At 63.5% G+C, this 48,646-nt stretch carries 84 protein-coding genes and 1 pseudogene (1 of these 85 cut by a window edge); 45 read left to right on the top strand and 40 right to left on the bottom strand.

The window, feature by feature from the left end:
- Window positions 1-8: 8 nt before the first annotated feature.
- The 20 genes from BN1233_RS40120 to BN1233_RS40205 all read right to left on the bottom strand — a co-directional run bounded on the left by BN1233_RS40120 (window position 9) and on the right by BN1233_RS40205 (window position 10,315).
- Window positions 9-368, bottom strand: a complete 360-nt coding sequence (locus BN1233_RS40120) for a hypothetical protein (RefSeq protein ID WP_046869282.1) — start codon at window positions 366-368, stop codon at window positions 9-11.
- Entirely contained in the window at window positions 368-1,768 is a 1,401-nt protein-coding gene (locus tag BN1233_RS40125) for a phage portal protein (protein ID WP_052764131.1), read from the bottom strand. Before BN1233_RS40125 ends, BN1233_RS40120 begins: the two co-directional genes overlap by 1 nt.
- Window positions 1,765-3,441, bottom strand: coding sequence for a terminase large subunit (locus BN1233_RS40130; protein WP_046869283.1), 1,677 nt, complete (start codon window positions 3,439-3,441; stop codon window positions 1,765-1,767). The genes BN1233_RS40125 and BN1233_RS40130 overlap by 4 nt, the downstream gene beginning before the upstream one ends.
- 91 nt (window positions 3,442-3,532) lie before the next feature.
- Window positions 3,533-3,922, bottom strand: coding sequence for a hypothetical protein (locus BN1233_RS40135; RefSeq protein ID WP_046869284.1), 390 nt, complete (start codon window positions 3,920-3,922; stop codon window positions 3,533-3,535).
- A complete protein-coding gene (locus BN1233_RS40140) occupies window positions 3,919-4,614 on the bottom strand; it encodes a C1 family peptidase (RefSeq protein WP_147707817.1) in 696 nt (231 codons plus the stop codon). Before BN1233_RS40140 ends, BN1233_RS40135 begins: the two co-directional genes overlap by 4 nt.
- A gap of 3 nt (window positions 4,615-4,617) precedes the next feature.
- On the bottom strand, window positions 4,618-4,773 hold the full coding sequence (locus BN1233_RS45650; protein WP_082145941.1) for a DUF3309 family protein: 156 nt from the start codon (window positions 4,771-4,773) through the stop codon (window positions 4,618-4,620).
- Between the two features lie 4 nt (window positions 4,774-4,777).
- The gene (locus BN1233_RS40150) at window positions 4,778-5,176 is read right to left on the bottom strand and encodes an HNH endonuclease (RefSeq protein WP_048710796.1); all 399 of its coding nucleotides are present in this window, start codon (window positions 5,174-5,176) and stop codon (window positions 4,778-4,780) included.
- Window positions 5,177-5,546: 370 nt separating this feature from the next.
- Entirely contained in the window at window positions 5,547-5,690 is a 144-nt protein-coding gene (locus BN1233_RS47975) for a hypothetical protein (protein ID WP_154678355.1), read from the bottom strand.
- The gene (locus BN1233_RS40155) at window positions 5,687-5,929 is read right to left on the bottom strand and encodes a hypothetical protein (RefSeq protein WP_046869286.1); all 243 of its coding nucleotides are present in this window, start codon (window positions 5,927-5,929) and stop codon (window positions 5,687-5,689) included. The genes BN1233_RS47975 and BN1233_RS40155 overlap by 4 nt, the downstream gene beginning before the upstream one ends.
- Window positions 5,929-6,351 (bottom strand): hypothetical protein, encoded by a 423-nt coding sequence (locus BN1233_RS40160; RefSeq protein WP_147707818.1) that lies wholly within the window; start codon window positions 6,349-6,351, stop codon window positions 5,929-5,931. Before BN1233_RS40160 ends, BN1233_RS40155 begins: the two co-directional genes overlap by 1 nt.
- Before the next feature lie 104 nt (window positions 6,352-6,455).
- Window positions 6,456-6,593, bottom strand: a complete 138-nt coding sequence (locus BN1233_RS47980) for a hypothetical protein (RefSeq protein ID WP_154678356.1) — start codon at window positions 6,591-6,593, stop codon at window positions 6,456-6,458.
- 12 nt (window positions 6,594-6,605) lie between these two features.
- Window positions 6,606-6,974 (bottom strand): thermonuclease family protein, encoded by a 369-nt coding sequence (locus BN1233_RS40165; RefSeq protein ID WP_046869288.1) that lies wholly within the window; start codon window positions 6,972-6,974, stop codon window positions 6,606-6,608.
- Entirely contained in the window at window positions 6,974-7,366 is a 393-nt protein-coding gene (locus BN1233_RS40170; protein WP_046869289.1) for a hypothetical protein, read from the bottom strand. Before BN1233_RS40170 ends, BN1233_RS40165 begins: the two co-directional genes overlap by 1 nt.
- On the bottom strand, window positions 7,350-7,658 hold the full coding sequence (locus BN1233_RS40175; protein WP_147707819.1) for a hypothetical protein: 309 nt from the start codon (window positions 7,656-7,658) through the stop codon (window positions 7,350-7,352). Before BN1233_RS40175 ends, BN1233_RS40170 begins: the two co-directional genes overlap by 17 nt.
- A complete protein-coding gene (locus BN1233_RS43945; RefSeq protein WP_048710800.1) occupies window positions 7,636-8,019 on the bottom strand; it encodes a hypothetical protein in 384 nt (127 codons plus the stop codon). Before BN1233_RS43945 ends, BN1233_RS40175 begins: the two co-directional genes overlap by 23 nt.
- Window positions 8,019-8,315: a hypothetical protein gene (locus BN1233_RS40185; protein WP_046869291.1), complete on the bottom strand. Its 297-nt coding sequence runs from the start codon at window positions 8,313-8,315 to the stop codon at window positions 8,019-8,021. The genes BN1233_RS43945 and BN1233_RS40185 overlap by 1 nt, the downstream gene beginning before the upstream one ends.
- A 2-nt stretch (window positions 8,316-8,317) precedes the next feature.
- Entirely contained in the window at window positions 8,318-8,587 is a 270-nt protein-coding gene (locus BN1233_RS40190) for a hypothetical protein (protein WP_046869292.1), read from the bottom strand.
- A complete protein-coding gene (locus BN1233_RS40195) occupies window positions 8,580-8,831 on the bottom strand; it encodes a hypothetical protein (RefSeq protein ID WP_046869293.1) in 252 nt (83 codons plus the stop codon). Before BN1233_RS40195 ends, BN1233_RS40190 begins: the two co-directional genes overlap by 8 nt.
- Window positions 8,824-9,261: a hypothetical protein gene (locus BN1233_RS40200; protein WP_147707820.1), complete on the bottom strand. Its 438-nt coding sequence runs from the start codon at window positions 9,259-9,261 to the stop codon at window positions 8,824-8,826. Before BN1233_RS40200 ends, BN1233_RS40195 begins: the two co-directional genes overlap by 8 nt.
- Window positions 9,262-9,310: 49 nt before the next feature.
- Window positions 9,311-10,315 carry a radical SAM protein gene (locus BN1233_RS40205; RefSeq protein ID WP_046869295.1) on the bottom strand — a complete coding sequence of 335 codons (1,005 nt, stop codon included), beginning with the start codon at window positions 10,313-10,315 and terminating at the stop codon, window positions 9,311-9,313.
- A gap of 815 nt (window positions 10,316-11,130) precedes the next feature.
- Here BN1233_RS40205 and BN1233_RS40210 point away from each other — a divergent pair.
- From BN1233_RS40210 to BN1233_RS40315, 24 genes are all read left to right on the top strand, one after another.
- The gene (locus BN1233_RS40210; RefSeq protein ID WP_046869296.1) at window positions 11,131-11,997 is read left to right on the top strand and encodes a GP88 family protein; all 867 of its coding nucleotides are present in this window, start codon (window positions 11,131-11,133) and stop codon (window positions 11,995-11,997) included.
- Between the two features lie 1,500 nt (window positions 11,998-13,497).
- Window positions 13,498-13,761, top strand: a complete 264-nt coding sequence (locus BN1233_RS40215) for a hypothetical protein (protein ID WP_147707821.1) — start codon at window positions 13,498-13,500, stop codon at window positions 13,759-13,761.
- 145 nt (window positions 13,762-13,906) lie between these two features.
- On the top strand, window positions 13,907-14,299 hold the full coding sequence (locus BN1233_RS48955) for a hypothetical protein (protein ID WP_048710802.1): 393 nt from the start codon (window positions 13,907-13,909) through the stop codon (window positions 14,297-14,299).
- Between the two features lie 11 nt (window positions 14,300-14,310).
- Window positions 14,311-14,589, top strand: coding sequence for a hypothetical protein (locus tag BN1233_RS47985; RefSeq protein WP_147707822.1), 279 nt, complete (start codon window positions 14,311-14,313; stop codon window positions 14,587-14,589).
- A 150-nt stretch (window positions 14,590-14,739) separates the two neighbouring features.
- Window positions 14,740-14,931 carry a hypothetical protein gene (locus BN1233_RS47990; protein WP_048710804.1) on the top strand — a complete coding sequence of 64 codons (192 nt, stop codon included), beginning with the start codon at window positions 14,740-14,742 and terminating at the stop codon, window positions 14,929-14,931.
- A 124-nt stretch (window positions 14,932-15,055) separates the two neighbouring features.
- Window positions 15,056-15,403, top strand: a complete 348-nt coding sequence (locus BN1233_RS40225; RefSeq protein WP_147707823.1) for a hypothetical protein — start codon at window positions 15,056-15,058, stop codon at window positions 15,401-15,403.
- A gap of 14 nt (window positions 15,404-15,417) precedes the next feature.
- Window positions 15,418-15,732 carry a hypothetical protein gene (locus BN1233_RS40230; protein ID WP_046869299.1) on the top strand — a complete coding sequence of 105 codons (315 nt, stop codon included), beginning with the start codon at window positions 15,418-15,420 and terminating at the stop codon, window positions 15,730-15,732.
- 90 nt (window positions 15,733-15,822) lie between these two features.
- Window positions 15,823-16,362, top strand: a complete 540-nt coding sequence (locus tag BN1233_RS40235; protein WP_046869300.1) for a hypothetical protein — start codon at window positions 15,823-15,825, stop codon at window positions 16,360-16,362.
- A gap of 37 nt (window positions 16,363-16,399) precedes the next feature.
- Complete coding sequence (locus BN1233_RS40240; protein WP_046869301.1) at window positions 16,400-17,536, top strand: hypothetical protein; 1,137 nt, start codon at window positions 16,400-16,402, stop codon at window positions 17,534-17,536.
- A 57-nt stretch (window positions 17,537-17,593) separates the two neighbouring features.
- Entirely contained in the window at window positions 17,594-17,866 is a 273-nt protein-coding gene (locus tag BN1233_RS40245) for a hypothetical protein (protein WP_048710762.1), read from the top strand.
- 50 nt (window positions 17,867-17,916) lie between these two features.
- Window positions 17,917-18,453 (top strand): hypothetical protein, encoded by a 537-nt coding sequence (locus BN1233_RS40250; RefSeq protein WP_147707824.1) that lies wholly within the window; start codon window positions 17,917-17,919, stop codon window positions 18,451-18,453.
- Window positions 18,446-18,727 (top strand): hypothetical protein, encoded by a 282-nt coding sequence (locus BN1233_RS40255; protein ID WP_046869303.1) that lies wholly within the window; start codon window positions 18,446-18,448, stop codon window positions 18,725-18,727. Before BN1233_RS40250 ends, BN1233_RS40255 begins: the two co-directional genes overlap by 8 nt.
- 88 nt (window positions 18,728-18,815) lie before the next feature.
- Window positions 18,816-19,400, top strand: a complete 585-nt coding sequence (locus BN1233_RS40260; protein ID WP_048710764.1) for a hypothetical protein — start codon at window positions 18,816-18,818, stop codon at window positions 19,398-19,400.
- The gene (locus BN1233_RS40265; RefSeq protein WP_046869305.1) at window positions 19,400-19,822 is read left to right on the top strand and encodes a DUF6011 domain-containing protein; all 423 of its coding nucleotides are present in this window, start codon (window positions 19,400-19,402) and stop codon (window positions 19,820-19,822) included. Before BN1233_RS40260 ends, BN1233_RS40265 begins: the two co-directional genes overlap by 1 nt.
- A complete protein-coding gene (locus BN1233_RS40270; RefSeq protein ID WP_046869306.1) occupies window positions 19,819-20,037 on the top strand; it encodes a hypothetical protein in 219 nt (72 codons plus the stop codon). Before BN1233_RS40265 ends, BN1233_RS40270 begins: the two co-directional genes overlap by 4 nt.
- Window positions 20,038-20,113: 76 nt before the next feature.
- Window positions 20,114-20,449: a hypothetical protein gene (locus tag BN1233_RS40275; protein WP_046869307.1), complete on the top strand. Its 336-nt coding sequence runs from the start codon at window positions 20,114-20,116 to the stop codon at window positions 20,447-20,449.
- A 5-nt stretch (window positions 20,450-20,454) separates the two neighbouring features.
- Window positions 20,455-21,246, top strand: coding sequence for a hypothetical protein (locus BN1233_RS40280; RefSeq protein WP_046869308.1), 792 nt, complete (start codon window positions 20,455-20,457; stop codon window positions 21,244-21,246).
- On the top strand, window positions 21,239-21,541 hold the full coding sequence (locus tag BN1233_RS40285) for a hypothetical protein (RefSeq protein ID WP_046869309.1): 303 nt from the start codon (window positions 21,239-21,241) through the stop codon (window positions 21,539-21,541). The genes BN1233_RS40280 and BN1233_RS40285 overlap by 8 nt, the downstream gene beginning before the upstream one ends.
- The gene (locus BN1233_RS40290; protein ID WP_046869310.1) at window positions 21,541-21,765 is read left to right on the top strand and encodes a hypothetical protein; all 225 of its coding nucleotides are present in this window, start codon (window positions 21,541-21,543) and stop codon (window positions 21,763-21,765) included. The genes BN1233_RS40285 and BN1233_RS40290 overlap by 1 nt, the downstream gene beginning before the upstream one ends.
- Complete coding sequence (locus tag BN1233_RS40295; RefSeq protein ID WP_048710766.1) at window positions 21,755-22,027, top strand: hypothetical protein; 273 nt, start codon at window positions 21,755-21,757, stop codon at window positions 22,025-22,027. The genes BN1233_RS40290 and BN1233_RS40295 overlap by 11 nt, the downstream gene beginning before the upstream one ends.
- Window positions 22,024-22,353: a hypothetical protein gene (locus BN1233_RS40300; RefSeq protein WP_046869312.1), complete on the top strand. Its 330-nt coding sequence runs from the start codon at window positions 22,024-22,026 to the stop codon at window positions 22,351-22,353. The genes BN1233_RS40295 and BN1233_RS40300 overlap by 4 nt, the downstream gene beginning before the upstream one ends.
- Entirely contained in the window at window positions 22,353-22,766 is a 414-nt protein-coding gene (locus tag BN1233_RS40305) for a hypothetical protein (protein ID WP_046869313.1), read from the top strand. Before BN1233_RS40300 ends, BN1233_RS40305 begins: the two co-directional genes overlap by 1 nt.
- The gene (locus BN1233_RS40310; RefSeq protein ID WP_046869314.1) at window positions 22,763-23,113 is read left to right on the top strand and encodes a hypothetical protein; all 351 of its coding nucleotides are present in this window, start codon (window positions 22,763-22,765) and stop codon (window positions 23,111-23,113) included. Before BN1233_RS40305 ends, BN1233_RS40310 begins: the two co-directional genes overlap by 4 nt.
- Window positions 23,114-23,124: 11 nt before the next feature.
- Window positions 23,125-23,358, top strand: coding sequence for a hypothetical protein (locus tag BN1233_RS40315; protein ID WP_048710768.1), 234 nt, complete (start codon window positions 23,125-23,127; stop codon window positions 23,356-23,358).
- A gap of 112 nt (window positions 23,359-23,470) precedes the next feature.
- Here the strand turns inward: BN1233_RS40315 and BN1233_RS40320 are convergent, their stop codons facing one another.
- The 11 genes and pseudogenes from BN1233_RS40320 to BN1233_RS40370 all read right to left on the bottom strand — a co-directional run bounded on the left by BN1233_RS40320 (window position 23,471) and on the right by BN1233_RS40370 (window position 32,389).
- Window positions 23,471-24,376, bottom strand: coding sequence for a hypothetical protein (locus BN1233_RS40320; protein WP_147707825.1), 906 nt, complete (start codon window positions 24,374-24,376; stop codon window positions 23,471-23,473).
- Window positions 24,377-24,711: 335 nt separating this feature from the next.
- Window positions 24,712-26,151, bottom strand: a pseudogene (locus BN1233_RS40325) (replicative DNA helicase); the annotation flags it as partial.
- The gene (locus BN1233_RS40330) at window positions 26,151-26,675 is read right to left on the bottom strand and encodes a VUT family protein (RefSeq protein ID WP_046869317.1); all 525 of its coding nucleotides are present in this window, start codon (window positions 26,673-26,675) and stop codon (window positions 26,151-26,153) included. The gene BN1233_RS40330 and the pseudogene BN1233_RS40325, both read right to left, overlap by 1 nt.
- Entirely contained in the window at window positions 26,672-27,598 is a 927-nt protein-coding gene (locus BN1233_RS40335) for a deazapurine DNA modification protein DpdA family protein (RefSeq protein ID WP_048710770.1), read from the bottom strand. Before BN1233_RS40335 ends, BN1233_RS40330 begins: the two co-directional genes overlap by 4 nt.
- The gene (locus tag BN1233_RS40340; protein ID WP_046869318.1) at window positions 27,595-28,185 is read right to left on the bottom strand and encodes an MT-A70 family methyltransferase; all 591 of its coding nucleotides are present in this window, start codon (window positions 28,183-28,185) and stop codon (window positions 27,595-27,597) included. The genes BN1233_RS40335 and BN1233_RS40340 overlap by 4 nt, the downstream gene beginning before the upstream one ends.
- Window positions 28,182-29,126 carry a hypothetical protein gene (locus tag BN1233_RS40345; protein ID WP_046869319.1) on the bottom strand — a complete coding sequence of 315 codons (945 nt, stop codon included), beginning with the start codon at window positions 29,124-29,126 and terminating at the stop codon, window positions 28,182-28,184. Before BN1233_RS40345 ends, BN1233_RS40340 begins: the two co-directional genes overlap by 4 nt.
- 213 nt (window positions 29,127-29,339) lie before the next feature.
- Window positions 29,340-29,948: a hypothetical protein gene (locus tag BN1233_RS43955; RefSeq protein ID WP_048710772.1), complete on the bottom strand. Its 609-nt coding sequence runs from the start codon at window positions 29,946-29,948 to the stop codon at window positions 29,340-29,342.
- Between the two features lie 9 nt (window positions 29,949-29,957).
- Window positions 29,958-30,581 carry a hypothetical protein gene (locus BN1233_RS40355; RefSeq protein ID WP_046869320.1) on the bottom strand — a complete coding sequence of 208 codons (624 nt, stop codon included), beginning with the start codon at window positions 30,579-30,581 and terminating at the stop codon, window positions 29,958-29,960.
- Window positions 30,582-30,669: 88 nt separating this feature from the next.
- A complete protein-coding gene (locus BN1233_RS40360; protein WP_046869321.1) occupies window positions 30,670-31,242 on the bottom strand; it encodes a hypothetical protein in 573 nt (190 codons plus the stop codon).
- Window positions 31,232-32,149 carry a ParB/RepB/Spo0J family partition protein gene (locus BN1233_RS43960; RefSeq protein ID WP_052764132.1) on the bottom strand — a complete coding sequence of 306 codons (918 nt, stop codon included), beginning with the start codon at window positions 32,147-32,149 and terminating at the stop codon, window positions 31,232-31,234. The genes BN1233_RS40360 and BN1233_RS43960 overlap by 11 nt, the downstream gene beginning before the upstream one ends.
- A gap of 12 nt (window positions 32,150-32,161) precedes the next feature.
- Window positions 32,162-32,389 carry a hypothetical protein gene (locus BN1233_RS40370; RefSeq protein WP_046869322.1) on the bottom strand — a complete coding sequence of 76 codons (228 nt, stop codon included), beginning with the start codon at window positions 32,387-32,389 and terminating at the stop codon, window positions 32,162-32,164.
- 165 nt (window positions 32,390-32,554) lie between these two features.
- On the opposite strand from BN1233_RS40370, the gene BN1233_RS47995 reads away from it, so the two are divergent.
- The 8 genes from BN1233_RS47995 (at window position 32,555) to BN1233_RS40410 (ending at window position 37,830) form a co-directional block, all read left to right on the top strand.
- The gene (locus tag BN1233_RS47995) at window positions 32,555-33,337 is read left to right on the top strand and encodes a helix-turn-helix domain-containing protein (protein WP_074078476.1); all 783 of its coding nucleotides are present in this window, start codon (window positions 32,555-32,557) and stop codon (window positions 33,335-33,337) included.
- A gap of 450 nt (window positions 33,338-33,787) precedes the next feature.
- Window positions 33,788-34,075 (top strand): hypothetical protein, encoded by a 288-nt coding sequence (locus tag BN1233_RS40380; protein WP_046869324.1) that lies wholly within the window; start codon window positions 33,788-33,790, stop codon window positions 34,073-34,075.
- A gap of 1 nt (window position 34,076) precedes the next feature.
- Window positions 34,077-34,424: a hypothetical protein gene (locus tag BN1233_RS40385; protein WP_046869325.1), complete on the top strand. Its 348-nt coding sequence runs from the start codon at window positions 34,077-34,079 to the stop codon at window positions 34,422-34,424.
- On the top strand, window positions 34,424-34,807 hold the full coding sequence (locus tag BN1233_RS40390) for a hypothetical protein (RefSeq protein WP_046869326.1): 384 nt from the start codon (window positions 34,424-34,426) through the stop codon (window positions 34,805-34,807). Before BN1233_RS40385 ends, BN1233_RS40390 begins: the two co-directional genes overlap by 1 nt.
- Window positions 34,804-35,724, top strand: coding sequence for a hypothetical protein (locus BN1233_RS40395; protein ID WP_046869327.1), 921 nt, complete (start codon window positions 34,804-34,806; stop codon window positions 35,722-35,724). Before BN1233_RS40390 ends, BN1233_RS40395 begins: the two co-directional genes overlap by 4 nt.
- Before the next feature lie 8 nt (window positions 35,725-35,732).
- Window positions 35,733-37,091, top strand: a complete 1,359-nt coding sequence (locus BN1233_RS43965; protein ID WP_048710774.1) for a recombinase RecT — start codon at window positions 35,733-35,735, stop codon at window positions 37,089-37,091.
- A complete protein-coding gene (locus tag BN1233_RS40405) occupies window positions 37,084-37,542 on the top strand; it encodes a hypothetical protein (protein ID WP_046869328.1) in 459 nt (152 codons plus the stop codon). Before BN1233_RS43965 ends, BN1233_RS40405 begins: the two co-directional genes overlap by 8 nt.
- 9 nt (window positions 37,543-37,551) lie before the next feature.
- Window positions 37,552-37,830 carry a hypothetical protein gene (locus BN1233_RS40410; RefSeq protein ID WP_046869329.1) on the top strand — a complete coding sequence of 93 codons (279 nt, stop codon included), beginning with the start codon at window positions 37,552-37,554 and terminating at the stop codon, window positions 37,828-37,830.
- A gap of 60 nt (window positions 37,831-37,890) precedes the next feature.
- Here the strand turns inward: BN1233_RS40410 and BN1233_RS40415 are convergent, their stop codons facing one another.
- The 4 genes from BN1233_RS40415 to BN1233_RS48960 form a co-directional block, all read right to left on the bottom strand.
- Window positions 37,891-38,241, bottom strand: a complete 351-nt coding sequence (locus BN1233_RS40415; RefSeq protein WP_052764133.1) for a hypothetical protein — start codon at window positions 38,239-38,241, stop codon at window positions 37,891-37,893.
- 73 nt (window positions 38,242-38,314) lie between these two features.
- A complete protein-coding gene (locus tag BN1233_RS43970; RefSeq protein ID WP_048710777.1) occupies window positions 38,315-39,094 on the bottom strand; it encodes a hypothetical protein in 780 nt (259 codons plus the stop codon).
- Between the two features lie 332 nt (window positions 39,095-39,426).
- Window positions 39,427-39,678 carry a WGR domain-containing protein gene (locus tag BN1233_RS40425; RefSeq protein ID WP_046869330.1) on the bottom strand — a complete coding sequence of 84 codons (252 nt, stop codon included), beginning with the start codon at window positions 39,676-39,678 and terminating at the stop codon, window positions 39,427-39,429.
- A gap of 152 nt (window positions 39,679-39,830) precedes the next feature.
- Window positions 39,831-40,148, bottom strand: coding sequence for a hypothetical protein (locus BN1233_RS48960; protein ID WP_046869331.1), 318 nt, complete (start codon window positions 40,146-40,148; stop codon window positions 39,831-39,833).
- Between BN1233_RS48960 and BN1233_RS40435 the strand changes: the two genes are divergently transcribed.
- From BN1233_RS40435 to BN1233_RS40495, 13 genes are all read left to right on the top strand, one after another.
- Window positions 40,147-40,836 carry a ParA family protein gene (locus BN1233_RS40435; RefSeq protein WP_046869332.1) on the top strand — a complete coding sequence of 230 codons (690 nt, stop codon included), beginning with the start codon at window positions 40,147-40,149 and terminating at the stop codon, window positions 40,834-40,836. The genes BN1233_RS48960 and BN1233_RS40435 overlap by 2 nt on opposite strands.
- The gene (locus BN1233_RS40440) at window positions 40,833-41,258 is read left to right on the top strand and encodes a hypothetical protein (RefSeq protein ID WP_046869333.1); all 426 of its coding nucleotides are present in this window, start codon (window positions 40,833-40,835) and stop codon (window positions 41,256-41,258) included. Before BN1233_RS40435 ends, BN1233_RS40440 begins: the two co-directional genes overlap by 4 nt.
- Window positions 41,255-41,689: a hypothetical protein gene (locus tag BN1233_RS43975; protein ID WP_048710779.1), complete on the top strand. Its 435-nt coding sequence runs from the start codon at window positions 41,255-41,257 to the stop codon at window positions 41,687-41,689. Before BN1233_RS40440 ends, BN1233_RS43975 begins: the two co-directional genes overlap by 4 nt.
- Window positions 41,690-41,702: 13 nt before the next feature.
- Window positions 41,703-41,921, top strand: coding sequence for a hypothetical protein (locus BN1233_RS40450; RefSeq protein ID WP_046869334.1), 219 nt, complete (start codon window positions 41,703-41,705; stop codon window positions 41,919-41,921).
- A gap of 58 nt (window positions 41,922-41,979) precedes the next feature.
- Window positions 41,980-42,300 (top strand): hypothetical protein, encoded by a 321-nt coding sequence (locus BN1233_RS40455; protein WP_046869335.1) that lies wholly within the window; start codon window positions 41,980-41,982, stop codon window positions 42,298-42,300.
- A 4-nt stretch (window positions 42,301-42,304) separates the two neighbouring features.
- Window positions 42,305-42,739, top strand: coding sequence for a hypothetical protein (locus tag BN1233_RS40460; RefSeq protein WP_046869336.1), 435 nt, complete (start codon window positions 42,305-42,307; stop codon window positions 42,737-42,739).
- 351 nt (window positions 42,740-43,090) lie between these two features.
- The gene (locus BN1233_RS40465; RefSeq protein ID WP_046869337.1) at window positions 43,091-44,182 is read left to right on the top strand and encodes a helix-turn-helix domain-containing protein; all 1,092 of its coding nucleotides are present in this window, start codon (window positions 43,091-43,093) and stop codon (window positions 44,180-44,182) included.
- An 18-nt stretch (window positions 44,183-44,200) separates the two neighbouring features.
- Window positions 44,201-44,545 carry a hypothetical protein gene (locus BN1233_RS40470; RefSeq protein ID WP_046869338.1) on the top strand — a complete coding sequence of 115 codons (345 nt, stop codon included), beginning with the start codon at window positions 44,201-44,203 and terminating at the stop codon, window positions 44,543-44,545.
- A complete protein-coding gene (locus BN1233_RS40475) occupies window positions 44,545-44,760 on the top strand; it encodes a hypothetical protein (protein WP_046869339.1) in 216 nt (71 codons plus the stop codon). The genes BN1233_RS40470 and BN1233_RS40475 overlap by 1 nt, the downstream gene beginning before the upstream one ends.
- A 10-nt stretch (window positions 44,761-44,770) precedes the next feature.
- A complete protein-coding gene (locus tag BN1233_RS40480) occupies window positions 44,771-45,034 on the top strand; it encodes a hypothetical protein (protein ID WP_046869340.1) in 264 nt (87 codons plus the stop codon).
- Window positions 45,031-45,222 carry a hypothetical protein gene (locus tag BN1233_RS40485; protein ID WP_046869341.1) on the top strand — a complete coding sequence of 64 codons (192 nt, stop codon included), beginning with the start codon at window positions 45,031-45,033 and terminating at the stop codon, window positions 45,220-45,222. Before BN1233_RS40480 ends, BN1233_RS40485 begins: the two co-directional genes overlap by 4 nt.
- On the top strand, window positions 45,209-45,430 hold the full coding sequence (locus BN1233_RS40490) for a hypothetical protein (RefSeq protein WP_046869342.1): 222 nt from the start codon (window positions 45,209-45,211) through the stop codon (window positions 45,428-45,430). Before BN1233_RS40485 ends, BN1233_RS40490 begins: the two co-directional genes overlap by 14 nt.
- 70 nt (window positions 45,431-45,500) lie before the next feature.
- Window positions 45,501-45,719 carry a hypothetical protein gene (locus BN1233_RS40495; RefSeq protein ID WP_046869343.1) on the top strand — a complete coding sequence of 73 codons (219 nt, stop codon included), beginning with the start codon at window positions 45,501-45,503 and terminating at the stop codon, window positions 45,717-45,719.
- 89 nt (window positions 45,720-45,808) lie between these two features.
- Here the strand turns inward: BN1233_RS40495 and BN1233_RS40500 are convergent, their stop codons facing one another.
- The 5 genes in view from BN1233_RS40500 to BN1233_RS40520 are tightly spaced (at most 19 nt apart) and all read right to left on the bottom strand, a layout consistent with a single transcriptional unit that may run on beyond the window.
- On the bottom strand, window positions 45,809-46,201 hold the full coding sequence (locus BN1233_RS40500; protein ID WP_046869344.1) for a hypothetical protein: 393 nt from the start codon (window positions 46,199-46,201) through the stop codon (window positions 45,809-45,811).
- Window positions 46,198-46,650 (bottom strand): hypothetical protein, encoded by a 453-nt coding sequence (locus BN1233_RS40505; protein ID WP_046869345.1) that lies wholly within the window; start codon window positions 46,648-46,650, stop codon window positions 46,198-46,200. The genes BN1233_RS40500 and BN1233_RS40505 overlap by 4 nt, the downstream gene beginning before the upstream one ends.
- Entirely contained in the window at window positions 46,647-47,120 is a 474-nt protein-coding gene (locus BN1233_RS40510; protein ID WP_046869346.1) for a hypothetical protein, read from the bottom strand. Before BN1233_RS40510 ends, BN1233_RS40505 begins: the two co-directional genes overlap by 4 nt.
- Before the next feature lie 19 nt (window positions 47,121-47,139).
- The gene (locus BN1233_RS43980) at window positions 47,140-47,841 is read right to left on the bottom strand and encodes a lysozyme (protein WP_048710783.1); all 702 of its coding nucleotides are present in this window, start codon (window positions 47,839-47,841) and stop codon (window positions 47,140-47,142) included.
- A 6-nt stretch (window positions 47,842-47,847) separates the two neighbouring features.
- Window positions 47,848-48,646, bottom strand: partial view of a right-handed parallel beta-helix repeat-containing protein gene (locus BN1233_RS40520; protein WP_046869347.1) — the 3' portion only. 473 nt of this gene lie beyond the right edge of the window; the window shows 799 of its 1,272 coding nt (coding positions 474-1,272); its start codon lies beyond the right edge, outside the window; the stop codon is at window positions 47,848-47,850.

Below are 48,646 nucleotides of genomic sequence, written 5' to 3' on the forward strand. Positions count from 1 at the left end.
ACCAAGGCTCAGGCGCTCCGGGAGATCCGTCGCGCGACCTCGAGGAGGTCGACACCCATCGCCACCGCAAATCGCTGAATGGCGAGAACCGCTTCCTCTTCCAGGTAGTGGATCTCCGTGGCCGGCGTGTTCGTGACGACGTCCCGCAGCGTCGGCGACCATGGCAGCCCGAGCCAATAGGCGAGCAACGCATGGGTGAGATCGTGCTCGCGGTTCATAGCCTCGACACTCGAATAACCGAGCCTCGCAGCGGTTTCGGCCTGGTCGGCGTGGCCGCTGTGACGGGCGTGCAGCTGCCGCCCATCCGGAAACGTCGTGACCGTATAGTCGTCCTGAACTTCGACCGTGACGGCGCCGATCTGGAACATCAGTCGTTGTTCACCGCCAGGCGGAGAGAGCGCTCGCGCGCCGCGCGCTGCTCGTCCTCATCCTCGTTCTGACCGCCCTGCCCTGTGCCCTGGTTTTGACCCGTGGCCGCTTGCTGGATGACGTTCCCCTGCCTGTCGACGATCGCGAAGTTGACCGGCACCAGGCGCACGTCGCCACCCTGCTCGAGCGGAGAGAGCCCGAGCGGCAGACGCTCGCGAGCCTCGTTGACCTCGATGAGACCGTCTTTCACCGCCTTATCGATGACATCCATCAACGTTTTCGGATCGCCGGCCAGGAGCGACATGCGATCGAATTCAGGCCAGTGATCGTCCCACTCGTCCTCGGGGAGCAGTTCGTTCCTAAACTTCTCTTCGATGTTGTCCGCGATCGGGATCAAGGAGTCGTTGGCGTAGGCGTTGTTCGCGGCAGCCTGGTTGTCGTACTTGCTACCGTCGCCGTAATGATGAACCTTGTGCGGCGGCACTTCCATCAGGCCGCAGATCCTCATCACCATCTGATTGTAGGACTCGGTGGTCAGGGCGTCGCGCGCGTTGACGGCAATCGCCTTGGCCTTGAGCCCCGCCTCCAAGAGAATCGGGTCGCCGTGCGTGCGTGCCTTGCGGGTGCGCTCGGTCAGCTGCTCCTTCAGGCGCCGGAACGCGGCATCGGCGAGCTCCGCATTGCCGAAGTCCCGGTCGGTTTCGAACACGAGGGGTTGCTTGCCATCGGAGCCGAAGAGGCTTGTCTGGTAGCTCGAGATCGCGCCGAGCAGTTCGAACACCGGATGCCCGAGCCTCGCGTTGCTCAGGCCTTCCAGCCCATCGAGCAACTTGCCGCGCAAATGAATGATCCGTTCGGCCGGGACAATGATGACACTCTCGCCGAGCTGCGCACGCTCGAACTCGGTGGCTGCATTGATCTCGTAGAACAGGCGCCCGGTATCGCTGATGCGTGGGCGGCAGCGCGCCGGCTGCAGAGGCAAGAGCTCGAGGACGTCACCGAGCCGCGTGACGCGCTTCAAAATGTACGAATTCTGGGCGAGCTCGAGATGGATTATCACCATCCTCCAGAACTCGCCCCAGGAGTGGATGCTATTGGGCTTGCGCGCCAGCATCCGCGCAAACCAGTGCGCGCCTGGCTCGACCTCGGTCCAGCGTCGTCCCTGCCGGCGCCAGAGCTTCATGCCGGCCTTTGCAATGTCCCGCGCTTTGACCGCGGCGCACTGAACCGCCAACGCCAGCCCGACGCTCTCCAAGCGGCGCGGATCCGGGACATTCCACCCGAAGGATGGCCAGAAATCGGGGCTCAGCCCGATCTCCTGCCAGAACTCGGGATCGATGGTCGACGCGACGGGGACCACGTCCGAGGCCTTCGCGGAGAGGTCCAGGATGTCTCTCATGCTGCCTGTCCTGCGAGCCCGCGGGCGAGATAGGGGTTCGGCTTCTCACGCTCGCGCCGATCCATGCCCAGCACGCCGGCTTCGTGATCGAGGCGGATGACGTTGCCGATGATCGTCGCGTCAATGCCGTCGATGTTCGCCTTCGAATCCTTCGTCTCCTTTTTGGGGAGCACGTTGGAGTTGGCGTCGTAGTAGCCCACAACGTTGCCGGCGCACCAAGCCGTGACGGGGTTGCCGTCATGCTCCAGAAGCTCCGTATTGCCCACGCGGGCGATCAGGTCTTCCGTAGCCGGCGTCAGTGACCGGGCGTTCTTCTGGACGATGAACGTGGGATGGCCGGCGAGCTCGATTTCCGACGCCATAAGGTTCGCCTGGTAGTCGTCCAGGCCAACGCCGATCACGATGTGGCCCTCGAGCATGTCGAGCACGCGCTTCAAGATGATCTTGTAGTCGACGAAGGTGCCGCCATGCGCGTCGGTGAGCTCGAGCCAGCCTTCCTGGGCCCAGGCCGCAAAGGCATCCGCGAAGCGATCGTCGGTCATGCGCGGGCAGTTGCGGCCGAGCCAATACTTCGCGACGGTGTAGAGGCGGTCGCCGACTTTCACCAGGAAGGCAGCCGCATTGAGGTCGTTCCGGCTCGCGAGGTCGAGGCCGACGTACATCGGATAGCCGCGGAACGCATCGAGGTTGAGCGCTGGGTTCGCGCACGCGTTCCAATCGTCCACCGAGATGAGATTGCCGGCGGCGCGCGACCAGACGTTAAGGCGAGTCCGGAGGTACTCGTTGAGCTTCGCGGGGCTCTTGCGTGCTTCCGCGATCTCCTCCTCGATCGCCGCCTTGGTGAGCGAGACACCCCAGAGCGGATTGACCTTCTCGACCACCTTGAGGTCGAATCGCTTGTCGGTGTCCTCTTTGCTCCCGGCATAGATGACCGTGAAGAGCCGATCATTGCGCATCCGGCCCTTGAGCACCGCAAGGCTCGCCTTCCAGTCGTCATAGGCTGGCGAATTGGTGTCGCGGCCGGCTGTCGAGATCGACAGGAACAACGGGTTGCGGCGTGAGCCCATCGCCGTCTTCAAGACGCCAATCACCGCCTGGCTCTGTGCGTGCAGCTCCTCGGCGAGGACCAGGTGCGGGTTGTAGCCGTCCAAGTTTTCCGCTTTGCTCGTCGCGAGGGTTATCTTCGATCCCGTGGCGCGGAACTCCGTGTAATCGCGGGTGTCGTGTGCCTGATACAGGTCGACGAGGTCTGGCTCCTTCTTGAGCGTCTCGCGGATCACGTTGTACGGGATCGCGGCTTGCTTCTCGGAGCCTGCCGAGATCGTGACCTCGGCGCCTGGCTCGTTCTCGCAGTTAGCGCAGTACAACACGATCCCCGTCGACAGCGTCGTCTTCGTGTTCTTGCGCGGTACCCACAACGATGCCGAGCGGACCCATCTGAGCCCCGTGCCACGTTCCCGGAAGCCAAATATGCCGGCGACCCACCAGCACTGCACCGGCTCGAGCACGATCGTGCCCTCGAACGCTTTGACGTGTGGGAGAAGCTCGATGAAGGCACATGGATCTACGACGTGTGCGTCCGACCAGAAGTATTCTGCGCGTCCGCTGAGGGCGAGCCGTCGCATGTCCAGGAAGCGGCGGCAGGCCTGGATTTCTTCTTCACAGGCGGGCACTCGACCAGCTGAGACTTCTTCGCAGTACCAAACCGCCATGCCTGGGTAGTCCGGGTAGGACTGCCCTTCGACCTCGATGAGCGGGAAGCGCTTATCGGCGGCGGCACGCGAAACCTGCCCGCGCGAACTTGTTGATCGGCGCTGATTCCGGCGCGGCGATCGGCTTGTCGAGGTCATCGAGTCCTAACGCAGCCCGAGCCTTGTCCATCTGGACAAAGGTACTGGCTCTGATCTGCTTCCCGTCAGCCACGGCACGATGGACGTTGTCGAACTGCGCGACATACGACGAGAGCGAGCGATGCTTGTCGGCCGTGAGATGGCCGGCGTCGTAGAGGAGGCGCGCGAGCGTGTCATATTCCTTGCGCGCTGCCTCGGTGAACAGAGGAAACAGGCAGTCGGGAATCGCCCGGTAGGATGGGTGGGCGAGGACATTCGGATCCCCGCGGCCAGCCTGCGCGAGCGTCTGACGCTTGGGCCTCATGCTGCACGTTTGATTTCCGTGGCGATGCAGGCCTCACCATGTCGGGTGAGCAACCTGTCGAGCACCTTTAGGGACATCCAGGCACGCCCGTTCTGGCCCCAACTGCCCGACCAAGAATTCAGGATCCGGATCGCACCCGTGCTGCCATCAGGGCACGGCTTCTTCCGATTGGCGCCGATCGCGAGATACGCGTGACCACCAAACGACTCGCCCTCGTCCCAGATAAACCCATACGGGTCGGGGTCGAACATGCGCTCGGTCCAGTCGGTACCAAGGACCATGGGGCCCGTCATGAGCAGATGCCCCATCACCATCTCGGCGTTCCAGGCCCAGCGATACTCGGTGATGAAGCCGTCGCGCTTCAGCACCTTAAACAGAGCGCGGACGCTGGTGCCCTCATAATCAGGCTCTTCGCCTGGCCACTCGTCGAGACGCTGGCACTCTAGGTAGAGTTGGTGCGGCATCAGATGGGGCACGTTCACGACCGGATGCGTGGTCAGGTAACGCGTACCAGCATACGCAACACACTGGCTGGTGTAGCCCTGATCGAGCGGCCCTCCCCTACACAGCCAATACTTGCTGGTCCGCGTCGGAGGAACCGAGACGCGCTGCAGCGCAAAGCGGCGATCACGATCATCAAACGCCGGCCGGCGACCAAGCCGGCGTGGATCGGGTTCAACGCCGCGCGTCATGGGTCAGAAGTGTCCGGTCACCGCGAAGATGAGGAGAAGAACGAACACCACGAGGATGATGCCTGACGGGCCGTAGCCCCAAGAGCGGCTGTAATTCCACGTCGGGAGCGCGCCGATCAGGATCAGAATGAGGATGACAAGCAGGATCGTGGTCAGCATGTTCTCAACTCGTGTCCCCTCGAAACTTCGGTCTCTGCGTCGGGTCATCACACCAGGCGATGATGCGATCCATCTGCCCGGTCTCACGCGCATAGCGCTCGAGCTGCGCCTTCCAACCGGAGTGGTGGTAGGTACACAGGCCCCAGTGGTTGAGCTCGTCCCACATCGCGCCCCCCTCGGTGATCGGCCGCTTGTGATCGACCACGCCCGTAGCACCCTCGACGATCAGCGTCGTGCGCCCGTTCTCCAGGCACCGCACACAGAACGGGTTTCGCTGCCGGTAGCGCTTCGAATAGCGGGTCCAGCGGGCGTCATAGCCTCGTTCGGTAGGCGGGGTGCGGAACGGCTTGGAGGAGCGGGTGAGGCGCGCTCTGGGGGGCTTCTTCCCCAGTACCTTGGGCATTCAGATTGCGGATTCTCACCTGTGCCGAAAAGCGAATCACAACCTGCACAAACGAGTCAACTGCAAAATTGCAATGCGGCAGGCCGAGGCCTGCGCTTCGGCATTGCACAGATGCACGAATCCCCTTGATTTGATTCAAGGATTCCCCACCAGCCGATTCAATCGGTCGCAGGGGCTCCGTCAGGCTCAGAAATCGGAGGGTTGGGGTTCCACGCCCTCCGCCAATAAAATCGAAGCAATCCAAGCGTCGATCTCGGCGCTTTCTTCGTCCATTATTATGAGCCATATGTGATGTAGTGGATGATGTGGGTGAGCGTGCGCCCCGTGCAGCATTTTTACTTCTCCCGTGAGGACGTCACGCCCTCCGCCCTCACACCCGCTCGGCGGCAAGTGTCAGCCAGCGTAGAACTTCAGCAACGGTGAAATGCTTCGGCTTCCGGCCCGTCGCTATTCTGAGGGCATCGAAGCCAATACACACCGCCATCTCCATCGGCTGCCATTCCTTGGCCCTCATAGGGGCTCCTTGCCGTTTTCCGCCGCCCACTCGTTTACCAGATCCTTGGCGGCGCCGACCTTCTCGCCGCGCGCATAGGTCGTGATCCCCGGATCCCGCCGGTCCTTGCGGCTCCACATCTCGGTGATTCCGGTGTCGATCTCCGCTTTGTCTTTAGCTCCCCACCAGATGCCGTAAACTTGCTTGGCCGCGCCTTTGGCGCCGTCCGCGAACATCACGACTTTGCGGAAATACGGCATCAGGGCCCCTCGATCACGGAATAGGTGTTGTCGGGATTGCGGATCAGGGTGACGGTGAACTTCACACCCTTGCCCACGGTGATCGGCTCGGTGAGCCGCAGCGTCTTGGTCGTCACCGTCTGTCGCGAGAGCGGGCGACCGAGGAACAGGGCGTTGATGCCGCCCTCCTCTTTGAGGAACTCCACCAGCGTCGCACTTCCGATCTGCCGCTTCGCGGCCTCGCGCAGGCAGTGAGCGTACCTCGACGCGTTGGAGCGCTCCGTCCCGCTGCGCAGGTCGGCAAACACGAACCTGCAGACCAGGGTGAACTCATCGCTGCCGTTCTCGATATAGCGTCGATTCCCAGATCGCGGTTGATCGAGGAAGAGCCGCTGCAGCTCCGCGAACTCGCTCGGATCACGGCATCGCTCGGCGAGCCGCATGCAGTGTCCCAAAAGCTCATACAGGGCGAAGCTGGAATGCCTCTTGCCGATCGGGCCCGCTTCCGCAATGCGCCGGAGCCGCTGGGCCTCCTCGACGATGCTGCTCACTGCAGGCTCTCAGCCTTGGAGATGAAGATCGCGGTGACGATGATCGCCGCGCAGAAGTTGATCAGGCCCCCGAGATGCACGAAGCACCAGAGATTGAGCAAGGTCGCCAAACCGACCGAGATGAGAGGACTCATTGCACTCCGCTTTCACACGACATACGGCGCCGCGAAGCCCTGCTCCACCAGCCATTCGTTAACATTGCCCTGCGCGTCCCAGATGACGGCCAGGTATCGTCCGTACTTATCGCGCACCTCTTGGGCCGGGAGCGTCTTCGTGGATGGCTTGATGGTGCGGAGCTCAACCTCGCGCTGGAGGATCCGCCGCGCGAGCGCGTCCCGGGCGAGCAGTCCCTGCTCACGCTCGGCACCGCGGATCTCCGGCGTGTCGATGCCATACAACCTCAAGGGCTCGTTGCGCTTCCAGATCCCGAAGCCGCAGTCGATGTCAGCCCGCACGGTATCGCCGTCATACACGGAGACGATGACTGCCCGGTATTCGTAGAGCGTCAGAGCCATTAGGGCCACTTCCTCACGGGGCCGAAGCGATCTTGCGCCCACTGGGCGCCGCGCCGCTGACCCTCCCGGTCGAGGACCGCGAGCAGGATCTTGCGGGCCTCGCTGGCGATCGGGCTGCTTCGCGTGTCCCGCCAGAGCGCGCCATAAGCATGCTCGATTGCAGTTCGCAGGCGCTCGGTTTCGGCACTGAGCGACCGGTAGTCGGCAGTCGCGATATCAAGCCCCTTGTCGAACTCCTCGGCCCGACGCTCTTGGTGGAATGCGTGGCCCCGGATGTTCTCGATTTGGTCAGCGGCCTCGTCGAGCAGCTCGGCGACGTCGGTGGCTGTCTCAGCGCGGCACAGATCCGCCTCCTCGCGCAACCGCTCCACGAGGTCAGGCTTGTCGCTCATTGCCTTGCCGCCGCTGTGCATCGACCTTCGTCCAGACCATCCTGAGCAGGCGGCAATCCGTCCTCTGGCCGATCTCGATGAACTCGTTGTCGGTCGGCTTCCGCAGTCCGAGCGTCTCGGTAAAGACCGTCCATTCTCCGCAGTCGATGCAAAGGCTGACGTCCTCGGGCTCCGGCGTCTTCTGGTGGCCGGCGCCGCTCGCCATGTCCTGAACCACGCCACACCACGGGCAAGGCGACGGCTTGATCGATACGGTCTTATCAACTGCTTCAGAAAGGTCGGTCGTCTTCATCGATAAGCTCTCTCTCGTCATCGTCGTCAGGGGCTGGAAGCGAATAGCGCGCGGGAGGCTCATACGGCTTGTTCGCGCGCATCGCCGAGGACTCGTCCGTCAGCGAGTAAGAGAAGATCGCGCTGCCGCCGTAGTAGTGCGTCGTCCAGCCATGGGTGGCCGGATCCCCCTTGTTCGGCACATCTATCCGCAGCATCTTGGTGCCGAAGCGCTCCTCCTCACGCGTGCGGCCAGCGTGCTTCCGGTGACCGAAGATCTCGACGATCGCCCACTCCCAGCCATTACCCTCGTCCTCGAGCGACGCTTGCCCGGTGACCTGGACGGTTTCTTCGGGGGCTTCGTTGTAGTTCAGGAATCCCATCAGTGTGTACTCCTGGCGAGCTCAGCCTGCAGCCGCCGATCGAGCTCGAGCCGCAGCATGTCAGCCATCTGAGCGGTGATGCTCGAGACGACCTGCTCGCGCCTTGCGGGATCGCGGACGTACTCGGCCGAGATCGACGCGGCGACCACGGACGAGAGACAGGCTGAGACGATCACGATGAAGGCCGCGGGATCGTTCGGGTCCGCGCACTCGTGCAAAGCCTTGATCATCGCGCGCCGGATGATCTCCTGGGCGCGCTGGTGATCGACGACGCGTTCCTTTGAGCGCTTCCTCATCGCTAGTCCATGAATGAGCGCGCCGCCGGCAGATCGCCGGGGCCTTGGGCCGGCTCGATCTCGCCGAACAGGTCGCCTGTGCGACGCTCCTCGGCCGCGAGCCTCTCGAAATGCTCTGCAATGGCTTCCATCATCGCGATCTCGCGCTGGGCCGTCTGAGCATCGAGGCGACCGCCGTGAGAGACGCGGCGCGGGTAAACCCGGTGCCGCCAACCGAGCTCGCGCCGCGCACACTTGGCGAGCTCGGCAGGCGTGAAGCGAGGCTCAGGCATGGGCTGTCCTGCGTAGGGCCACACGGAATGTCCCGAGAACATCGGCCACACATCCCCCACAGAGCAGGTAGACCTGACAGCCGTGGGGATCGAAGCCGTAGAGTGGCGCGTGGTTGGGAAGATCGCTCGTGTCGATGGAAACCTGGTGGAAGCGGTCCCACGGACGCGCGCTGTCATCCTTGGAGTCGAACAGTTCCGACTCCTCGCCGCAGCGGTCGCAGACGAGTTGCAGTTTCTCAGCCATTGCGCCGCCCAGCCCTCGCCGGAGCATTGGGGTCGAAGATGTAGAGCCGATCGGCCGCGGCACACAGTTCGCGGTGGTGATCATCCACACGGCTCATCAACGCCGCGATCTCGTTGCGCTTGGCACGGATGAGCTCCATCACCGGCACGTTGACCGGCAATTCCCCGTGCTGCGGGATCCCGACATGAATGACCTCGTGCCGTTCCGGCGAGCCCGCGACCATCTCGAGCAGCGACGCCAGTTCGCGCTCCAGGCGGGGCAACGTCTCCATCGCCTCCAACAGCCGCTTGACGGACTCGCCCATGGGCTGGTCTTCGTCGTGGATAGCCGACAGCAAAGGCGACTGTTTGGCCTCCGCGGGCTTGGCCTCGGATTTCGAGCGGATGGTCTCGACTTTCGGTCTCAGGATCTCGGCGATCCCCGTCGCCATATCCGACGGCTGGTTCTCCTGCGCAGCAAGCATTCCTGGTCCTCACCTGTCAGTAGTTGAAGCGGAAAAGATTACCCTGCCGCTCGTCAGGGCCGTCACCGCGCCTGCGGTTGACGTCGTACTCCTCGAACGGAATCCCCGCCCGATAGAGACCTGTGTTCACCCAGCGCTGGAACGCCTTCAGCCGGCGGTAGCGCTCAGGATCCGTGGCTCGGATGTCAAAGACCATCGGATAAGGGAGGATTCCCCTCTCCGTCATGCGCCGGAAGCGATAGTGGATGCGCTCCCACGTCTCGCCCTTCGCGAAGCCAATGAGCATGAATGCCATGAGATGGCGCGGCGGGATGCCATGCGCCTCGAGGATGTCGACGCCCCGGAAGAACGTCTCCTCATCCTTGAGGTTGTCCCACGCGCAGTAGAGCCTCCGCCTGCGGAACTGGTCGTCGCGATACTCAATGCGCGCCAGCGCCGCAGCGACCTCCTCGTCGATCTTCCGGACGTTGATGCCCTGGTTGAAGCAGACCTTGTAGCCGCCCGCACGGATCTCCTCGATGCGGTCCTGCCAGCCAGGCGCACCGAAGAAGTCGTTGTCCAAGAGATGGATGTGCTTCGGGTGCGGTTCGCCACGCCAGATCTGCGCGATCGTCGCCTCGGCCCGAGGCTTACCCTCCTTCCAGGGGACCACGCAGAACTTGCAACTGAGCCGGCAGCCGCGCTGCGAGAAGCCGATGCTCGCCTCAAAGCCGGGATAGAGCGAGTAGTCGAAGCCGCTCTCCGCAAAGCCCGGGAGCTGCTCGACCGTGAACGCCGATCTCGTGCCCGTGCCCCCGATGATCGCATCCGGGAATTCCGCACGCAGCCGCTCCACCCGATCGGAGGAGAACTGGAAGATGGCACTGCCATAGACGGCGTCGTAGGATGGCTCGTCGAGATGCCGATACACCGACCTGGTGAAGCGGATCTCGTCTCCCCGGGCCCGATGGAAGGCTGAGAGGCGCATCAGGGCCAGGTTCGGCAGTTTCCCGTCGATTTGGGTAAGACGCACGACGCCCATAGCCCCCAGGTGCTCGATTCGGGGCCATGATGGAGAAAGGCTTCCCCGAGGTAAACCCCTCAAAAATGCCTCTCATGGGGTTTTTTTACCCCACGTCCGCGATTCCTGACCCCCGGCGCGGTCGCGGTTTCCCCAACGTCATTCCTTAACGTCACCCGGTATCCCCTAACGTCAACGACGTTGGCATCGGCTCGAGGCCTGGCACGCTCGCTCCTGGCGTGCCGCTCGAGGCCTGGCACGCTCGAGGCCTGGCAATGCTCGAGAGGCTCGAGAGGCTCGAGGCCTGGCAATGCTCGAGCACATGAGGCTTGCAACGCTCGAGAGGCTCGAGGCTTGGCGTGTGCCGCTCCTGGCACGCTCTAGCGCTACAGCTGCAAAGCGCTCGAGGCCTGGCACATTAGAGCGTGTGTGCTCCTGGCGTGCCGCTCGCTCCTGGCGTGCCGCTCGCTCCTGGCGTGCCGCTCCTGGCGTGCCGCTCGAGAGGCTCGAGGCTCGAGCGTTACAGCTGCAAAGCGCTCGAGGCTCTAGCGGGGAAACCTGCTAGGGGCTGCATAATGCGATTTTGGGGAACGTGCCGCTTGCAGCGGGGAACGGATTCCCCTACACAAATTGCGGGCGACGCGAGTCGCTCGCTCCTGGCAGTCGTGCCGCACCTAAGAGGATCTAAGCCGATGCATGATCTAATCCCGTTCGTTTCGTTCAACTTGTTCGGCCTGGCGTTCATTGGCGCCTTGTCGCTTATCGCGTTCGCCTAATCCTGGCGTTTCCCTCTCTCGCTCCTGGCAATCGTGCCGCTCCAAAAAGGATTCCAAGCAATGGCCACACGTAAAGCAACAAAAGCAACCGCTCCTAAGGCGAACAAGGCGAAAGCGCCAAAGGCGAAAAAGGTTTATACCGCCGCTGATATTATCTTCGATCTTTCCAAGCTTGATCCGGAGTTGCGGAAAGATATTGAGGAGAATTGGTGTCACTTGTTCGCCAAGTTTCCGGAGAGGCTAATCCGGATCGAATCCGACGCTAAGACTATCAAAGGCGAAAAAATCGGATTCATGACGGCGATTCTGTATATGGCGCCGCATGCCATTAGTGGCCAGAATCTTTGCGCTCTAGCGCTCCTGGCACGTTGTGCGGATCCATGCCTAAACCTTTCCGGACGTGGCACGTTTGACGTCAATCAAATGGCACGCTTGCGGAAAGCGCTCTATTGGATCCAGTATCGCGAGCGTTTCCTAAAGCAATTGCACAAGGAAATTAGACTCGCGAAAGCACAAGCGGAGAGGCAAGGCTTCATTCTGCTAGTTCGCTTGAACGGAACAACCGATATCCTTTGGGAGCGCTATGGTGTGCCGCAAGCGCATGCCGATATCCAGTTTTACGATTACACAAAGATTCCTAATCGTAACGTGCCAGCGAACTATGATCTAACCTTTAGCTATTCTGGCGTGCCGCAATTCGCTCCTTTCGTCCGTAGGGCGATTGAAAAGCACATGCGCATTGCGGTTGTTTTCCGCTCGCGTGCCGCGGTTGAGCATTATCTCACGTCCGGAGAGACGTTTATGGGCATGCCAGTCGTTGACGGCGATGATACGGACGTGCGCCATTTGGATCCGCAAGCGGCGGTTGTTGCGCTCTATGCCAAAGGCAAGGCGATTACAGATCAATCCGGATTCGTTGTCGGATAACGTGTGGCCATATTCTGCAGCGTTCCATAGCGAGCGCTGCAGCAATGGCCACACGCGAGCGTGTGCCGCTCCTGGCGATTGTGCCAGGTAACCGAAAGGCGAATCCAATGCGCACCTATACCGTTATCCATTCCGCACCTTGGCACGATTCCCCAGCTGGATATTGCGCAACTGTCGAGGCCTCGAATCCTCGAGAGGCTTTAGCGCTCGCGATTGCAGAAGATCTAGGGGAAACGCCAACGCCAGAAGAATCCTCGAGCGTGACTCTAATCGCGATTTTTGAAGGCAAGGTGCGTTTCCTAAACGATCAATTCCCCTACTGAACCGCGCGAAAGGCGAATCCCATGCCAAAGATTGACCAAGTTACCGCGCTGTATCGTTCTCGAGGCTATACGGTCCAAAAGACGTTTCCTGGCGAATATGTCTTTTTGTTCAATCCGGAAACGCTCGAGCGTGTGCGTATCTATTTCAACGGATCCATTCTCGAATACCGCTAACGCGTGTGGCCATATTCTGTAGCGTTCCAATGCGAGCGCTACAGCAATGGCCACATGCTCGCGTGTGTGCCGCTCCTGGCAGTCGTGCCATTCATGCGAAAGGATTCCCCATGTTGCGCTTTATCCTCGAGGCAACCGGAGAGCTAATAGCGTTGGCGTTGTTCGCTAGCGCTATTGGCTTGTTTGCGCTCTAGCGCTCGCTCCTGGCGTGTGTGCTCGAGCGTGTGTGCCGCTCCTGGCGTGCCGCTCGCTCTAGCGCTCGCTCCTGGCGTTTAGCGCTCCTGGCGTTGGCGTGTGCCGCTCGAGCGCTCGAGCGTGTGTGCTCCTGGCAATGTGCCGCTCCTGGCGTTGTTCCGTTCTAGCGCTCGCTCCTGGCGTGCCGCTCGCTCGAGAGGCTCGAGCGTGCCAGGCCTGGCGTGTGTGCTCGAGCGTTCCAAGCCTCGAGGCTCTAGCGCTCGCTCCTGGCGTGCGTGCCAGGCCTCGAGAGGCTCGAGCGTGTGCCGCTCCTGGCGTGTGCCGCTCCTGGCGTTGGCGTGCCGCGCTAGCGCTCGCTCCTGGCCAGGCCTGGCGTGTGCCGCTCGCTCGAGAGGCTCGAGGCCTGGCGTGTGCTCCTGGCGTGTGCCGCTCCTGGCGTGTGTGCCAGGCCTGGCGTGTGCTCCCATCAACCGCGGCACGCGTGCCGCATCATGAGGCTTAAACGATGAGTCAACCGCATTACCACGTAGCCAAGTCAGGCAAGGTTTGGATTGTCTCGAGAGTCGATCAATCCGCCCACATTGGGCGCCTCGACTCACGAAAAGAGGCTTTGCAAGTTGCGCGCATGCTGGCTGGCTGGCGTGGCAAGGTAACGACCAGCAAAGCCTAATCCCTCCCCCCGTAGTGGCGACGCTGGGAGTCCCCCCGCGGCGCCGCTCATCCCTCCCCATGGCGATTGTGCCACTCGAAAGGACGACCAATGCAATTCCGCGCGAAAGCAATGCACAGCGGCAAAAAGGCGATTCTCATGCTCCCGGATCGCAAAAAGACTCCCGGGATTCCGCTCGGCGAGACTCCCGTTATGGTGAACGGACGCGAGCTAATCGCCAGGTTTGCAAAGATTGCCGTCAACGTGCTCCTGGACGAGGGCGCAAACGTCCTGACTCCTACCCTGCAAGGCATGTTTGGTCCGGACGCAGGTATGCCCGGGACTCGGTATTTCGTGGAGTTCCTCGAGATCGATGGTCGCTTGCATATGCGGCCATACGTTCCCGAATCCGACGCTAGCTAATCCCCCCCCGCGGCGGAGGCGCCAAGCCTCCCGTTGCCCTGTAGTGCGCTCCTGGTGGAGCGCATCGGCAGAGCAATTGCTCTGGATGCTGGCGCATGCCCGCATCATCCCCGCGCGGCGATCGTGCCGCCTGAAAGGTAGGACAATGAAGCAACCGACTCCCGATATGGTGGAGGCTCTAAAGACCTTTGCCGCCCGCTACGGCCGCACCTGGCGCACAGACCTCGTGTGCCGATGGATGAACGGACGAGACGATTATGAGCCCGAGGGCCCTACCCTGCGCGCAATCCGCAACAACCTGGGCCCGGTGTGGCTCGATTCCTACTGCCTGATTGGAGTCGATCGCCTGACGTTTGCCGCGGTTCATCGTGAGCTAGCGACTCTCGAGATCGTCATCCGCAAGAGGGATTCCGCAGGCGAATTCCGCGTGAACTATCGAGGGGGGGACGAGGCGACTGCCTCCTATACTCCCGACCTCGAGGATGCTCTGGGCACTGGCCGCGCCATGGCCGCAGAGCGGGACCGGCGCCAGGCTTGAGAGGCTCCACCATGTCGAGACGATTCAACGTGTGCTGCCCCCGCTGCGGCGGCACTGGGCGCTACGATCGTGGCGCATGCTTTGAGTGCCGCGGGCGCAGGTTTGTCCTGCGCTCCCGCAAGCCTCGAGGTGAACCCGCCAGGGTCCGCGCGACGGTCGACGGTCGACGCCTCGTGTATGAATTCTATGGGTTCACGCAGGAGCAGGCGCAGGAAGCGCTGACCATCCACCTCGAGGTAACCGGCCACACCATGCGGCGAGACTTCGAAGGCAACCCGACAGGCGCCTGAGGGCCCCAGCTGTAGCGGCGCCCGGTGTAGCGGCGCCGCACACAATCGAACCATCCCCCCGTAGGGGCACGCAGGCGCAATCGCGCAGGCGCAGCTCCCCTGCGTCCTGGCCCCTGTAGGGGCATCATCCCAGATTGAGGAGCGCACACGATGAGAACGAGTCACGATGCAGAGCACCACATGCCCCCGGGCCCGCGGCTGACTGTGCAGATCCTGCGCGAGCGGGGACACGCTGTAGCGGTGCGTCGCACCCGCACCGGCTCCCTCCGCTATGCGGTCGACGGACGTCGCGAGACCGACGCTTACACGATGGCGCAGCGGTTCCGGCACTACGGGATCTAACAAAATCGGAGAGGGGCTGCGCGTGCGCGATCACAAAAACGCTCAGCCCCCCTTGATGGGGAATTCATTCTCCGGTAGCACTCCGGATGTGGCGATTGTGCTGCTCCGCCTGAAAGGAATCGACATGCCCCTCCTCCCCCTCCCCGCTGCTACCCCGCTGTGGAAGCAAGTTTTCGGCGAGGCCTATGCCATCCCCGACGACGTCCCCGCGGGCTTCGACGACATCTCCTGGCACAACGATACCTGCCCGTCGTTCCTCAACGCTTCCTGCTCACTGCGTCTGTTCATCGATCACCCGGAGCGAGACGAGCGTGAACTGCCGGAGTTCAAGCGCTTCCTGCTCATGATGGTCGACGAGGCAGGCCAGCCGGTTGATGGTGGCGTGCTCCTCGAGACCGACGACTGGAACGAGATGCGCAACGCTATTGTCGAGGCGATCACGGACCCCGCCTCTCCTGCCGGCGCACTCTGAGAGGATCCCCGACAATGAAGCTTCGGCTCGCATCGGCTCAGGAATCCTGGGCCATCCAGAGCATGCTGGAAGGCATGATCGAGGTATCCACCGACGAAGGCACCAACCCGTGCCCGGTCGGCGACGATCAGGAAGCCGTGATGGACTGGCTGATCGCAGCCACGCCCGACGGCATTACCTATCCGGTTGAGATCCCCCTGCAACTGTCATCCGAGCAGGTCGAAGAGTTGCGCGCCGCGCTCTCGAACCTCGAGGATCAGGGCGACGAGTGGAGCGGTGACGACGACGACGCGCCCTTCACTGCAACCATCATCGACGAGGATGCCTGACGTTTCGCCTTGAGGCAGTGCGTGCGACCTGCCTCACACGAAGCGCCCGCTTCACCCTGCAGTAGTGCAACCCCAGAAGGATGTAAGACCATGTCAAAGCGCACCACCCTCAGCGATTCCGCTCTCCTGAAGCACCTCGATGCCCTCGGGCACCTGGGCTACACGATCGGCAACGATGATTGGTTTGCGGCCCTGGACTTTCACGCGGAGGGCGACCGGCTCGCCTATCACGTTGTCGTCGACTGCCAGAGCGCAGGATTCACGGACACGATGGAGTCCGGTGTGATCCCGCTCGCCAACTGGCAGGCCCTCGTGAACCTGCCGTTCACCTGGGCTGAGACCGCAAACGAGAACGGCGGTATCCGGAGCGAGGTGGATCTGAACTCCACCGCTGCGGCCTGGGAGCGTGAACTCCGCAAGGCTGCGACGGCCCGCCGTGACGACCTCCTCCGCCATGGCGGCTCCGCTGAGCAGATCGCTGCTCTAGACCTGACCCTCGGCGACGTCGACACCGACCTGGCTGTGCAGGCCTGCCGCGCCCTGATCTATCCGGACTCGGTGGATAGCAGCCGGGATCATCTGCAGCAGGTGATCGACCTCGCCCGCCGCGCGCTCCGCCTGCCCGTCTAACCTGCCTGCGATTGTGCAAACCCGAAAGGAATCGACCGTGAGAGTTCAGATCAAGGTCATCGAGGTGGATGAGAAAACGCTCGCTATCTCGTTTCCCTACGTCGCAACCCTCGTGGCACAGGTGAAGCAACTGCCGGGAGCCAAGTTCGATGGCTCCCGGCGGGCCTGGCTGGTGTCGAAGCGCTACCGGAAGCGTGTCGACGCCTGGCTCGAGCAACTCCGGGAGACGGAGAAGGAGGAGGCAGAGCGGGAGAGAGAAGCACTCAAGCAGGCTATTGCCCACGCGAATGCTCTCTTCGATGCGCTCCACGAGAGAGGCGAGAAGATGTCCACCCCGCATGTAGCGGTCATGCGCCCGCGGTTCGATGGCTTGATGATGGTGCGCTGCGAGTATCAGGAGGAGGCTGTTGCCATCCTGAAGAGCCTCGGCGCCCACTGGTCAAAGGACGATCGCCGCTGGGAGATCCCGGCAACCCAGGTCGAGGCTCTGCATGCTGCAATGCCTGACCTCGAGAGGCTCGTCGCTGCTGTGGTGGAGGCGCACGAGCAGGAGAAGCGCGAGCGGGAGGAGGAGCAGCGGCAGCGCAGGATCGAGCGTGACCGGCGCCGGTATCTCATCCCGCTCCGCTGGACGACGGAACTCGGCACGGGCCACCCGGTGCGGTTTCCTCAGGGTGGCGCCCCGGTGGTGATCGAGGGCTATGGCAAGGCGTTCCGGTGCTCCGACGATGCCCCGTCGCTGTGGGGCAGCCATCTGCTCGGACACGAGGGCGAGATGGTCTGCTATGCCTATCACCGCCCCGCCACGGACGACGAGGTCTCTGCGCTCGAGCAGCGGGAGATGGCAGAGAAGGCACGCGCTACCCTGCGCGCGGCAGCACGCAAGGCGGAGCAGGAACTCGTCGAGCGAATCCGCAGCGAGGGCGAGTATCCGTCCAAGGGCACACGCTATCCGCAGGGCGAGATCCTCTACGCTCACCGCCCCGACCTGCGGATCTATGGCGGCGGGCATGAGTGGATGCTCTCGGGCCAGACGCTCTGGTATCTCGAGGGGCATGGTGGGGATGGCGACGACTGGAGCGCCAACAACCTGCCCTCCACCCGGGCCTGGCGCATGCCGGCAGAGCCCGAGACCATCACAGCACTGCGACACATCGCAGATGTGTTGAAGTGAAGAATCCCGTATAGCAGCAAGCAACAGCCGATCGTGGCAACCTCAAAGGATCACATCATGAAGACGAACACGCAGCTCCTCGACCTCAAGACGCTCCCCGACCATGCGTTTGTCGCGGAGTTCCTCGCCTCCAACGGGGCGATGGGCGAGGCTCTCACCGAAGAGCAGATCTGGGAATTGTATTGCATGGCCGATGGATTCGGCTGGCTCCCGGAGCCGCTCCTCGCTCGCATCGCGGACGGCTGGGATTACGAGCACATCGAGAAGTCCAGCCCGCAGGCTCTGCGCCTCATCCGGCGCCGGATCGAGGAGATCACGCGCGCCCACTAACCAACCCGCAACCCTCGGCATCAGTGCCATCCTCACCAAAGGATTCGACCATGCGAATTATGGCTCGACGCTACCAATACGAGCGGATTACCGCTCGGCAACTCTCCGACGCGTTCAACGACGTCGGGATCAAGTCGGTTGACCAGTTCTGCCGGATCTCCGGAGCAGGCGAGCGCACCGTGCGCCGCTGGCTCGATGGCTCGGAGAACATCCCGCACTACGTCGCCGTGCTCTGCACGCTGCTCACCATGCCGGGAGCGATGCAGGAGGCTCGCGCCGTGTCCGAGGCCAGGCTCATCGAGAACCCCGATGCCACGGCTCGCCGCTACCAGCACACGCGGATGACTCACCGGCAACTCTCCGCTGTTCTCAATCGGCTCGACCTCAGCATGCGCAAGTTTGCGCGCCTCACTGGGGCGGCAGAGCGCACGGTCGATCGCTGGCTGCGCGGCGTGGAGGATATCCCGCATTACGTCACCCTGCTCTGCAGCCTGCTCACCATTCCCGGGGCGATGGCGAAGGCCAAGGCGGTCGCAGATGCAATGGTCATCCCTGAGACCGACGATGAGGATGAGACCGATGCTTGATCGTCGCTTTGCGGGTGCTTCGCTCGATGCCGTCGAGCAGGGCTGGGCTCTCGCTGCCGGGGCCCGGGAGCGCATGTTTCAGCGGGTGATGCGGCGCCGGCAGACGGTCCCCGACGCCTACCACGAGGAAATGCTCGCCTCCCGGGAGGCCTGGCAGCGGGCAGGCCTCGACGAGCGCACTCGCCAGGTCGCCTGGGAGCTCGCCCGTGACAGCACGCTCTACGTGGCCGCGCGTGTGCGTGCGGCCCGCACGAGGAAGCGAGGGCTCTGGTGAGCACCTTCGCGATCTGCGCCCTCATTGCAGGCGCGGTCATCACGACCGGGCTCTGCGTCCTGATCAATCAACCCACAGGAGACGACGGATGAGTCGCCCACCCGAGACTGCCCCCACCGATCACATGCTCCTCAATGTTGGAGCGGTCTTCCCCCATGTGCAGCCTGGGCAAGAAGGCATGAAGATCTCGATCACCGCCGGCGAGGCGCCCTCGATCATGTTCGTGGTCATGGTCGCTGGCCCGACCAACCAGGAGGTCCGCATGGTCACAAAGGGCAAGCTGCGGCTCGGGCTGACCCCGAGCCCGCCGCTCCTGTGGTTCTCCCTGCTCGGCGAGAAGATCAGTTTCGATGCACCCTATGCGATCGGCGTCGAGCCGAAGGCTGGCGAGATCCTCAAGAGCGTGAACCAGGTGTACTTCGCTCCGCCCGAGACGAGGCTGCTCACCACGGTCCTGCTCCTCGATGCGCGTGACTGCGTCATCCGAGGGATTCGGGCTGTGACGGTCTCGCCGCAGTGGTGGCTCGCCCTCGACACGCTCCTGGCGCGCTGTGAGGTGCCGCTGACGCAGAGCGCCTACCTGGCTGCGATGCAGAAGGACATGCAGCGCTGGCCGTCGACGGCCGCGCTGGCCCGGGACGCAGGCATCATCGAGCATGCCGGAGCGGTGTGATGGCGTCACCGTACTGCCGCTGCTGCGGCAAGGCCCTCACAGACCCCGTCTCACGGGAGGCTGGCTTCGGCCCCGTGTGCCGGATCCAGAACAAGTTCAACCAGGCGAACGAAAGGACACAGGACATGTTCGCACCACCGCGGGCTGACTACGAGGTCAGCCTCATCCAGGGCGTTGTCTGCATCGTCGACCACGACAACGGCAAGAGCGTCACGAACGACGCTGAACTCGTCATCCAAGATCTGCAGGAGCGCCGGCTCCTCGTCGGTCCCTTCAGTGAGCCCCGCCGTGTCATCTACAGGGACACGATGGGCGTGTGGGACGAGATCCTCCACGAGAACGGCAAGTTCGCGGGCTTCCGGCCCGTGCAGGAGAAGGATCGCGCAGCGGCCCTCGCGAAGATCAAAGGAGGCCAGTCATGAGCGCGCAGAAAGAACTCATGAAGCTGTTCGAGATCGTCCGCGTGATCCGCGACGAGCAGACCAGCAACGAGATCTTCGGGGGTGAAGGGACGGAGAAGAAGCGGGAAGCGTCGCGCGTCTATGCTGTCCGCATCATGGAGCAGGCGAAGCAGATCGACGGCACCCTCGAGGCGATCGAGCAAGCGCTCGAGGCAGAGGGCAAGCAGGGGCAGTGACGGAGACGCCCTCCAGCCCCGTGCGTGTCACGGGGCTCAGGGGATTCTTCCCGCACAACCAACAAAGGCGTCATCCATGAGACCACAATCCGTCGTCAATGCTGCGCACCTCATACCCACCAAGGTGCAGCTGGCTGTCGGTCGCCCGACCAACGACTGGGAGAGCCAGCGCTTCCAGGTCCATTTCGCGGACGAGAGCGGTGAGGTGAAACTTGTCCTCGAGCTCACCAAGGCGCAGGTCGATCAGATGCCGCGCATGGTCAGCACCTTCATCCAGGAGGTGCGGGAGGAGGCATCCTGGAGGGACTCGATGTCCGATCCCGGGTTCCGTGAGCGGGTAGGCTTGCCCCCTGCCGCGGCGCCCGAGGAGGAGCCCGACGACTGTCTCTTCGGCACCTCGCGCGGGAGGTGAGCGAGATGGGCACACGATCGAAGAGCGGCGAGGTCGTGCCGTTCGGCAAATACAAGGATCAGCCCGTCGAGGTGATGATCAGCGACCAGGAATACTGCACATGGCTGCTCGCGCAGCCGTGGTTCGCTGAGCGCTGGCGGGATCTCTACCAGTCCGTCGTGAACGCAGGCGGCAAGACGGACGACACGCCCGAGCACAACAGGCTGCAGGCGCGGTTTCTCGACGAGGAGTTCTGCCGCGCGCTAGCGCTCTGCGTCGAGCCCAAATGGGCTGACCCACGGGCCGTATGCCTGAGCCTGGCAACGACGGAGGTCGAGGATCTCCAGGAGAGCGCTCGGCGACAAGGAGAGGAGGCGGAACTCGGAGACCCGGAGTTCCAAGGCGCGGAGATCACGATCTCACACCTCGTGTTCGAGTCGGCCGGCTGGGATGTCACGTTCAACGCAACCCTCGACGGGAAGGTTCTGATCGACGGGCGCGAGAACTTCCGGACGCATGGCCTCCACGGGGCTAGAGACTTGGATGCCGTGATGCGGTGTTCCGAGCGGTTGTGGCTCCACGTCGAGTGCAAGCCAGTGGTCGGCGACGACTATCCGAGCGTCCTCCGTCAGATCAAGAACTACGCCTGCGACAGGCACACGACGCGCATTGCGCTCCTCGAGCGGTTCGAGGCTGCCGGCGCGACGCTCGAGCAGCTCCGCAAGATCTACGCATCGAGCGGCATCCAGGTGGTCATGGTCAGCGAGGTCGAGGAGGCCGCAGCGCTGCTCGCGGCGGAGGAGAGACAACATGGCTGAGCAGGACGACGGCTTACCAGAGTCGAACGTGATCTCGTTCAAGCGTCGCCCGCTCACGCCCGAGGAGATCAACCGGCGTGACGCCCTAGAACTACTGCGGAACAGGGACGAGCACGCGCGCGAGCGGATCGAGGTGATGGCACGCGCGATGTGGCTGCGGATGCTCGACGACCGCTACCCGCCCAAGACAGCAGAGGACTGGGACGGGGAAACCAGCATCACGAAAGAATTCGCGCGCGATCTCGCGAAGGCTGCAGCAGAAGCGCTCGAGGCGCACGAGCAGAGGGGGCAGTAGTGAAGCTCAAGATAGAGATCTCGGATGAGCAGGCGCAGACGATCCAGCGCATCCTGGACAGCGTGAATGATGGTCGCGAGTTCCCGGGCACGCACGGGAAGCTCACGATCGAGGGGCTCATCCAGATGCTCCTCGCCGATGTCGAGATGGTTCACACCCGCCCGGGATCCTGGGAGGGCGCGAACATGGCACAGGTGCTGACGAGCCATGGCTATGAATACTGACCCCGCCGGCTTCGTCATCACGTGGTGCCTCGGCGCGCGGGTCTCCAACAAAGGCCGGCAGATCCTGGGCTCCAGCGAGTATTACGAGATCTGGCGCGACGTTCGGCGGGTCTTTTGGAAGTTGCGCATCGACGGTTGGGACTATGCCAGCGGGCAGGCTTCCAGCGTCGATGTGGTCGTCCCGAACTGCCAGCGCCTGGTCGCCGAGTACCGCGCCAGGTATGGCGAGCCGGAACTGGATCCGGCTGCGAGGTCTAAATGACTGAGAAAAGCTGGAAGACCTTCATCGACGACCTCGTCGAGGCTGGCGCGAAGACCATGGGCGATACTGTCATCCACAACCCGGGCAATCAGCTGCTCCGGATCGACGAGGTCTATGCCTTTGTTTCGGTCGACGAGCAGGGCAACGAGGGCCTCTGCGCGGCGACCATAGGCGGCGTCCCTATGCCGCTCATCGCCGCCGATGCCGATCGGCTGCGCTCCCTCGTCCCGGTCGCCGAGCAACTCGCCCGAGCCACGGGCATGACTATCAAGCTCATTCGGCTAAAGACCCGTGAGGAGCTGCGGACGATTCGAGGGGGGCACTGATGTCCGAGAAGGATTACCTGATCTGGTCGCGAGTGCATCAGCGCTTCTGGAGGGGTGGCTTCGGCTACACGACCAGGACCGACAAAGCCGGCCGTTTCAGCAAGGAGCAGGCGGAGCGGATCGTCGAGCGCGGGAACGCCTACCTGTGGCCTGACGAGCCCCCGAGGCAGCTGATGTTCCCTGCTCCCGCGGTCCAGGCCGTCCTCGAGGAGCACCGGGCGATCTGGAGCCGAGATGAGATGGCAACCCAGGTCGACGAGGCCATGATCACTCTGGACAGGGTTGCGGAGGCCATTCTCGCGCTCAAGGAGCACGGGATCCTCGATCCCCGGGAGGATGACACCCCGGAACAGGCGGAGGCCCGTGCGCGGGCCTTGCGTTACGTGACACCCACACAGGAAGACGAGTCGTGAAGAAGATACTCATTGCGCTGGCGCTACTCGCTGCCGGCCCCGCCACCGCTGACTCCGTGACGCTCGACAGCGCAAACCTCGCCTGTGCGAATTACTCCGACGCGCGCAAGCTTTCGACGCTGGCAGGGGACGTCGAAGCGTTCGGGAAATTCATGCGCCAGAAGAAGAGAAGCGGCGACTGCAAGGAGATCCAATCCGGCGTCGAGCTTTTCCTCGACAAATACGTCGGTCACCTCCACTGCATCCGGCCCCGAGGCGAGATCGAGTGCTGGTGGGCGTCGCTCGGTGGGAGCGATGCCGAGAAGCTCCGCCACGAATGCCGCATGGCGGGCCGCTGCCCCCTCTAGGCCCGTCTCGCATGAGCCTCATCCACAATGAGCGGGTCAAGCTTTCGGCCTCGGCGTTGAACGGCGTCGGCGTCGCGATGATTGCCGCAGGCTTCGTGACGCCGCTTGTCGCCATGACCTTCGATGTGCCCGGTTCCGCTGCCAGAGGAGCCCTCGTCACGACCCTGGCCGCGCTCGCTTGGCTTGTCGCCGGGGTCAGCCTACATTTGCTGGCGAGAAGGCTCCTCGGAGGGCTCCAAGAATGACCGGAACGGATATCTATCTGATGTTCCTCGGCCCAGTCCTCGGGTTGGTCGCCGGTCTGGTGATCTATGCCATTGCCCGCCGGCAGAGCCAGAAAACCCACACCCGATGAGACTAGGCCTGCTCGGCCCGGTGGAGGACCGCGTTCACCTCGCGCCCGAAAGCGTTGTCCTCCCCGATTCCCCAGTAGGCGCCGGCCCCATCCAGGGCCCGCTTGAACATCGCAGCCACCACCCGCTCGTGCTCGCCGCCCTCCGTGGCGAGCTCCCTGTAGGTGCGCTGCAGGTAGATCACCTCTAACAACAGCCCGTGCATGTCCCGGCCGAGCCACTGGCGCAGGAAGTGGTCAGTGCGCTGGGCATCGAGGCGCGCATCCGACACGCCCGGGAGCGTGGAGGTGTCGACGCCTGGCTCATAGCGTGGCGCCGGAATCAGGCCGGCATGCACCTTGTGGAAGTGCTCCTCGAGCTTCGACCAGGTCAGGATGCGCGCATCCGTGCGATCGACCTGCCGCTTGAAGCACGAGTCGAAGTGACTGACGCTCGCGCGCAACGTCGGCCCCAGCGACGCCAGGTGGAACTGGCGCTGCCCGTTGGCGGTACGCGGATCCCAGTCGACACCCGCCGCCGAGAAATGCTTGCGCCGTGACTCGATCTCGGCGCGCTGCAACCGCTGGCGCTTCTCGCGTTCCTTCTGCTGCTTCGGCGTCAGTGCTCTCGGCGCCGGCCGCGCCGCGGGAGCCCGCGCCTCGAGGGCTTCCCTGATCCGGAGGATCTTCGTCAGGCGCCGCACCTCCTTCTGCCACTGGCTCGCCAGCCGCTTGGCACGCTCGCCGAGCTCGTTCGCGCGCCGCTCCTTCTCGCCCTCGCCGCGGTTCTTGCAGCGGTCGGCCCTTGCGAAGTGGGCTTCCATCTGGCCGCGATAGCGCTCCACCCGCATCTGTGCCTGGGTGAGCCTCTCCGGGACGTCTCGGTGCTTGCCCATGGTCAGCCCGTCAGTTCCGGCATGAAGACGTACCATTCGCCCTCAGCCTCGCCGCGCGTCCAGTAGGCGATGCCCTCCCTCTGCAGAGTCAGCACTGCGGTCGAGAACTTCGTCTCGATCTGCTTCTCCGTGAACCCGGGCCCGAGATCGTCGGCGAACTTGCTGCGCGCGATCTCCACGGGCACCAGGCGCGTGCTCTTCTTTAACCTGCGGTCCTCACGGCGCTGCCAATCGCTCGGGTTCACTGCATGCTGACTCGAGGTTGCGCTGCGGATTGCCCCGAGTGCAGCCGACACCTCGGGGTTGAACCGCTTCTGCTTCTCCTTCCGCTCCCGCTCGGGCAGCGGCTCGATCTCCCGCTCCCACGGCTCGTTGAGGAACTTCGTGACGTCCGCGTCGAACCCGAGCACGACGCTCGCTTCCGGACCATGCCGGTTTTTCCCGACGATCACCTCGGCGATGCCGCACGCTCGCTGCATCGCGCGCTCGTAGTTGAGCCGTGCCTCCGTGCCATCCGGAGGCGCCTTCATTTTCCGCAGGTAATACTCCTCGCGATACACGAACATCACGATGTCCGCGTCCTGCTCGATCGAGCCGGACTCGCGCAGATCGGCCAGCATCGGACGCTTGTCATCACGCTCTTCGACCTTGCGGGACAGCTGCGAGAGCGCGATGACTGGTACCTCGAGTTCTTTGGCGAGCGCTTTGAGACCGGTGGTAATCTCGGTTACCTCCTGGACTCTGTTGTCGTTGGCTCTCGAGGATCCTTTCAACAGTTGCAGGTAGTCGACGATCAGCAACGAGAGACCTTTGCGCTTCTTCAAGGCTTTCGCTCGCAGACGCAAAGCCGCGATGCTCAGTTCCCCCGTCTGATCGATCTCGAGGGGCAGGCCACGGAGTTCCCTCTGTGCAAGGATGAAGCGCTCCATCTCCTCTTCGGTCGCAAAGCCCCTGCGCACCTTCCAGAGCGGCACGCCCGATTGCTCGGAGATAATCCGCTTGGTGAGCTGCTCGGATGACATCTCGAGAGAGTTAAAGCCCACCACACCGGTACGCTCGCCGGCATTCCGCTTTCCCTTCAGCATGCGTCCGACATTGAAAGCGATGTTCGTGGCGAGGGCCGTCTTTCCCATGCCGGGACGGCCCGCGAGGATGATGAGGTCGGTGTCCTGCAAGCCCCCGAGCGCATCGTCGAGGCGCGGCAGGCCTGTCGAGAGACCGACCAGCGCACCGCCGGCCTTGTAGGCCTCCTGGGCCGAGATGACAGCCCTGTCCGAGGCGGTATCGAAGGCTTCGAAATCCGAGTGCTCGCCAGGGTCGGCGCGCAGGTTCACGAGGCGGTCGACAGCCGCGTAGACCAGACTCTTGGAGGTCGCGGCGGGCGGCGCATTGTAGGCGACATCAAGCATGTCCTCGGCGACTGAGATCATCTGCCGCCTGACGTGCAGGTCGTTCAGGATCATCGCATACTCCCGCGCTTGCGAGGGCAGTGCGGCTTCCGACTGCAGGCGGAACAAATATTGCCCGAGCGTCAGTCCCCCGAGATCGACGTCGGCGAGGAATGACTTGAGCGTGATCGCGTTGGCCGTCTTGCCCTGCGCGAGAAGCGCGGACGTGACCTCAAAGATCTTGCGATGCAAGTCTTCGAAAAAACACTCGGGCGTGAGGATGTCCGCGCACTTGCCATAAGCGTCGTTGTTGAGGAGGAGCGAGCCCAGCACCGCAGCCTCGACCTCGAGGTTGTGCGGCATCACGCGTTCTTCTGGCAGACCGAGAGCGGCCCTGGCTGTGCGTCGTTGTTCCCCCGCCATCATGCGGTCCTCGGCGCCGACGCCATCTGGCGGATGATCAGGGCCGCGAGCAGCGACATCCAGACCTTTCCGATCGTCTGGCCGGCGAGGTAGGACAGGTCGCCAAAGGCGAGCCAGAGGAAGACAAGCGAGTCGACCAGCGCGCCGACTGCGCCACTGGCGAAGACAGCCATGGCGGGGCGTAGGGGACGCAGGCGCCCATAGACCAACAGATCGACGGTCTCGGACACGAGAAACGCGGCAGCCGAGGCAAAGGCCAGGATCGGCGACGCCAGGATTCCCGACAGGGCGGCGCCGACCAGGATAGCGGCAAACGCCACACGGCTTCCGAAGAAGCGATGCACCAGGTCTCGCAGCACCAGGCCCAGCCCGATGATGAGAACCCCGCTCGGCGCCAGGATCCCGAAGCCGACCGGCACAACACACGGGCCCGCGGAGCAGTCGCCGACATTCTCGATGAACCAATTGCTCAGCGGTACCGTGAGCAGGAATGCGGCGAGGCTCGCATAGGCCAGCGCTTTCATTCGGCAGCCTCCTGAAGCAGCGGCAATGACATCTGCCAGTGGGTCTCGGTGAGATCAGCGACGGATTCGACCTCCTCGACGAAGGCCGCGGCCTCGCGCCAGTCGTTTGCTGAGCGAGGCTTGATGCCCCGGGACCGGAGGATCTCGCGCGCTTCCCGGGCCGTGAGCTTGCGCCCGAGTTCCTCCTCGAGCGCGACCCTCTCCTCGATCGCATGCTTGAACGCGTGCAGGCTCCACGCCATCGAGTCGGCCGAATAGAGCAGCGCCCGCACGCACGGGTCTTTCAAGGCCGTCTTCTTCAAGCCGAAGCCGTGCAATCGCAGATCGGGCCTAAACCCCTTGATGCCGGCGAGAATGTGGATGACGTCCGCTACAGAGCCATTGCGCTTGCAGACGCTTCCCACGCCCACCCACATGCTCGTTGTGAGGCGACACCCATACATCCGAATGTGACGCTGATAATCTTCCGGGTTGTATCCCTGCAGAACGGGGATCACCGCGAAAGGGATCCGCCCTTCGAACAGATCCTCGAGGGCGGCGAGCAATAGGTCATAGCGCTCGATCGTCAGTTGCTGGTGATGGCGCACCATCTCGGCGTGACGCTTCGCCGTGAGATCCTTCTCGTCGACCTGCAAGAGCTTCGCGACGACGGAGCGCTCGCACATGTAGTCCTGGGCCGACGCCGCCACGATGCGGGCCGTCCCTTGCGTGTGCAGCTCCCACAGCCTGCGGGCATAAGCTTCGACCGGATGCGGGTATCCGCCGTGCTGGTCGAGCGTCGAGAACGCGCCCGAGTCGATAAATACCTGGCGGGCGCCGAGCGGCTTGCGGCGCGTCATCAACCGGTGGATCGAGATGCACACGCGGTGGAACCGGTGCGCATCGCTCGGCTGATGGATCCCGACATAGAAGTCCACGCTCATGCCGCGGCCTCGAACATGTCGAGCTCATCCCCGAAGGAATGCCAGCCGGGGCGCCTGGTGCGCGCAAAGACATCCGCGCGCCGCGTCAACTGCGTGCAGCGCTCGTCGACCATCTCGTAGAAGCTTTCAGGCTTCTGGGAGTGCTTCCGCCGGATGCCTTTGAACAGGCCCGGGAGCGCCGCATGCTTCGGCTCGCCGCGCGTGGCGACAATGACGGGCTCCGCCATAGACCGCACGCGGTAGCCCGTGCCGATCGCCGGCCTGCCCGACAGGAAGATCTTCTCCCAGTAAAGCAGGGTCTTGTATTCGTAGCCCCAGGCTTTGACGCACTCGATCTGCTTGTCGAGGAGTGGCGCGGTCGCCCAACACAACAGCAGGCAGTCGGGATCGGCGAGATCTCCGATCGGAAAGCGCCAGAATATCTCTTCGACTGGGTAGCAGCGGTAGTGCTTCGATGCGCTTTTCTCGCCACCACGCTCGCTGCGGGTCCGAAAGCGCCAGGGCGGATCCGCGACCACAAGGGAGTAGTAGTGCGGGCGCAGATCCCCGAACTGCCATGCCTCGAGAGGCGCGAAGAGTCCCCTCATCCCCCGATGCCTCGGAGCCTGACGAGTTCCTTGTTGAGGAAGATCACGTCGATGCCGACGGATTGCAGGGTCGGCGTCGCCTCGATCAGCGCACGGTGAAACGCCGGGATGCTCGGCCAGCCGCCGTCGTCGGTGAGCGTGCGCAGCGAATAGGGATATCCGTCGTACGTGCGCTTCAGTGACCGCGCGAGTTGGCTCAGGATCTCGACCGCGCCCCGCGGGCCGTTGATCCGCACAGTCTCGGGACTGTCTGCAATCGGCTCAGGCGCAGGCTCTTCCGCGCGATCATTTTCGGCAGCTGTTTCGAGGGGGGCAGCCGGCGCCGGCTCGGGCTCCCCCGCGATCGATGCCAACCCCTCGCCCGTGTTGAACGCCGTGAAGCGCTGGCACACGATCTCCCGGATGGTGGCGGGAGTCTCGGGAGCCGCTGGCGGTTCGGGGTCAGGAGGAGTCCCCTCCCCGCCAGCGTCGCTCCCGGCCGACACGGCTTCAGTGGATTCGGGCTCATTCCCGACCTGCACCTGGCCAGTGCTTTCTTCCTCCGATTGCTGTTGGCTCGCCGACAAGCCTACCTCCACGCTCCGATCGGAGGCGTCTTTGCCCGGGGCGCGGCTCATCCGCCGGGAGGCGTGCGTGGAGGATCTGTCACGTTGGGAGATGGCGCGCGGATCGCCGGCCTCGCGGGCCTCAGCGATATGCGTGCGGACCCAACGATCACCGTGCCCGAAGCACTCTCCGATCTCCTCCTGGGAGAGATCGGTACGCGACCAGAGGACCAGTACCTCGTCGCGCAGGCTCAGCGTCGCCCGCGCAACATCGGGCTGCAGGTTGAGAAGCATTCCCATGCAGCCGGCGACACGGTTGTTGAGGTGCGCGAGCTCGCGCGAGATGTCGACCAGTTCACCAATAACCTCGTCGCGTGCCGCGCGCTTACTCTTCATGATCGGACCCGTACCGTTTGGCGTAGGAGCGAGCCGCGAAGCGCAGTTCCGGAGACGCGCACATGCGGCAGTAGATCTTTCCGCGGTCACCCCACGACGGATTGGCGGGGTCACCGCAGTCGGAGCACAAAGGCTCCTGCGGAGGCGGAGGCGGCGGTTTCGCGGGCCGCGCTGCGGGCAGTGGCTCGAAGAAGTCCTTGCCCTTCAGCGCCATCACCCTGCCCCTGCGAGGCGAGCGACGCCGATCGGCACGCGCTGGCCGAACATGATCTCGTAGGGAGGCGTCCAGCGCCCGTGCGTGCGTTGCGCCCAGTGCCAGATCGCCACCGCATCAGCGCGGTTGTCGTCGGTGCAGTAGAACGGGAGGTAGCCCCATTCCTTGCAGCGGTTCAGGACAGCCTTCTTGGTGTCCCTGCGCTCGCCGGCATTCGCCTTGTCGATGAACTTCGCGCGGACGGTCGCGGGCCAGACCTTCTCGATCGGGATCCTTTCCTTCTGGGCCTTGAGGCGCAGCGTCGTGACGAGGGCGATCGGAAGCCATAGCTCCAGCGCCCCGCGGGGGCGCCCGTCCCGCGGCTTCGCGGTCGGGTTGAGCGGCGCCTCAAAGACGATCCTGTCGGGCCAATCCTCTTTCCACCCGAGACGATGGTCGAGGAACGTCTCGAGGTTCTCGCACATGTGCGCGATGTCCTCGTCGACATCCTCGTACTTGCGCTTGCGCAAGCTGACCGTCATCGAGTTCAGGCGCGACAGGTCATCCTTGGGAGGACGACCCATCGCAACGCCTGTCTTGATCGAGAGATCAAACGCCCAGACGTTCATGGCGCGCGATCAGTTCAGGATCGTGTAGCTGCCGTCTGCCTTCGCGGGCTTGCGCCGCTCGCGCCGCGGCGCAGCACTGTCGTCGTTCGACGCGAGCTGCGCGGAGACCTCGCGGATATGCGCGTCGCCTTTCGCGATCTCGGACCTCATGGACTCGCGAAACGACTCGACGCTGTCGGACGCCTCGGTCTTCTTGCGCCGGCCGCGGGCCCGCTTCTCAGCCTTGGCATCGACCTCCTCGGGAGCCGGCGCCAGGTGAGCATTGGCCTCGAATGCCTTCTCAGCCTCCTCGAGGGGCATGCCGCCGTTCGCGGGAGCGGGCTCGTCTTCCTCTTTCGCCTGCGCGGCCAGGTCACCGTAGTGGGAGTTCCGGCTCCACTTCTCGGCGCGCATGATGCCGACGTAAGCCTCGAGGTTGTCGAGGTACTCTTCGCGTTTCAGTTCATCCATGCGGTCGAGCCGCTTGATGAGGTTGAAGACTCCGGTGTGGAGGTTGGAGTTTTCCTTGTGATGAAGGACGCGCTCGCCGTGCGCGCCCCTGATCTCCGCAATTTTGGAGACCACGTTGTTGCCTTCGTTGACCAGCGCGACGAGAACCTTGCTGGCAATCATCCTCTCTGACGTCTCACCCATTACGCATTACTCCGGGGCGGTTAACGGTGCCGGTGCAGGCTCGACACCGGGGACTCTCCAGGCCTGCTCTGGAGTTTTCCGGGGACGCTTACGCCCTCGCGGCGCGCTTGGAGATCCAAGGCACCAGCGGTTCATTGTCGGGACACGACAGCGCGTCACCGCGCGCGAGCAGATCCTGGATGGCTTCGATCACGAGCCCGAGCCCTCTGTGCTGCTGAAGCAGGTACTCGAGATGCGCTCTCCACTCTGCGCGTGTGGCCTCCTGGGCCGGCACGAAGGAGATATCGCTGACGTTGCCATCGACCGGAACCGACAGGGCGGGCGGCAACCGTTCCGTCAGGTGCTTGCTCATTCCGGGGAGCACCAGCTGACGCTCCCCTTTATCCTTCACGGCTGCCCACGAGCTCGCGACCTTCGCGGCCATATCGTGCAGCGCGCGGGTGATCAGATCCTGCTCGAGCACCGCGACGAGGTCTGGATGCGCGTCGCTCACAAACGCGACGACGTCCGACACACGGGCGCGGCGTCCGTATTTGTAGAAGTTGCGATACTCGGTCTGCATCGCCTCGCGCAGCCTGGTGCGGGCCTCGCGCGGCGTGAGTTCGTCGTCGGTCTCGTTCTGAGACAGTGAGAGCGATGCGTTCTGCCGCTCAGGCTGCATTGCGACGCCTCCAGGCTTGCTCGAGATCGCGGATGAAGGGTGCAAGACGGTCGATGAGCGGGCCGAAGACGATGTCGGAGTCAGGCGTCACGCAGTCGAGCGCTTCCTCGGGCGTCAGCCCAAGCCCCAGGATGGCACGCATGCCGCCGCAGAGTTGCAGGTACAGATCGCCCTGGCGGCGCTCCTCGTCGGTTGCATCCGTGTGAAACTTGCCGTCCCGGCCGAGCGTCGGGTTGCCTGTCTCGGCAGCGATCTTCCGAGCATCCTGTTTGGTCGGGAGGCTCTTGCGGAACTCCACCACAGCGGCCTTGGCATCGCCGGCCTGCTTGATCAGCTCCGCCTGCTTCTCGGGCGCCTGCTTGGCGAATTCTGCGGCCGGCTTGATCGCGACCTTGCCCTCGTCGACAGCCGCCACGAGCTCCGGAGCGCCCTTGGCGACAACGGTCTTCGCGTTCTCGTAAGTCTTGCCGCTTCCGAGGCCGACCCGCTCGGCAACCAGGTCACGGGTATGCCCTTTCACAAACCCCGGAACCGGTTCCACGGTTTTCGTCGTCGGACGTCCCTGCCGTCCCTCGAGCTCTTTCTCGATCGCGCGAGCAAGCGCGACACGCTCGGAGACCGTGAACTCCTTGCGGGTTTCGTTCTCGTCGAACTCACCCTCGAGGATCGACTCGATGTCGAGCACCCGGGCAGGAATCGTCTCGCGCCCGAGATGCTTGAAGGCTTCGATGCGCCGCTCGCCGAAGATGAGCCTACGGTCCTGTGTGACACCAATCGGCTGCAGAAGCCCGAGACGCTCGATGCTCTCAGCGAGCAGCACGATGTCGCCGAGATCTTTGCGAAAGCGCTCGCCGACCACGATGTCGGCGATCGGGAGTTCCTGGACGGGAGCCGATTGCGTAGCCATCGCGTGCCTCCATCACGCCGCGTCGGCGCGCATGGCAGCGATGTGCTCGCGCAGAAACGCCTCGAGGCGCTGGCCCTTTTCGATCGTGAAGTTTTCGCCGTCCCGCAGGCGCCGGATGAAACGCTTGTCGCCTCCAAACACTGCCCGTGAGATCCCGGGATCGCTGAGCCCGGTGAGGGCATGGACTTCGTCGGCGAGGCGGAGGAGTTCAGCGCGATAGGCGTCGGTGGCGGGTGTCATGCCCTCCAAAGTGGAGAAGACTTTCCCCACCGTCAACCAGATTTTGGGGCACGACTCAGCCGATCGGACGATCCCTAGAGGAGGGTTGGGCTATAGATTCCCCACCCCGTTTCGGGTAGAACGGAAGACACGAATGGCAAGTGTGCAACCGGGCAGCAGGCGCAGATGACCGACATCGTAAGGGAACGGATCCGGCAGAGGTTAAATGATCTGGGGATCTCAGCGAACCGTGCCTCCGACAGCTCAGGCCTCGATAGATCAGTTCTTAATAAATTCCTAAGAGGCGCAGTCAAAGAGCTAAAGGATTCAAATCTAAGACTAATAGCCGAAGCATTAGATTGTGACGCAAGTTTTCTAAGAGGCGAGAGCGATGAACTCCGCCCACCAACTTGGGTTCGTAGTGTGCGTAGATTACCCAATAGCCTCGATGTTCCTATTGTTGGCGAGGCAGAAGCAGGGGCGTGGCATCCGTCGCATTGGTTCGACGACGCGGACCTGGGGGTTATATTGTCTGGCTACAATCCAAACTACCGTGAGCACAAGCAGTATGGATTCGTGGTCCGTTGCGACTCGATGGACTTAGCCGGCCTCACCAAGGGCGATCAGGTAGTGTGCATCAATCCCTGGCTCGCTGAGGTCGCACTCGCGACGGGTGATTGGGTAGTCGTCGAAAGCCGCGACGCGACCGGAAAGATCGAACTAAGCATCAAGGAATTCCGGATCACTTCTGAGGGCTTTGAGCTTGTGCCACATTCGACGAGCCGCAAGCACAGGCCCTACGTGCTCGAGCGCGATACCGACCTGCGTAAGGGTAGCATCCGGATCGTCGGCGTGATCATCAGCCACATAAAGCCGCGCCCAGCACTAAACTTCCAGCAGCACCACAGCGCCTCGAGTCCTACAGCGCGGGGCGAGTCCTCCGCGAGGTCAGCTAGGCTCATGGCCTGAATCCTTCGCGCGCGGATACACTAACCTGGTACCGGAGTAAGGATTCTTGTTTGAAGGAATGGGTGCCTAGTACGTCGATGTAGCGCTCTACGATTCAGGTACTAGCGCTACCTGGATACAGCGTAGTGGCTCACCCCGCGCGTGCGCGCGAGCTCCCCCCTACCCCCCAACCCGGCTTGTGTCGGGGAGGCCACACAGCCACAAGATGTTGTGGCTGCACGGAACGGCAACGCTCATTGTGCGTTGCACCGTCGCCAATCGGGGGATCTCCATGCCGAGCACGTTACCCGATTGAGGCCCCTCGCGCCCGCATGCAGGCCGAGGGGCTTTCCATTTGTGGCGCAGCAGCTCGCCGCAGGCAAGGCCGCGGGGCCCTGAATTTTGCCGCCCTCCCCGCTTGACGGGGAACGCTTGCCCCAAATACCCTAACGGAAAGTTTAGGGGGGTCACATGCGCGCTTCGACCAGAAGGGACGTTCCCATCCCGGCATCTACCCGCTCCAGCCCGACATCGCACCCGCTCTTTCAGGCGGTGATCCGAGAGATCGAGGACATGTGCGAGTGCAAGGGACGGCTCGCAGCAGCGAACCATTGCGAAGACATCTGGGACACCATTCAGGCACTCGCCGAGATCGCGCGCGAGCAGCCGTCGTGGTTTCGTGCGGAGCCCGAGGAACTGCAGGCGTTTGCTGACTGGCTGCGCCGTCGTGCAGGCGAGTTGCGCCGTTCGGTTGCATGACATGCCAACACTCGAGGTCGTCAATGCGGCCGAACCGGTCTCCACCGAGGCTGCGCTCGCCGAACTGCTCGCGAAGAGCGACGTCGATCTCGGTGATGAGCAGGCCGTGCTTGCCGTTCTCGCCGGCCATGGGATTCGGCCCTGGCAGGTCACCCTGCGTTCGCTCGGGCCCATTCTCGCCGAAGCGCACAATATCCGGACCTGGAGCAAGATGATGCGCGCCATGGCGGCGCGGGCCCTGGTCCTGATCGCTCTCCTGCTCGGCACGATTGGTCTCATTTCGAGTCTCGCGTCGGGACCACTCGCGGCCGAGCACGGAGCCCTCACGCTTCTCGACGGAGGCTGGTGATGACGACGATCACGCCAGGTCGCGACGCAGCGCAACGCATGCTCGCGCGCCTGGATGAAGAGATCGAGAGGCAAGTCGCGCTCGGTGCCCCGCCGCACTCGATCGAGGTCACGCGGGCGCTCATGCGCGCCACGCTGACGAGCCTTGGCGACATGATCGATCGGGAAGCCGATGTCCCCGAGATGATGGCAGCTTTCGAGATCGCCTTTACGGAAGCGATCACGACGATGCTGCGAACCGTGCTCGCTCAACAGGCGGTCATGACGCCAGATGCCGCTGCTCCTGTCCTGCTGCTGCATATCCTGCGCGGCGTCGAAAGGCGGCTCGAGGGCGAGCCGTGGGGCGCGGAAGCCATCCACTACCCGGAGATAGGCCACGCATGAGCGCTGGAGCCGCCGTTGCCCACAAGGAATGGGACTATTGGATCTCCGCGTTGCGCGGCGAGCCGCTGGAGCTCACGGTTGGCAAAGCCGAATGGGGATTCTACCGACACCGCACGCGCAGCGGCCAGATGATCCCGCTGCAGATCTGGCGGGACGAATGCGGGCTCCGCGTGAAATGGGGCCCGAACCGGCCGACGACCGTGCTCGACGAGGAGGAATTTTGCGAGAGGGTCTTCTGCTACTGTTGCAGGCACCCGGTCACGGCAGAGTGGTATGATTACTGGCTGAAGGCCTATGCCGAAGAAGGCGCCGGCCGCTGGCCCGACGAAGCTCCTCCTCCCGCGGTCTCGAAATCGAACCTGCCGGCGGATCCATTCGAAGCGCTGAAAGTCGAGGTCGAGAGCGAGCTCGCCGAGCTCGAGGCAGCGCTCAAGCCCGGGATCGCCGACGATGTGGGCGCAACTCGATTCGGCAACTGGCGCCTGCGGTTTGCCCAGGCCTGGAAGCGCCTCGAGGAACTCCGGAAGACGGAGAAGAAACCGCACGACGACGCTGCTCGCGCGATCCAGGAGAAGTACCTGCCGGTCCAGGCGCTCGCGAAGAAAGGCGAGGATCTCATCAAGGGAGCGCTCACGAAGCACCTGCAGCTGCAGGCGAAGCTCGCACGCGAGGCGATGCCCTCCCCCGCCAATGATGAGCCGGCGCCGAAGCCGGCTGTGCAGACGGTCGCACGCAGGGTCTCGCTCACCACCACCTGGCGCGCGGAGATCGTCGATTACCACGCGGCGCTCGCGGCCCTGCGGGACCACCCCGACGTGAAGGCAACCGTGCAGCGAATTGCCGATGCCGCCGCGCGATCGAAGGAGAAGCAGCCGATTCCCGGCGTCACCTTCGTCGAAAGCTCATCCGCCCGCTGAGAGGTCAAATGAACGCACCGATGGTCGTCGAGCCTGCGCACCCGAACGTCGCAACCCTCACCGCATCAAGCACCGTGCATGCGATCGTGCCGCAGACGTTTGATGACGTCTGGCGCATGGCGCAGCTCCTCGCCAAGAGCGGGCTCGTGCCGTACGGGATGAACACTCCGGAGAAGCTCGCCGTCGCGATCATGCACGGGCTCGAGCTCGGCGTGAAACCGCTCCAGGCGATTCAAGGCATTGCGGTCATCAATGGCATGCCTCGGATATGGGGCGACCTGGCGCTCGCCGTCGTACGCTCGTCGCGTGAGCTCGAGCGGTTCAAGGAATGGCATGAGGGGCCTGAGCCACAGGATTGGGAGCGCCCGCAAGGCGACGAGCTCAACTACAAAGCCCTGTGCCTGGTGAAGCGCAAAGGCGAGGAAGAGATCGTCGCCGAGTTCTCGATCCGGGACGCGCAGATTGCAAAACTGTGGATGAAGCGCGGAGGCCAGGCCGGCGACAAAGATACGCCTTGGGTGACAAACCCCAAGCGGATGCTCAAGATGAGAGCGCGAGGCTTCGCGCTGCGCGACACCTTCGCGGACGTGCTCAAGGGCATGTTGATCGCGGAGGAACTGATTGGCTCGGAAGAAGAGGTGGACTATACGCCCGTCAACACCGAGCCTCCGCGCCCGCCGCGGATCGCACTCGCGGAAACGCAAACCGAGATCGCTGCAACAACTGCCCCTGTTGCAGCGGTGGACGACGCCGGGGTCGGTTCACCAGCCCCCCAGCCAATGAAGGCCCCGGCGTCGGCCCCTTCTCCCGAGCCCGAGGATGAGTTCGATCCCGAGGCTGCCCTGACGGAGATCGAGGAGCACTGCGCCGCAGCGCAAACCGCGAAGGACGTCGAAGAGATCCGCGACTTGTTCTCGGACGACTGGGAGCGCTTCACCCGCACGCAGCAGGAGAAGGCCGATTACCTCCTCGAAGAGGCGCTGAAGCGCATCACCAAGCCGAAGCGCGAGTCCCGCAGGAAGACCGCGGCCGAGCGCGAGGAGGGCCGCAAGCGTGTCGAGTCTGCCGGCGGGAAAGGCGCCCGCGAATATCTCGATGACGATCGCGCCGACGACGACCTGGCCCAGAGCGTCGAGCAGGATCCGTTCGCGATCGTCGAGACCTTCGATAACGAGGAGGCCTGGGCCGCGCATATCCGCCGTGCCATCGCTGCCGCCTCGAGCGTGGAGCACATCGAGAAGCTGAAAGCCGTCTGGAACGCTACGAAGGCCTTCCGGCAGGCTGCGGTCTCCCCTCCCCTGCGCACGGAGGTGCAGAAGGAGGCGGTCGCGAAGATGGACGAGATCGCGCAAGCCGCGGATGGCTAGGCGCCGATCCGAGACTGAGCGCACGACCGTGTGGCTGGTGAGACAGCCGCACGGGCTCGTCGCCGCGAGCGCTTTGGACCTCGAGGTGATCGAGCGTTATCGGATCGGTGCCAGGCTCACCTGCTATATCGAGCCACAGCGTCGGGACGAGGTACTCTACCGACGCTACCGCGCGATCGTCTCCAAGGTCGCAAAGGCCTTCGGCATCGACCACGATTCCCTGCATTGGCGCCTGCGTCTCAAATGCGGGTTGCACCGGGAGCTGCGCGAGCTCGACGGCGCGGTCTCGATCATCCCGCGCTCGACGACCGAACTCCAGGACGATGAGTTCAGGGCGTATTTCGATCGCGCCATGGTCGTCCTCATCGACGAGCTCGGAGTTCCCCCGGAGGAGATCTACGGGCCCGACACCTGGCACCAGGCCGGCATCAAGCACACGCTCGAGGACTGAGGAGACCGCATGATTCCGCTCATGTTCATCGGGATTACCGTTGGCGCGCTCACGATCGCGCTGATGCCGACGGAGTGGCTCTTCGCCATCGTGGCGGCTCCGATGGTCGCGTCGTTGGCAGTGCTCGCGGTCGGCGGATTCCTAGCGCTCTTCGGGCTCAGTAGCAGTCCGGACAGCCGTCGCAATACTGGCCGCACTGCCAGCAATATCGTTCCTCTGGCGGAGTATCGTCCTCGAGGCGATCGGCGGCCGAAGCCGCGACGAGATCGAGAAACATACCCTCGGTGATCTGCACGGCTCCGTGCTCCAGGATCGCTGCAGCCAGCGCCCTGCCCCGCTCAACCCGCGTCACTGGACGAGCCGCAGCCTCGGCCTGAGCCTCTCGACTGTCGCCGCGTGACCCCTCTCCGCTTGTTCCCATGTCGAGTACCTCTCAACGTAGCCGTTCTCGGGATGGTCATCGTCGGCGAAGACCATCGTTTCGAAGAGTAGCGGCGGGCCATCCATGAACCCGTGGTCGAGCCCGAGGAAGACGGTCGACACCTCGATGTCAGGGCCGACCTTCGTCTTCGCCACAACCCGGTTCTCGAAACTCTGATGCCACTCCGCCCACTGGAGGAGCGACGGCTCGTCGTTCGCCAGGGGCCTCGGTACCTTGTCGATCAGGATCCAGTAAAAGGGACGACGTCTGGGTGACATGAGCCCCTTTTAGCACGGCAGAACCGACGAAAGGAAACCGGCCGCGCGACTAGCTCGCCCCCTCCCCTTCCCCTCATGGTCGCCGAACTGGCGTGTAGAAGCGGGCGAACCGCCCTGCCCGCAAGGCCTCGGCCGACAAAGGTTTGACAGGCGCGACCGCGATCACCGGCATCGGAGGATCGGCCGCGGGCTTCGGCTCAAATCGCCCATAAGCAACCAAGGGTTTTCTTGTGGGTTTTTCCATTGACGGGAGTGTAACCACAATCGTCTCAGGAACAGTCTCCAATAACCCCTTCGAAGAAAACCCCCGGTTGCTTATGGGTGATTTGCGAACCGCCGAATCGCGGCGCTTGCAGGGCCGGGTATTGGCTGCCGAGAAGATTGCCTCCAGCTCAGGCGCAAAGCGATACCAAGCCACCCGGCGCCGGATGCCATCCTCGCCTCGGACATGCCCGCTGTCGGGGTTCAGGCGAACGATGATGCCAGCTTCCACCAGCGTCTTGATGGCTCCGCGGATCTGGGCCTCGGTCTGGCCGAGCTCGGCGCAGTCCTTCAAGCCCCCGAGACTCCCGAGCCCCTTGCGATCCTGTGTGCGGCGCACGATCGGGAACGGCTCTCCGAGCTTCTTCGGACTCGACCAGTAGCGCGCCAGGAATCGCAGGAGCGCGGCAGCCTCGGCGCGGTTGCCCCTTTTCTCCAGGAGCGGTGCGATGAACTCGATCGCCTCGTGCGGGATCCGATAGGGACCACACGTGCGGCTGACGTGGAAGGCTCGCCCAAGCGGGCGCCGCCCGCGGCGCACCGGCAGCGGGCTGACGGCTGCGGATGCAGCCTTGGCATAGTTGATGGGCATCGGTCCTTCAGGACCGCTTCACGCAGGCAATGGGGAACCGTTCGGAGAGAAGATCTCCGTTGACTCGACCAGCGATGTCAGGGATGATCGCCATTGCAGCGGGGCGACCAACCCTACGGAATTCGGGCCTTCGAAGTTACCAGCTTCGGAGGCCTTTCCATTTTCAGCGTCTCGCGGCTATCCCGCCTCCTCTGAAAGTTTCGAATCGTCCTGCGCGGATTCGCGCAGGCGTCGCCCATGAGGGCTCACGTTGGGGAAACGGTCAAGCCCATTGTCCCCAGCAATTTGAGATGATCACGCGCGGAGTCGTTAAGAAACCCGTAACGATCGGGTCAGCAGGCCTCGTAACCGCGCTTGATTTTGCGACGGGCGAGCAGCTCCAGCGCTTCGGTCGCAGCCTCTTCGGTCGGGTGCTCGTCGATCTTGCGCTGCCCCTCCCCTCCCCTGCCCAGTCGCCCCCAGCGCCGCTCGACCAAGTGGTAGCCGAACAAATCGAGATGCACCGAGATCTCGTAGAACCGGTTCATGTTCCGCTCGGGATCGATGCGGCGGAGGTAGACGGAGTGGCGGGGCTCTTCTGACATGGCGCCAGAAGACTCCCGGCTGGATTCGGCGTCAAGAACCGGCCTGGGCCCCGGCTACGACGTCTGTGAATGACCGTAATCCCTGCAATCAGATCACTGCACCCATTGAGATCACTGCGGTGATCTCGGTGACTGCCTTGACCGACAAGGCCTTAGTCACCGCAGCCAATCAGATCACTGCAGTGAAGTCGTGCTGTGATCTCGGTAACTGAGGTCAGGTAAGGGACTGCAGTCACCGACATGATGGCAGTGTCAGCTGTGACCTGAGCCAAGGCAGCCAAGGCAGCCAAGGCAGCCAAGTCAGTGGCCGCAGCCAATGGCGTGACTGCATTCAATGACGTCAATGAATTCATTGGCTTCAATCCGGTCATGCCAGCCACTGCGGTCACGGCAGTGATGCCTTTACCTGATGTTAAGAACCTCATGGCATTGGTCGACCTCACCGCAGTAACGGCAAGGAGGTCGTTCATGGCAGTAATTCCGTTTGTTTCCAGCAAGGGCGGGGCCGGCAAATCGACCTCTGCCCTGATCCTCGCCACCCAGCTAGCCGCCCGTGGCAGCAAGGTGACGGTCCTCGACTGCGATCAGAACCAGCACTGCGCTGAGTGGTACGCCGAGGCCAAGAACAAGAGCGTCGCAGTCGTGGGGGACATCACCTACAAGACCGTGGTCGAGGAGATCGAAAAGGCCCATCAGGTGTCCGACGTCGTGATCGTCGATCTGCAGGGTAGCCAGAACATGACCGCGTCCCGCGCGATCTCCCGCGCCACGATGGTATTGATTCCGCTCGGGGCTACCCACCTGGACGCGAAGGAAGCCACGAAATCGGTCGGCCTCGTGCAGGACGAGGAGGTCGTGCTGCGGCGGGCCGTTCCCTACCGTGCTTTCTTCACAAAGTGCCGCCCGAAGCCCACGATCGAGGAACGGAAGATCAAGGACAACCTGTTGGGCCTCGGCGTTCCGATGCTCCAGACCCGTCTTCTGAGCCGCGTGGCTTACGAGAACCTGTTCAGTTACGCAGTCTCGCTGTCGGACTATGCCGACCAAGGCGTCGGGGTCAGCGGCGTTGAGGAGGCGATCAGGAACGCGGACGAATTCGTGGACGACGTCGTGGCGGCGCTGAACGACCTCGACGGAGACGCGAGGGCCGCAGCATGAGCGAGAATGCGGAGAGGAAGGTTCTGGCCATTCCGAGGAAGCGAGAACTCCCGCCACCCGCCCAGTTGGAGGTCGTCGACCAGGTCGCAATCGAGAGCGGCTGGGGGCAGGGCGCAATGGGGGAGGGGGAGCCCCCTCCCGCTTCCCGGCCAGAGCCGCCCGTGGCGCCGACAGCGGCCCCGAAGAAGCCGAGAGCCCAGAGACCTGCCCAAGAGCAGCCTGCGGCCCCGGTAGCGCCTCTCGTCGCCATGCCAATGCGGCGCCGGAAGCAGGTCGATGAACCGACGATGAGCTTCACGGCCCGCGTTTCGATCCGCTCCGGTAACGCCTTCATCGAGTGGTGCCACGAGGAGAGGATCTCCTACCGCGAGGGGTTCGATTACCTGATGGATCTGCTCGCGAAGGAGCGGGCAGGGCAGTGACATCAGCCAATGAAGTCAATGCATTCAATGACGCCAATGAAGTCGTGGAATTCAGGGCAATGGCAGATCAACAGTCTCAGGGGGTAGAGCCCAAGGCCGTGCCAAGGCGCAATCGCGGGACGCCTGAGCAGGTCCACAACTTCACGATGCGCCTGCATCGGGATGATGTGGAGAAGTTCATTCGCTTCTGCGAGCACAAGCGTCTTAGCTACAGGGAGGGGTTCGCGCTCCTCCTTGAGCGGATGCGCGAGGCGCACAGCCGCGACGCGCAGGAGCGCATCTACAAGAATGACCTGTCGGAGGAGCCGACCGTTCCGCTCTCGATCCGACCGCCGCTGAGTGTCGCGAACCGCTTCGTAGCGTACTGCAAGGCGAACCGGCTCGCATACTGGGAAGGGCTCTCAGAGCTCATGGACAAGGCTAAGGTATAAGGGAGGAGCCTCAATGATGGTGCCGCAAAGGACAATCACGGACATCGATCTGCTGTTCGACGTCCCGATGTATGATGCCCTTAAGCTACTGGCGAAGGATGCCACGGATCCGGAGGTCAAGGCCGCCGCGAAGCTGCTCCGCGCGAAGCTCGTGCCGAATGACTCCAGCGCCTCCAGCGTTCTCGCCGCGATAAGGCCGAGGGTCCACTTCAGCACGCAGATCTCATACTGAGGGGAGGGGGCTTCGGGCCCCCTTTTCCTTTGGGGCGGTCTGTGCGAACCGGCTCCCCATGACCAGAACCGCAGACCTCGACGAACTCGTCTACATGACCTGGCTCCTGGCCGAGGGGCACACGGACGTCAGACCTCTTCCGGACGGCAGGCGATGGGCCGGGATCCGGCCGCTCATGTTCACCCACGCCATCTTCGTCGGGCAGATCGGCGACAAGGTGGGCTACGACGACCGGTGGTGCTATCATAGCTACCAGGACGCCAAGCAGGCGCTGGAGGCCTGGACCGGTGAGGGGGAGCCCTCAGGCTGGCACAGGAATCCCCGCAGCGGCCGGCGCCGGCCAGACGGTGATCCGGCGCAGGAATACGTCGACTGGTGACGTCATGGACGACGCGAAATACGACGAGATCCACTCGCTGCTCAGGCAGATCCTCGAGGATCTGAACGCGCACAATGCGCGGATGCGGGAGTGCTCGCGCATCTGGGCCGAGAAGGACCGCCTCCGCGAGGAGCACGCGCGCCTGAGCCCCGAGGAGCAGCGGAAGCGCTGGCCGAGCCTCCACGCACAGCTCACCGCGCTCAACGCGAAGATGTCTGCTGTGCTCGACGCGAAGCCGCCGCAGCGCGAGGAGCCCGCACAGCAGGGCAGGGGGCTCGACCAGGCCGTCGCCGCGGCCATGGCGGAACTCTCCAGGCAGAGCCGCGAGGGGCCGAGGAATTTCTACGTCTACGGCGCCGAGGATCCGGGGCGCTTCGGTGTCGACGGCGAGCTCGACGTCGTCGCCCTGGTGCGCGCGATCCTGCCCAGTTCCCCTTAGTTTGGGCCAGTTTCTCCACATGACCGTGGGGCATCAGCCGATTGGCCGATCTCCCCTCTTGTCCTCGGGGTTTAACCCGGGATAATACATTACCCAATATCGCCGCAATTCGCAGCCGGCCAATGAGCTGCCGCATAGACTGCTTATGTCTAGACGAGGCGATGAATATGGGTCGGAAGAATTTCGATCAGGTATAGTGGAGGATGAAGAGTGGGAAGATTTGCACGTCCTTTTGAGATCGAAGTCACCCGTCAGGGTAATATAGCCTGCCAGTACAGGGTTAAACTACAGTGTTGTAGGTGCCCAAGGCACGAGACTTTCCGGTCGCGGAACCATCCTGCTGATGACTGGGTGCTCAAGAGGTTCAAAGAGTGGGGATGGGTGGTCGCCAAATCCCCACGGGATCACATCTGCCCCACCTGCGCGGGTACCGACCAGACCGAGAACCGCCTGGCCGACCACTTCAAAGTCGTGACAGGGGAGGGGAGGGTGCCCTCGCGCGGCGAGCTCGCCGACCAGGTCGCCAAAGAGCGCCGCATCCTGGATGAACAGACCGCTATTCTCCTCGAGCGCCACAACCTTGGGACATCCCAGACAGTGAAGAAGTCCAAGATCCCTGACGGCCCGATCCTCGTGAATGGCTCCGTCGAGGTAAAACATCCCGCCCACATCCACGAGGCGCTATCGACCATAGCTTCCGAGACGGCAAACAACCGAGCCGCAGTGGAACTGATGATCGACCAATTCACGAAGTGCCAACAGCTTCTGAATCAGCAAATCACCGCGCTTGGGAATATGACTGCGATGCTGGCGCGCGTCGGTGATGGGATCCACAACGGATTGCGCGAACTAAGCCAGAACCTCAATGAGAACACGAGGCAGGTCGAGGCAACGAACCAGCACCTGCTCGAGAACACCGAAGTCATCCGCCAGGTTCACGCGAAGCTTTCTATCCGGGACGGCTCCGTCCCCGCGACTGTCGAGCCGGTGTCAGAGCCGATCGTCGCTGAGCCGGTCTCCAGCGAGACTGCCCCTGAGAGCACCCTGCCCGCTGACCTGCTCTCGATGCTCATGCCGGAACAGGCGCAACAGCCCGAGCCCGAACCTGAGCCCGTCGCGACTATTCCCGCCGACCTGCCGGCCGAGCCGCCCTCCTCCTTGCCAATACCTCTGTCGGCCCAGATCCGTGCTGCCCGCCAGGCGAAGCGGATGACGCAGCAGCAGATCGCTGACAAACTCGGTGTCTCAGGCTCTGCCGTCACCCAGTGGGAGAGTGGCACGCATGCCCCGAGGGCCGAGACGCTGCCGGCCCTCTGCAAGCTGTTGGGGATCAAGCTGTCGGCTGCACCCCGCCCGTCTACAGCTCAGAAGAAGAGCGTCGTTGAGCTCAAGAAGCGCGCAGCTCCGGCGAGCAGGTCTCGGGCGAAGAAGCTCGCGGCCTGACCACGATCGGATGAGACGATGGGTGAAGCCAAGCGCAAGCGGGAGAAGATGACCCCTTACGAGATCGAGATGCAGAAGCTCCAGCGCGACCTGGCCGACAAGGGGCGCGTGATCGAGGCCGGCTGGGTGGCCCTACGGGCACTCGCAATTCCTCAAGAGGCCTCGGAGCAGCAGGTTCAGGATATGCGCGCCGCCTACATGTCGGGAGCGCAGCACCTGTTCGCGTCGATCATGGGGATTTTGGATCCCGGCGAGGAGCCTACCGACGCCGATCTCCGCCGCATGGACCTGATCGACAAGGAGTTGCGGGACTTCGCGCGCGAGTGGGAGCTCAGGTTCCACAAGGCGAAAGGAAGCGCGTGATGACCCGGGCAGAGCATCTCGACTGGTGCAAGGCGAGGGCGCGGGAGTACCTCGAGACCGGCGACCTCGCCCAGGCCGTCGCGTCGATGACCTCGGACATGCGCAAGCACCCGGAGACCGAGCGGAGCATGGACCCGCTGATCGCGATGCTCGGGATGCAAGAGACGCTGAAGGGCAGGGATGCCGTGAGGCGCTGGATCGAGGGGTTCCAGTGAGGAGCGCGATATGACCGATTACGGCAAGGTCGAGGTGCATGTGCCGTCCCTCGACGAGAAGCGGATCTCGCTCATGGAGCGGGACCACTACTTCGGCATGCGAGACATGGCCGCGCAGGGAATCAGCAAGTTCGGCCTGGAGGTCGGTGGCGGGATTGCGCTGTCGGGCGTGGCGCGCGAGCTGCGCCGCCATCTCACGCTGGAACAAGTGCAAGAGGTGTTCCGCCAGTTCGCCGAGACGATGCCGCAGGCGGCTGCAGGAGACGAGCCGTGAAGGATGGTGACGCCGTCGAGGTCTCGGAATCTGACGCTCTGAAGGAGCGGGTAGCGTTCCTCGAGCAAGCGCTTGAAGACATCGAGCACCTGGCCGAGCGCGCCTGGAGCACCACCGCAAACGACAGAGCGTTGAAATCGATCGCGCAGATGGCGCGAGACGCGCGGAGCCCTCATGAAGACCGGTGACCGCGTGACACTGATCGCCGACGAGCGCGAGGTCGAGGCCACGGTCATCCTTGCGAGTCAGAACGGCCGGAGCCTCATGCTCTCGTTCGAAGCGATCATCTTCGGCGCCGTCGGCATGATGCCGGTGCTGAAGGAAGACGACGGCTCGTGGGTCGCGGTCATGGCTGGACAGCCGGTTGAGATCAGGCCTATGGTTAATCCGCGCTAAGTGTATGGTTAATAAGCGCTTTCAGGTTCCATAATGTTTGTTCTGCGAATCCGCGCTGGAGGTGTTTACCATGAGCGACAACCGGGATTTGCTCACCGAGATCCGTGATGGTGTCCACAGCATGGACCGCCGGCAGGCTGCGCAGATGGAGACGCTGACCGGACTCGTGCGCGACATCCATTCGCTGCTGACTCAGACCGCAGAGACGCTGACCGACCACAACCGGCGGCTCGCGAACCTTGAAGCGCGCATGGACCGCCTGGAGAGCGCGCGACGGAGCGGAACCTGACACAAAAGGAGCCCGAGGCCTCCGACACGACCTCGGGCTCAGAGAAGGAAGGATGAGGCAAGCAGCGGCTGGTTTGCTCACCTCGCGAGCTACATAGTACGGTTCCTGTCCTGCGACCAGCCTGATCTACCGCGCCCGACAATGGCAGCGATCTCGTCGATGCTGCGCCGCATGCGCGTGAGTTCCTCGCAGGCGATATTCCATTTCTCCAGACTCGCGGCCTGAACGCGCGCTCCGTCGAAATGCGCCTCCGCCAGACGGTCGACCGATGCGGTCAGGCGCTGCACCTCCGTGACATACATGTCGACCGATGTCTTGGTCGCAATCGCTCCGGCGACGCCCTGCAACTGCCCTGCCCTCGCGGCCTCGGCCATCTGCTTCGCGCGATCCATCTCGGCCCTCCTATACATGAAGAACGCTGCGATGGCGGGCAACAAGACGCCCAGAAGCGGCGCGATGTCTTTGAGGATCTGCAGGATCATTCGCGCGCTCTCAACCAAGCCTTCTCACGCCAGCGGAAAGAGTCTTGGGCGAACAAGTCGGTCCCTCCCCTCAAACCGGCGAAGATTTCGAACACGAAAGCGGTCGCAGCGACCGCGAGCAGCAGCGGCGGGCCGAGACCATCCGGATGTGTGCGCTCGATGAGCACTTCGATCACGATCGCGAAGACGAGCGACAGCCAGTAGCCGCTGCCGATGCAGCATCCCACGAGACGCCAGATCGGCGCGTTGCGGTTCTGTTCACTCCGAAGGATCGCCCACCAGCGCACCAGGCCGATGATGAGAAGCGCGAACCCGCCCCACGGCTCGTTGATCCAGCGCTTCATGACTGCGTAGTGCGGCAGGAGAAACGTGTCCCCGGGCCACATCAGGGTGATGCCGCACGTCACCATGAGCGTCGCGAGCATCATCTCGAGGGCATGGGTTTTCATGACCGCACGGGCTCCGCAGCAGCCGATGGCGGAGGCGCGTTGGTAGCGGCGAGCACGCCGATCTTCGCCTCGAGCTTCTCGCGGATCGATTCCGGCGTGAGATCGAAATGCTTGAGCGCATCGGGCGCGGCTTTGAGCACATACTCGACGGCTTCCGCCAGGAGCACCGAGCGCACATCGAGGCGCAGGCCCGTCGCGGCTGTTCCGGCCCGTGCCACGATCAGGCCGGCGGCATTCGTCAGCGAGGTCTGCAGCGCCTCTCGGTGCTTGGCTTCGATCTCCAGGCCGAATTTGCAACGGAGGAGATTCCACAACCAGGTGAGAGCAATCGCGATGAGGACTGTGATCATCTCGGTGAGGAGCGGCTGCAGTGCACCGAAGATACTTCCGACGTCGACTGTGGTGTCCTGAGCGAAAGCGGCAGTCGGCGCCAGCAGGATCGCCGCGCCGTGCGTGAGACCTTGGAGCATGTCGTGGCCTTTCATGCGGTCAGGAGGAGGGGGTGGATCCGCCGGGGATGAGCGCGCGGAGATCCTCGGGCTTGGCACCGAGGGCGAGGGCGAGGGCGACGACTGACGAGACGGCGTCGGTCGCGAGCGCAGTGATCGTGGTGTCGGACTCGACCACGGGCGCGGGTACGGGCAGGCCGAGGCAGGCGCGTAGGTCGCTCCCGATGTCGAGCCGCTTCGCGCTTCCCCAATCGATGGCGCCGGTCGACTTGACCTTCGTGTATTCGAGGATAGTGCCGTCGTGGCTCCACAGGCCGTCGAAGAACAGGCGGCATTCCTTCTCGCGGCGCTCGACGATGGACGCAGGCTTGTTCCATGTCAGGAAGGATTTGCGCGCAGCCTCATGGTCGCCGGCCCTCACTTGCTTGACCCACGTCGCCCTTTTGATCCCGCCCGTGTTGAAGTGAAATGAAACCGCCGCAGCGAACTGGGCTTGGGTGAGGGTGTGCCCCTCGAATGCCTGTCGCACGTCCTCTGCGTAACGCTCCAGCGCCCAGACGTAGATCCGCAGGCAATGGTCGAGCGGCTGTGGGCTGTTGATGTATCGCTCGACGCGGTGACCGCTCGCAGAGGTGATCCCGATTGACCAGGTCCAGACATCGCCGGGATTCTTGTAGGCTTGGCGACACAGAGCTTCGTGCGAGGCGAGTTCCATCGCCACGTCGTAATCGACCTGATTCATGAGCCCCTACCCTACTCTCATCCGGTATGCGCCCCCTGACCTGTAGAGCCCGCCGAGCGGAACTCCGCCGCTCGCTGCCTCGAGATCGTCGGCGTAGCTCTCGTGCAGGTAGATCGGACCCGACGCGGACCTGCCGATCGTATTGATTCCGATCGCAGCGCAGCTCCGAGCCGGGGAGCCGACGAACGACCGCACATAGCGCCACATCACCCCGCCATCCGAGGCGCTCGCGACCATGTGCGTCGGTGGCGCGAAGCCCGTCACACCAGCCCGGGTCGAGACGTAGATGTGCAGGCCTGCGAGCCGGTAGATGCCGTTCGATGCAATCCACTCGCCCGGTGTCCACGGCAGGTAGGCGACGCCGGCCGTGCGGATCGCGTTGAACTGTGTCGCGATCTCCTGATCGTCGTCGAGGACATTGCCGGTGACGGTGTTGTGCTGTCCCGTCCCGCCGAAGTTGGCCGAGATCCCGATCCCGGCCCATTTGCCGCCCTCCCGGCCATTGCCGATGCAGGCGTTGCCCGCGGCGACGTTGTGGGATCCCCAGAGCCAGAGCCCCGCGCGCATGTTCCGGTAGCAGACATTGTCTCCGACCGTGTTGCGGTAGCCCGTGACCGAGATCCCGTTGTCGCCCGTGTTCTCCGCGTGGTTGCCGAGGATGCGGTTGAGGTAAGCGTCGTGCGTGACGCCCACCAACTCGATAGCGTTGGCGAGCGTGGTGTTGGCCTCGACGAGGTTGCGGTTAGCGCCCTCCCCCAGCCGCACGCCGAACCCGGAGTAGCGCATGATCAGATTGCGGGTGATC

Source organism: Microvirga massiliensis, assembly GCF_001006805.1.
GTDB classification, from domain to species: Bacteria; Pseudomonadota; Alphaproteobacteria; order Rhizobiales; family Beijerinckiaceae; genus Microvirga; species Microvirga massiliensis.

Coding starts and splice junctions, on each gene's coding strand:
- BN1233_RS40190 (WP_046869292.1), bottom strand. CDS start 8,587: ATGCCTGAGCCTCGCTTCACGCCTGCCGAGCTCGCCAAGTGTGCGCGG.
- BN1233_RS40210 (WP_046869296.1), top strand. CDS start 11,131: ATGGCCACACGTAAAGCAACAAAAGCAACCGCTCCTAAGGCGAACAAG.
- BN1233_RS43945 (WP_048710800.1), bottom strand. CDS start 8,019: ATGGGATTCCTGAACTACAACGAAGCCCCCGAAGAAACCGTCCAGGTC.
- BN1233_RS48960 (WP_046869331.1), bottom strand. CDS start 40,148: ATGAACGACCTCCTTGCCGTTACTGCGGTGAGGTCGACCAATGCCATG.
- BN1233_RS40495 (WP_046869343.1), top strand. CDS start 45,501: ATGAGCGACAACCGGGATTTGCTCACCGAGATCCGTGATGGTGTCCAC.
- BN1233_RS47985 (WP_147707822.1), top strand. CDS start 14,311: ATGTCGAGACGATTCAACGTGTGCTGCCCCCGCTGCGGCGGCACTGGG.
- BN1233_RS40335 (WP_048710770.1), bottom strand. CDS start 27,598: ATGAGCGTGGACTTCTATGTCGGGATCCATCAGCCGAGCGATGCGCAC.
- BN1233_RS40280 (WP_046869308.1), top strand. CDS start 20,455: ATGGGCACACGATCGAAGAGCGGCGAGGTCGTGCCGTTCGGCAAATAC.
- BN1233_RS43955 (WP_048710772.1), bottom strand. CDS start 29,948: ATGAACGTCTGGGCGTTTGATCTCTCGATCAAGACAGGCGTTGCGATG.
- BN1233_RS40140 (WP_147707817.1), bottom strand. CDS start 4,614: ATGACGCGCGGCGTTGAACCCGATCCACGCCGGCTTGGTCGCCGGCCG.
- BN1233_RS40175 (WP_147707819.1), bottom strand. CDS start 7,658: ATGAAGACGACCGACCTTTCTGAAGCAGTTGATAAGACCGTATCGATC.
- BN1233_RS40340 (WP_046869318.1), bottom strand. CDS start 28,185: ATGAGGGGACTCTTCGCGCCTCTCGAGGCATGGCAGTTCGGGGATCTG.
- BN1233_RS40230 (WP_046869299.1), top strand. CDS start 15,418: ATGAAGCTTCGGCTCGCATCGGCTCAGGAATCCTGGGCCATCCAGAGC.
- BN1233_RS40250 (WP_147707824.1), top strand. CDS start 17,917: ATGCGAATTATGGCTCGACGCTACCAATACGAGCGGATTACCGCTCGG.
- BN1233_RS40410 (WP_046869329.1), top strand. CDS start 37,552: ATGATTCCGCTCATGTTCATCGGGATTACCGTTGGCGCGCTCACGATC.
- BN1233_RS40370 (WP_046869322.1), bottom strand. CDS start 32,389: ATGACACCCGCCACCGACGCCTATCGCGCTGAACTCCTCCGCCTCGCC.
- BN1233_RS47980 (WP_154678356.1), bottom strand. CDS start 6,593: ATGAGTCCTCTCATCTCGGTCGGTTTGGCGACCTTGCTCAATCTCTGG.
- BN1233_RS40120 (WP_046869282.1), bottom strand. CDS start 368: ATGTTCCAGATCGGCGCCGTCACGGTCGAAGTTCAGGACGACTATACG.
- BN1233_RS40395 (WP_046869327.1), top strand. CDS start 34,804: ATGAGCGCTGGAGCCGCCGTTGCCCACAAGGAATGGGACTATTGGATC.
- BN1233_RS40300 (WP_046869312.1), top strand. CDS start 22,024: ATGACTGAGAAAAGCTGGAAGACCTTCATCGACGACCTCGTCGAGGCT.
- BN1233_RS40285 (WP_046869309.1), top strand. CDS start 21,239: ATGGCTGAGCAGGACGACGGCTTACCAGAGTCGAACGTGATCTCGTTC.
- BN1233_RS40275 (WP_046869307.1), top strand. CDS start 20,114: ATGAGACCACAATCCGTCGTCAATGCTGCGCACCTCATACCCACCAAG.
- BN1233_RS40205 (WP_046869295.1), bottom strand. CDS start 10,315: ATGGGCGTCGTGCGTCTTACCCAAATCGACGGGAAACTGCCGAACCTG.
- BN1233_RS40490 (WP_046869342.1), top strand. CDS start 45,209: ATGAAGACCGGTGACCGCGTGACACTGATCGCCGACGAGCGCGAGGTC.
- BN1233_RS40165 (WP_046869288.1), bottom strand. CDS start 6,974: ATGGCTCTGACGCTCTACGAATACCGGGCAGTCATCGTCTCCGTGTAT.
- BN1233_RS45650 (WP_082145941.1), bottom strand. CDS start 4,773: ATGCTGACCACGATCCTGCTTGTCATCCTCATTCTGATCCTGATCGGC.
- BN1233_RS47995 (WP_074078476.1), top strand. CDS start 32,555: ATGACCGACATCGTAAGGGAACGGATCCGGCAGAGGTTAAATGATCTG.
- BN1233_RS40150 (WP_048710796.1), bottom strand. CDS start 5,176: ATGCCCAAGGTACTGGGGAAGAAGCCCCCCAGAGCGCGCCTCACCCGC.
- BN1233_RS40405 (WP_046869328.1), top strand. CDS start 37,084: ATGGCTAGGCGCCGATCCGAGACTGAGCGCACGACCGTGTGGCTGGTG.
- BN1233_RS40425 (WP_046869330.1), bottom strand. CDS start 39,678: ATGTCAGAAGAGCCCCGCCACTCCGTCTACCTCCGCCGCATCGATCCC.
- BN1233_RS40475 (WP_046869339.1), top strand. CDS start 44,545: ATGACCCGGGCAGAGCATCTCGACTGGTGCAAGGCGAGGGCGCGGGAG.
- BN1233_RS40295 (WP_048710766.1), top strand. CDS start 21,755: ATGAATACTGACCCCGCCGGCTTCGTCATCACGTGGTGCCTCGGCGCG.
- BN1233_RS48955 (WP_048710802.1), top strand. CDS start 13,907: ATGAAGCAACCGACTCCCGATATGGTGGAGGCTCTAAAGACCTTTGCC.
- BN1233_RS40355 (WP_046869320.1), bottom strand. CDS start 30,581: ATGGGTGAGACGTCAGAGAGGATGATTGCCAGCAAGGTTCTCGTCGCG.
- BN1233_RS40380 (WP_046869324.1), top strand. CDS start 33,788: ATGCGCGCTTCGACCAGAAGGGACGTTCCCATCCCGGCATCTACCCGC.
- BN1233_RS40385 (WP_046869325.1), top strand. CDS start 34,077: ATGCCAACACTCGAGGTCGTCAATGCGGCCGAACCGGTCTCCACCGAG.
- BN1233_RS40415 (WP_052764133.1), bottom strand. CDS start 38,241: ATGTCACCCAGACGTCGTCCCTTTTACTGGATCCTGATCGACAAGGTA.
- BN1233_RS40260 (WP_048710764.1), top strand. CDS start 18,816: ATGAGTCGCCCACCCGAGACTGCCCCCACCGATCACATGCTCCTCAAT.
- BN1233_RS40265 (WP_046869305.1), top strand. CDS start 19,400: ATGGCGTCACCGTACTGCCGCTGCTGCGGCAAGGCCCTCACAGACCCC.
- BN1233_RS40450 (WP_046869334.1), top strand. CDS start 41,703: ATGATGGTGCCGCAAAGGACAATCACGGACATCGATCTGCTGTTCGAC.
- BN1233_RS40315 (WP_048710768.1), top strand. CDS start 23,125: ATGAGCCTCATCCACAATGAGCGGGTCAAGCTTTCGGCCTCGGCGTTG.
- BN1233_RS40235 (WP_046869300.1), top strand. CDS start 15,823: ATGTCAAAGCGCACCACCCTCAGCGATTCCGCTCTCCTGAAGCACCTC.
- BN1233_RS40510 (WP_046869346.1), bottom strand. CDS start 47,120: ATGCTCCAAGGTCTCACGCACGGCGCGGCGATCCTGCTGGCGCCGACT.
- BN1233_RS47975 (WP_154678355.1), bottom strand. CDS start 5,690: ATGAGGGCCAAGGAATGGCAGCCGATGGAGATGGCGGTGTGTATTGGC.
- BN1233_RS40195 (WP_046869293.1), bottom strand. CDS start 8,831: ATGGCTGAGAAACTGCAACTCGTCTGCGACCGCTGCGGCGAGGAGTCG.
- BN1233_RS40215 (WP_147707821.1), top strand. CDS start 13,498: ATGCTCCCGGATCGCAAAAAGACTCCCGGGATTCCGCTCGGCGAGACT.
- BN1233_RS40345 (WP_046869319.1), bottom strand. CDS start 29,126: ATGAAGAGTAAGCGCGCGGCACGCGACGAGGTTATTGGTGAACTGGTC.
- BN1233_RS40225 (WP_147707823.1), top strand. CDS start 15,056: ATGCCCCTCCTCCCCCTCCCCGCTGCTACCCCGCTGTGGAAGCAAGTT.
- BN1233_RS40160 (WP_147707818.1), bottom strand. CDS start 6,351: ATGCGGCTCGCCGAGCGATGCCGTGATCCGAGCGAGTTCGCGGAGCTG.
- BN1233_RS40135 (WP_046869284.1), bottom strand. CDS start 3,922: ATGAGGCCCAAGCGTCAGACGCTCGCGCAGGCTGGCCGCGGGGATCCG.
- BN1233_RS43960 (WP_052764132.1), bottom strand. CDS start 32,149: ATGGCTACGCAATCGGCTCCCGTCCAGGAACTCCCGATCGCCGACATC.
- BN1233_RS40270 (WP_046869306.1), top strand. CDS start 19,819: ATGAGCGCGCAGAAAGAACTCATGAAGCTGTTCGAGATCGTCCGCGTG.
- BN1233_RS40330 (WP_046869317.1), bottom strand. CDS start 26,675: ATGAAAGCGCTGGCCTATGCGAGCCTCGCCGCATTCCTGCTCACGGTA.
- BN1233_RS40245 (WP_048710762.1), top strand. CDS start 17,594: ATGAAGACGAACACGCAGCTCCTCGACCTCAAGACGCTCCCCGACCAT.
- BN1233_RS40470 (WP_046869338.1), top strand. CDS start 44,201: ATGGGTGAAGCCAAGCGCAAGCGGGAGAAGATGACCCCTTACGAGATC.
- BN1233_RS40505 (WP_046869345.1), bottom strand. CDS start 46,650: ATGAAAACCCATGCCCTCGAGATGATGCTCGCGACGCTCATGGTGACG.
- BN1233_RS40455 (WP_046869335.1), top strand. CDS start 41,980: ATGACCAGAACCGCAGACCTCGACGAACTCGTCTACATGACCTGGCTC.
- BN1233_RS40460 (WP_046869336.1), top strand. CDS start 42,305: ATGGACGACGCGAAATACGACGAGATCCACTCGCTGCTCAGGCAGATC.
- BN1233_RS43970 (WP_048710777.1), bottom strand. CDS start 39,094: ATGCCCATCAACTATGCCAAGGCTGCATCCGCAGCCGTCAGCCCGCTG.
- BN1233_RS40480 (WP_046869340.1), top strand. CDS start 44,771: ATGACCGATTACGGCAAGGTCGAGGTGCATGTGCCGTCCCTCGACGAG.
- BN1233_RS40185 (WP_046869291.1), bottom strand. CDS start 8,315: ATGAGGAAGCGCTCAAAGGAACGCGTCGTCGATCACCAGCGCGCCCAG.
- BN1233_RS40155 (WP_046869286.1), bottom strand. CDS start 5,929: ATGCCGTATTTCCGCAAAGTCGTGATGTTCGCGGACGGCGCCAAAGGC.
- BN1233_RS47990 (WP_048710804.1), top strand. CDS start 14,740: ATGAGAACGAGTCACGATGCAGAGCACCACATGCCCCCGGGCCCGCGG.
- BN1233_RS40435 (WP_046869332.1), top strand. CDS start 40,147: ATGGCAGTAATTCCGTTTGTTTCCAGCAAGGGCGGGGCCGGCAAATCG.
- BN1233_RS40255 (WP_046869303.1), top strand. CDS start 18,446: ATGCTTGATCGTCGCTTTGCGGGTGCTTCGCTCGATGCCGTCGAGCAG.
- BN1233_RS40200 (WP_147707820.1), bottom strand. CDS start 9,261: ATGGCGACGGGGATCGCCGAGATCCTGAGACCGAAAGTCGAGACCATC.
- BN1233_RS40170 (WP_046869289.1), bottom strand. CDS start 7,366: ATGAGCGACAAGCCTGACCTCGTGGAGCGGTTGCGCGAGGAGGCGGAT.
- BN1233_RS43980 (WP_048710783.1), bottom strand. CDS start 47,841: ATGAATCAGGTCGATTACGACGTGGCGATGGAACTCGCCTCGCACGAA.
- BN1233_RS40125 (WP_052764131.1), bottom strand. CDS start 1,768: ATGAGAGACATCCTGGACCTCTCCGCGAAGGCCTCGGACGTGGTCCCC.
- BN1233_RS43965 (WP_048710774.1), top strand. CDS start 35,733: ATGAACGCACCGATGGTCGTCGAGCCTGCGCACCCGAACGTCGCAACC.
- BN1233_RS40440 (WP_046869333.1), top strand. CDS start 40,833: ATGAGCGAGAATGCGGAGAGGAAGGTTCTGGCCATTCCGAGGAAGCGA.
- BN1233_RS40360 (WP_046869321.1), bottom strand. CDS start 31,242: ATGCAGCCTGAGCGGCAGAACGCATCGCTCTCACTGTCTCAGAACGAG.
- BN1233_RS40390 (WP_046869326.1), top strand. CDS start 34,424: ATGACGACGATCACGCCAGGTCGCGACGCAGCGCAACGCATGCTCGCG.
- BN1233_RS40320 (WP_147707825.1), bottom strand. CDS start 24,376: ATGGTACGTCTTCATGCCGGAACTGACGGGCTGACCATGGGCAAGCAC.
- BN1233_RS40500 (WP_046869344.1), bottom strand. CDS start 46,201: ATGATCCTGCAGATCCTCAAAGACATCGCGCCGCTTCTGGGCGTCTTG.
- BN1233_RS40305 (WP_046869313.1), top strand. CDS start 22,353: ATGTCCGAGAAGGATTACCTGATCTGGTCGCGAGTGCATCAGCGCTTC.